Origin of the sequence: Streptomyces sp. MNU76 (genome assembly GCF_020982545.1) — a bacterium.
In the GTDB taxonomy this organism is placed as follows: Bacteria; Actinomycetota; Actinomycetes; order Streptomycetales; family Streptomycetaceae; genus Streptomyces.
Genome location: NZ_JAJKLK010000026.1, coordinates 113,252 through 170,320 on the forward strand (window position 1 = coordinate 113,252; position 57,069 = coordinate 170,320).

Sequence of the window (57,069 nt, forward strand, 5' to 3'; positions counted from 1 at the left end):
CGAAGGCGCCGTAGCGGACGTACAGCGGTCCGTCGTTCCAGCGCAGGTCGGTGAGGATGTACGGCCCTTCGAAGCCCTCCAGGAGCGCCCCGAGCTCGCGCAGGACGAGGTGCAGCTGCTCCTCGTCGGCCGGGTAGACGGTCACGAACTTGCCGCTGGTGTCGCGGGCCGCGTACTTCGCGTTGCGCAGGTGCAGCAGATGAGGGCCCGGCACGAACTTGAACGGGATCCGGCGGGGCACGCAGTAGTCCCACACGATCGCCGCGACGCGGTCCGCGTTCCCCCGGGTGGCGGAGGCATGCACTTTCCATCCCTGGGTGGGCCCGGGACGGGGCCGCCCGCCGTCGTCGACCGGGGCCAGCGTCAGCCAGTCCCCGATCCGGGCGGCCCGCCAGCCCTCGGGGACCGCGCGCCCGGCCGTCTCGTAGCCCGGCGCCGTGGTGCCGGCGCGGTCACCGGCCGACAGCCGGTCGGGTGTCTCGTAGAAGTGTCGGTCGGCCAGCGCGTACGCCTCGTACCGCTTGTCCATGCGCGTCCCCCGGGTCGTGTGCCGTCACTGCCGTCGCCCCCTGGGCCGGGTGATGACGAGCCTTCCAGCCCGGCCTGGTCCCCGACAGTCACGGCTGTCACGAGTGACCCGTCACGGCTGTCACGCGACCACTGTGCGGAACGCACGCGTAAAGATCTGTTCGGGTTCTTTCGAACCCCGGGGGCTTTCTCGCGGCAGGCCCCCGGACTGGCGGAACGGTCCCAGGGGCTGCGCGAGCGTGCCGGAAGCGCTGTAATTACGGACGTGGTCAGTGAGGGCGCTGCGGAACAGGGAACGAGGACGCTGCGTGCCGAACTCGCGCTCAAGACGCTCGGCGGCGATCTCGATCCGCACGAGCGGCTGCACGCCATCCTCGAACAGGTGCTCGTGTTCACCAGTGCGACCGTCGCCGCCGTGTATCTCCCGGACGGTGAGGGCGAGGCGCTCTCCCTCACCGCCTCCGCCGGCGTGCCGAGGAACCTGTACGGGCTCTCCGACACCTATCCGGCCTCGGGCACCGCGCCCGTCGCCGAGACGTGCCGCTCGGGCCGCCCGCGCTGGCTCGTCTCCACCGCCCCGCGCCAGAACGGCGACCTGCTCCAGAACGCCGACCTGCTCCGGGACACCGACGTCCCCGAGGGCGCTGGTGTCCCGGAGGGCGCCGGTGTGTCCGAGGGCGCCGAGGCCTCCCAAGGTACCGAGGGCCTTGGCCTTCCCGAGGGCGCCGATGTCTCCGAAAGCGCCGACGCCCCCGAAGGCGCCGGTGTACCCGAGGGCGTCGACGCCCCCCAAGGCGCCGAGGCCGCCCAAGGCGCCGAGGCCCCTGGCCTTCCCAAGGGCGCCGACGCCCCCGAGGACGCCGACCTCCGCCGTGTCCACCCCGAGGGGTTCTCGCTGGGCGTGCTGCCGCTGCGCGAGCGCGGCTGTCTGGTGGCCGTCGGCGACGGCACGGACGCCTTCGACGCCGAGGACCGGCGCTGCCTCGGCCTGCTCGCCGAGGCGGCCGCCGAAGCCACCCCCGCCCCGCCCGCCGGACACGGGGCCTCGTTCGACCTCGCCATGGACACCGGGCGGGTCGAGGTCGACGACGGGCTGCTGGACCTGTTCGGCATCGGCCGGGACGACTTCGACGGCCGGGTCGAGACCCTGATCGCGCTGACCGTGCCCGAGGACCTGCCGGCGCTGATGTCCGTCGTGGAGGCGGACCACATGTCCATCGGCGACCGGGAGCTGGAGTTCCGCATCCTCCAGCCCTCCGGCGAGCAGAAGTGGCTCCGGCTGCGCGGCCGGATCCTGCCCGCCGGCGAGAACCGACCCGCCCGTCTCGTCGGCACCGTCGCCGACGCCTCCACCCTGCGCACCGGGCGCGGCGACGTGGCCCGCATCCAGCGCCTCGCCGCCGCCCTCGCCACCGCCGGTACGGTCCGGGACGTCAGCCAGGCCGTGGTGACGGCCCTGCGCAAACCGCTCCTGGCCGACCGGATCGCCCTCGCCGAGCTGGAGGGCGACCGCCTGGTCGTCACCGTCCTCGACCCGCCGCAGTCGGAGTTCTGGCCCGAGGTCTGGCGCTCCGAGTGGCGCTCCGAGTGGCCGGACGCGCCCGTGCGCACCATGCCGACCCTCGCCACCGCGCTGCGCGAGGGACGCGCCGGGATCTGGCCCGCCGGAGCCGATCTGGAGCCCGCCCTCGCCGACGTCGGCCCCGGCGGTCTCGCCGTCCTCCCGCTGCCCGCCGGCGGCCGGATGGCGGGGGCCTGCCTGATCGGCTGGGACAACCCCCACGACTTCGGCCCCGAGGAACGCGCCCTGCTCACCGCCGCCTCGGGCCTGGCGGGGCAGGCCCTGATGCGGGCCCACGCCTTCGACGCCGAGCACGAACTCGTCGGCATGCTCCAGCGCACCCTGCTCCCGCGCCGGCTGCCCCAGCTGCCCGGTGCGGTCGCCGTCGCCCGCTATCTGCCCACCACCGCCGGTCTGGAGGTCGGCGGCGACTGGTACGACGTGATCCCGCTGCCCGACAACCACGTGGCCCTCGTCATCGGCGACGTCCAGGGCCACAACGCGGGCGCCGCCACCCTGATGGGCCAGATGCGCACCGCGCTGCGCGCGTACGCCGTCGAGGGACACCCCCCGGACGTCGTCGTCTCGCACGCCAACCGGCTCCTCATGGACATGGAGACCGACCTCTTCGCCACCTGCTGCTACGTCGACATCGACATGGAGGAGGGCTCCGCCTGGTACGTCCGCGCCGGACACATCCCGCCTGTGCTGCGTCACCCGAACGGCAGCACCGAGATCAGTGAGGCCGAGGGCGGCCCGCCGCTCGGCGTCGTGATGCAGGCCGACTTCCCGATGAGCCCCCTGCGGCTGACCCCCGGCACCCTGCTGGCCCTCACCACGGACGGCCTCGTGGAGTCCGCCGACGTCGACGTCGAGGACGGGCTCGACCAGCTCGCCGCCGAACTGTCCGCCGCCGACCCCGCGCACCTCGGCGTGGTCGCCGACACCCTGCTCGGTGGCGCCAACCGTGACGACGACGTGGCCCTGCTCCTCGTCCGCTACGACGGCATGGCCCTGCGCCCCCAGCGTGAGAACTGGAGCGTGTGGCGCGTCCCCCAGGCGGTCGGCCAGGCCCGCCGCTACACCCGGCGCGTCCTGCGCCGCTGGGGCGTCGACTCCATGGCCGACACCGTGCTCCTCGTGGTCTCCGAACTGGTCACCAACGCCCTCGTGCACACCGACGGCCGCGTCCGCCTCGACCTCACCCTGCTCGCCGACCGCCTCCGGGTCTCCGTCGCCGACTCCTCCCCCCGTACCCCGAGGAAACCCACCGTCATCGGCTGGGAGGCCACCGGCGGCCGCGGCATCCTCCTCGTCGAGGCCATGTCCACCGCGTGGGGTTCGGTCCCCGTCAGTGGCGGGAAGCAGGTGTGGGCGGAGATCCCCATCGAGTGACACGCTGGCCGGGTGCGCCTGCTGCTCCTCTCCGACACCCATCTGCCCAAGCGCGCGAAAGCGCTGCCCGCACCGCTCCTCGCCGAACTCCCGCGCGCCGACGTGGTCGTGCACGCCGGTGACTGGGTCGACGAGGACACCCTCGACCTCCTCCGGACCCGCTCACAGCGGCTGATCGCCGTGTACGGCAACAACGACGGCCCCGGCCTGCGCGCCCGTCTCCCCGAGGTGGCCCGCGCCGACCTCGCCGGGCTCCGCCTCGCCGTCGTCCACGAGACCGGCCCCGCCCAGGGCCGCGAATCCCGCTGCGCAGCCCGGTTCCCCGACACCGACGTACTCGTCTTCGGCCACAGCCACATCCCCTGGGACACGACCGCCTCCACCGGCCTGCGCCTGCTCAACCCCGGCTCCCCGACCGACCGCCGCCGACAGCCCCACTGCACCTACATGACGGCGACGGTGGCGGACGGCGCGCTCACGGAGGTGCGCCTGCACCGACTGCCGCCCAGAACCTGACCCGGGGTCACGCCGTGCCTCTCACCCGGGCGGGGCCGGCGGATGGATCAGCCCGGTCGTCGCCGTCAGCGGCATCCCGCTGCCGCCCCACCTCAGCGCGACGATCTCCGCCGCGACCGACACGGCCACCTCCTCCGGCGTACGGGCGCCGAGGTCCAGGCCGACGGGGGAGCGCAGCCGGGACAGCTCCGCGGTGCCGAGCCCGGCCTCCCGCAGCCGACGGGTGCGGTCCTCGTGCGTCCGGCGGCTCCCCATCGCCCCGATGTACGCGGCGGGCCGCCGCAACGCCTCCTCCAGCAGCGGCACGTCGAACTTGGGGTCGTGGGTGAGCACACAGACGACCGTCCGGTCGTCGGTGGCGGTGCCGCGCAGATAGCGGTGCGGCCAGTCGACGACCACCTCCACGCCGGCGGGGAAGCGTTGCGGGGTGGCGAACACCGGGCGGGCGTCACACACCGTGACCCGGTACCCAAGGAAGTCACCGATCCGGGCCACCGCCGCCGCGTAGTCGATCGCGCCGAAGACCAACATGCGGGGCGGGGGCGCGAACGAGTGCAGGAAGACGGCGACCGCGTCCTCACGCCGCTCGCCGTGCGGACCGTAGTGCCGGGTCGCGGTGACCCCCTGAGCCAGCTCCCCGCGAGCGTCGGCGGCCACCGCGGCGTCCAGGCCCGCCGTGCCGAGGGTGCCGAAGGTTCCGCCGGCCTCGTCCGGCCACACGGCCAGCGTGGCGCCGCGCCGTCCCGGTCCGTCGGTCACGGTCGCCACCGTCACCGGCTGCCCGGCGCCCACCGTCTCGACGACCCGCCCGAACGAGGGGTCCTCGGCCGCCGTCACCCGGCGCACCAGGAGCGTGATCTCCCCGCCGCAGGTCAGCCCGACCGCGAACGCGTCGTCGTCGCCGTATCCGAAGGTCGCCGACCGTGCCTCGCCGGACGCCAGTACCTCCTGGGCCAGCTCGAAGACCGCGCCCTCCACACAGCCGCCGGACACGCTGCCGACGACCTCGTCACCGGGGCCGACCGCCATGGCCGCCCCTGGATCGCGCGGCGCGCTCCGGCTGACCGCGACGACGGTGGCGAGCGCGAAGGGGGAGCCCGCCGCGTACCACTCGCCGAGCGCCGGCAGGATCTCACGCATCGCCCGCTCCTCTCGCCTTCCCGGCGGTTTCCCCCTCCATCCAAGTACGCGACCCGGCGTACGGCACACCGACAGGTATCCCCCGCCGAGGCCCGTCGGCCCGAGGGCGGCAGCCCCGACGCTCGGACGCCCAAAGGGATGAGGGTCCGCGCCCCTGTTCGGGTGGCCTGTGCCGCCCGCAGCGCCAGGGGCATTGCCATGCGAGGCCCAGGTACATGAAATGACCATGCTCCTGAGTCCGAGCACCCACCGTCACACACACCTGGGAGGATGCATGCCCTCTGCCACTGCCCGTGGCGCCGTGACCCTCGGCGTCCTGGCCGCAGCTTTCACCACGTCGCTCTCCGCACCGGCCGCCGCGGACGTCGGGGACGAGGACGTCGTACGGGTCAAGCTCGTCGGCCACGCCGCGTACGACACGACCGCCGCGCACATCGAGCCCGGCGACAGCTGGACCACCTACCTCCAACTGCACGATCCCAAGGGCAAGTACGTCGGTGACGCCGGCTCGCGCTGCACCCTCGTCGAGGCGGACCAGCAGCGGTCCACCGCCCAGTGCACCCGGGTGCTGCGCCTCAAGGGCGGGGAGATCACCCTCAACGACATGATCAGCCGCAAGGGCCAGGAGCCCGTCACGGCCAAGACCTCCATCGCGGGCGGCACGGGCATCTACAACGACGCCGAGGGCGAGGGCTACATCACGTTGGAGCCCGAGCGGATCGTCTTCGACCTCTACGTCGATGACTGACCGGCCCTCACGCGCCGACCGCACGTCGGCCGTTCCGCCGTCCCAGTGCACCTTGTCCGACCTGGAGGTTCTGTGATCACATCGGCTGTCCGCGGGGTGGTCGTCACCGCCCTCACCACCACGCTCGTCCTGCTCGCGACGTCGGCGCAGGCCGAGCAGAGGGACGAGGACAACGACATCGAGAAGGTCGAGCTCGTCGGCATCAACCGGGTCGCCACCTGGCCGTCCCTGGACGGGGTGGTGGGCAGTACCTGGACCACCCCGCTGGACCTGTACACCAAGCAGGTCAAGAAGTCCGGCAAGCCGAAGCTGCGGTACGCCGGCGACGGCGAGTCGGAGTGCGACGTGGTGCGGACCCGGGCCGAGGCGGTGACCGCCCAGTGCACCCGCGTGCTACGCCTGAAGAAGGGCACGCTGACCCTCAGCGACATGGTCGACTACCAGCCCCTGCGGCCCGTCACGGCCAAGACCGCCATCGTCGGCGGCACCGGCCACTACCGCTCCGCCTACGGGGACGGCTACATCACGCTGGACGGGCACCGGACCCACATCGTGCTCAACGTCGACGAGTGACACGACGCTGGAGCGACCGGTGCGGGAGACGCGGCGCGAGTCCCCGCACCGGTGCCGTTCCGTGCGGGGCGTCCTCAGTCGTTCACGCCGGAGGTCTTCTCGATGAGGCGGGTGAACACGATGAGCGCGCCCAGGGCAGGCAGCAGACCGGCCAGTGTCCACAGGACGCAGAAGCCCGCCGACGCGCTGACCGTCATGAGCAGCAGCGTGGGCGCGTCCTCGGAGATCCCGGCCATCAGCAGCAGGAACACGATGGACAGGATCCCCATGCCGATGATGGTGAAGAACGGCCACAGATAGTGGACGACGGGGAGGAGGCGGGCCTTTCTCGCCTTGCGCAGAAAGGTGTTGTCGCAGGCGCGGGTGATCATCGCCAGGACGGCGAACACGGAGCCGATGATGACGCCCACCATGGAGACGGCGACGCCCAGCACCTCGTCCATCGGCAGGTCGTCGTCGTGCCCGATCCAGGCGCCCCCGAGACCGCCGAGCGTCGCCGCCAGCGGTTCCCCCCACCACCAGCTCCGCAGGCTCACATGGACGACCCCCATGAACTCCTTGAAGTACTTGTTCCCCGTGGTGCGTCCCGAGGGCTCCTCCGGGGAGGAGTCGGTGTCGGTCCGCGGTTCTGTGCCCATGCAAGCCCAGCCCGATGGTGGTCTGTCCCGCCGAGCCCCTCACGCACGGCTCGTCTCTGTCGCGTCACTTCGTCACGGGCCGGGCAGGAGGTCCCCACCACCCCGCTGGTGTCTCTCCGCCTCCACCGCGGCCTCGTACCTGCCCATGTCCCGTATCGCGTCGTACAGCGACGCGCAGCGCTCGGCGCGCGTTTCCGGGGGCTTCAAGGCGCTCCTCGGGTCGAAGTCACGTGTGCCTGGCTTGTGTTCACGGAGCTCGCGAAAAGAGCTGTTCACCGCTGGTACCGCCTTTCGTGTGTGTCGGACGGACTACGGAACAAAAAGGCGCAAACTGCGCTCAACCATAGGCCGGTTCCGTCGACAAGGCCCCTCGTGGTGACGTTCGGGTGAACATCGGCTGAATTCTGCGGGGTGCGGCGGGTGGTGTCACCCGTTCGACTCAGAGGGCTCCGCGGCCGACGTGCGGCCCCCGCGCGGTGGCGCGAGGGCAAAGAATCGGTCGTGAAGGGTGAACTCTTTTGCGAAAACGGGTACTTACTCGTGCGTCAGTTGCTATTGACGGCTCGCCTGCCGATTGGGACGGTAGTGCACATGTCAAATGTGGCGGACATGTCAAGATTGCGCACTCGTCTGCTCGGTGTCCTGATCCTCGTCACCGGCTTCCTGACCACGGCGGGCCCTGCCCGGCCCGCCTCCGCTCTCACTGACGAACTCTGGTTCGACGCCCAGGCCGCGGCCACCCTCACGGTCGACGGCGGCACCTTCAAGGACGGTCTCGGCCGCGAGGTCGTCCTGCGTGGCTACAACGTCTCGGGGGAGACGAAACTCAAGGAGAACAACGGTCTGCCCTTCGCCTCGGTCGCCGACGCGAGGAAGTCGGCGACCGCGCTCAGGGCGCTCGGCGGCGGCAACTCCGTGCGCTTCCTGCTCTCCTGGGCGTACGCGGAACCGGTGCGCGGGCAGGTGAGCTCCGCCTACCTGTCGGCGGCCACCGCGCAGATGGGCGCGTTCCTGGACGCCGGGATCAAGGTCTACCCCGACTTCCACCAGGATCTCTACTCCCGCTGGCTGTTCGACTCCGACAGCTGGTACACCGGCGACGGCGCCCCCAAGTGGGCTGTCGACCTCGGTGACTACCCCGACGAGTACTGCGGGATCTGTCCGTTCTGGGGCCAGAACATCACCTCCAACGCGGCCGTCACGAAGGCGACGTACGACTTCTGGCACAACACCTACGGGCTCCAGGACTCCTTCCTGGACACCGCGCAGAAGACCATGACCTACATGAAGGCGAACCTCACGGCCGCCCAGTTCCAGGGCGTCGTCGGCTTCGACCCGTGGAACGAGCCGCATCCCGGGAAGCTCGACTCCGGGCAGACCAGCCGGACGTGGGAGAAGAACGTCCTGTGGCCGTTCTACGTCAAGTTCCGCGCCCGGATGGACTCGGCGGGCTGGCAGTCCAAGCCGGCGTTCGTCGAGCCCAACCTCTTCTGGAACGCCAACATCGACTTCCAGAGGCAGGAGGGCGGTCTCCTCGACGCGGGCACGATCGGACCGCGCTACGTCTTCAACACCCACTTCTACGACCAGAAGGCGATCTCCGGCATCTTCATGTGGGGCAAGGCGGGGAACGGCCAGTACGTGAACGACTTCGGGACCGTCCGTGACCGCGCCGCCGCCGGCGGCACCACGGCGGTCGTCAGCGAGTTCGGGCACCCGCTCAGCGGCTCGGTCTCCGACAAGGCGCCCACGGTCTACAAGGCCATGTACCAGGCCCTCGACTCCCGGGTGAAGGGCGTCGACTGGTGGTCGAACCCGGCCGCCTCCGGCCCGGTCCTCTCCGGTTCCCAGTGGCAGTGGGACATCTACTGGGGCCGCCACCACGAGCTGATGAACGACAACCCCGACAAGGTGCAGGTCGAGGGCGACGCCTGGAACGGCGAGGACCTCTCCGCCGTACGGCTCGACGACTCCGGCACGGCCGTGCTCCGCCAGGACGCCCGGATGCTGGACCGGATCTACCCGAGCGCCACCGCGGGCAAGGCCGTCGCCTTCACCTACGAGGACCGCTCGCGCGACGGCTCCACGACGCTGACGTGGAACCCGGTGCCCGGCTCCCTGCCGAACGTCTCCTCGCTCGTCGGCTCCGGCCAGTACTCCCTGCTGGTCTGGCGCTCGGACGGCAGCACCGAACCGACCGAGCTGCACCTGCCGGCGTCCTTCCCCACCGCGTCCACCACGGTGGTGTCCGACCTCGGGGTGACGGCCGCGCCGCCGGCGTACACCACCTCCACGCCGATCGCCGCCGCCAGGGAACCCGGTGGCACCGGCAGCCGCCGCCTGCTCCTCACCGCCGCCGACTCGGGCAAGCTGCACTACGCCCTGGTCACCAACGGCGCGACAGCCCCGACCGCGACGCAGCTGAGCGCGGCGCGGACGGAGCTGTCGAACTGGCTGACCGCCAGGTTCAGTTAGCCGAAGGACCGGTCCAGTCGGCGGGCACCTTCGCCACACGCACCCGCTGGGGGTGGTCGCCGACTGCGACGGACACGGTCTTCTTCCCGGTGGCGAAGTCGATCGCCGTGACCTGGTCGGCGCCGCTCTCGGAGACCACGCAGGACTTGCCGTCACCGCTGACGGTCGACCAGTACGGCTTGGAGACGGGGACCAGCGGGCCCTCCTGGAGGGTCGCGCGGTCCACGACGGTCGCGTAGTCGTCCATCGTGCCCGCGATGCACAGCTTGGTGCCGTCCGGCTTCATCGTCAGACCGTGGTGGCGGGAGTCGTTGACGAAGGTGGTGCGGTCGTCGCTGACCCCGGGGGACTTCGGCAGGGTCTTGGTGCGGGTGATCTTGTCCGTGGTGATGTCGTACTCGAAGAAGCCGTTGAAGAACGACACCTGGAAGTACAGCTTGGTCTCGTCGGGCGAGAACGCGGCGGGCCGGACGGCGTCCGAGTAGTCGTTCAGTCCGATGGCGTTGAGCCGCTCGCGCATGTCGATCACCTTCACCTGCTGGAAGGTGTTCGCGTCGGCGACCGTGATCTTCCGGTCGCCCTTCGTCCAGTCCAGCCAGGGCGCGTCGGTCTGGGTGTTCACATCGCCGATCGCCATGTTCCAGATGTACTTGCCGTCCTTGGTGAAGATGTTCTCGTGCGGCTTGTCGCCGGTCTTGAACGAACCGACCTGCTTGCCGGTGACGATGTCCAGGACGTGCACGGTGTTCCCCGTCGACGCGGACACCGCGACGCGCTTGCCGTCGGGGGAGACCGCCATGTGGTCGGCGCGGTAACCGGACACCGCGAAGCGCCAGTTGACGGCGCCGGTCCTGATGTCGATGGAGACCACGTCGGCGAAGCTCGGCCGGGAGACCACCATGGAGGAGCCGTCCGGTGTGGAGTACATGTCGTCCACGAACTGGTCGTGGCCCTCGCCCACGCTGTTGCGGATCGTCATGAACGCGATCCACCGGATCGGGTTGGCGTTGATCTCCGCCATCCGCGCGTCCTTGTCGGGGATGACGTTGACCCGGCCGATCTTCGCGAAGTCGCCGGAGGACTTGATGACGTCCGCGGTGCCCTCCCAGTTGTTGCCCACGAACATCACCTCCCGCAGGTCGGCGGCGGCACTCGCCGGGGTCGCGGTCGCCGCGGCGGAGGCGGTCAGCGCGAGCGCGACGGCGACGGCACCGAGATGCCGGCTTCTGCGACTACGGGGGGCGGGGGAGAGGGGCATGTCGGATCCTCCTGCGCGGGCGGAGTCTGAACAGGGCAGTTTTCAGAGCAGACTTACTGGAAAGTAAGGAACGGGCCCGCTTCGCCACAAGACCAGGGACACGACAAAATCGAGCGACGGCGGCATCGGCCGTCGTACGGTGAGTCCGTCGGAAGGGAGAAACGTGTCGGGCAGGCTCAAACAGCCCACCGGCCGTTACGGGGGCAGATCCGCGGCGGAGCGCCGGGCCGAGCGCCGGGACCGCTTCCTCGACGCCGGGTTGCAGCTCTTCGGCGACAGCCCCGGCTTCCGGGGGACCACGATCGCGGCGCTGAGCGAGGCCGCCGGGTTGTCGACCCGCCAGTTCTACGAGGAGTTCCACTCCCTGGAGGACGTGCTCGCCGCCCTCCACCTGCGGGTCAACGACTGGGCCGAGGAGGCCGCGTTCACCGGGCTCGCCACGGCCCAGGGGCGGCCGATCGCCGAGCGGGCCACCGCGGCGTTCCACGCCTACGCCGCCAATGTCACCGGCGACCCGCGCCGGCTGCGCATCACCTTCACCGAGATCGTCGGCGTCAGCCCCCGGATGGAGCGCCAGCGCCTCGAACGCCGCGCCCGCTGGATCGACTTCATCTGCGCCGAGGCCGACGCCGCGGCGGAACGCGGCGAAGCCGTCCACCGCGACTACCGCATCGCCGCCACCGCCTTCATCGGCAGCGTCAACGGCCTCCTCCACGACTGGCAGGCCGGCTGGGTCGACGCCCCCTCGACGAGGTCGTCGACGAACTGGTCGGCCTGCTGCTGGGAATACTCCGCCCGCCGGGTTGGCGACCGGAGCAGGGCGCAGGGGTGGAGCGGTAGGGGGCGGCAGGGTGGTTCTGCGGGTGTGGGTGTGGGTGCGTGGGGCTTCCCGCGCAGTTCCCCGCGCCCCTGAAGCAGGGGCTGCGCCCCGTGCTTTCAGGCCCGCAGAGCCGTCGTCTTTCAGGCCCGCAGGCGTCCTCGCACCTCAACCGGCCAGACGGTTCACCGCGGTCAGGACCGGGGCCACTCCGTCCTCCGTGCGCAGTTCGGCGGCCAGGGTCCGGGCGCGGTGGGCGTACGACGGGTCGCCGGTCGCCCGGCGCAGGGCGACCGTCAGGGCGGTGGCGGTGAAGCCCCGCAGGGGGACGGCCCCCGGCGACACCCCGAGGGCGACCAATCGGGCCGCCCAGAAACCCTCGTCGAACTGCACCGGCACCGGTACGGCCGGGACCCCGGCGCGCAGGCCGGCCCCCGTCGTGCCCGCGCCCGCGTGGTGCACGACGGCCGCCGTCCTCGGGAAGAGCAGCGAGTGCGGCACCTCGCCCACGGTGAACATGTCGTCGCCCTCGCCCCGCAGTTCGCCCCAGCCCCGCTGGATCACCCCGCGCAGCCCGGCCGCCCGCAGGGCCCGTACGACCTCGCCGCTCATCCGCTCGGGATCGGGCACGGTGGCGCTGCCCAGGCCCACGAAGACCGGCGGCGGACCGGCGTCGAGGAAGTCAAGCAGCGGGGCGGGCAGCCGGTCCTCGCGGTCGTGGGGCCACCAGTAGCCGGTGACGTCCAGCCCGGCCCGCCAGTCCCCGGGGCGTGGCACCACCCGGGGACTGAAGCCGTGGAACACCGGCCGGTCCGGCCGTTCCCGGGCGCGCCGCGCCGCAGTCGGGCCGGTGGGCGCGAGTCCGTACTCGGCGCGCAGCCTGCGCACCTCCTCCTTGAAGATCCACTCGACGGCCGCGTTCACCGCGTGCCCCGCCGCCCGGTTGCCGAGCGGACCCCAGGAACGCACCCCGGTCATCGGGGGCGCGAAGTCCCTTGTCGGCGCCAGGGGTTGGAGGTTGACGCCCAGGCTCGGGATCGACAGGCCCTGGGCGATGGTGTGGCCAAGGGGCGCGAGGGTGCCCGCCAGCAGCAGGGCGTCACTGGTGCGGGCGGCGGCCACCAGATCGCCAGCCATCCGCCCGACCAGACTCCGGGCCATCTCCACCGCCCGGTACAGCTTCCCGGCGCCCGTGGAACTGCGGTGCAGGCCCTGCCCGCGCTCCGACTCCAGTTCTGCCCGCGGATCCACGGGCAGAGCGTGGAAGGCGACGCCCGAGCCCGCCACCAGCGGTTCGAACCGGGTGTGGGTCACCAGTGTGACCTCGTGCCCCGCCCGCACCAGCCCGTGTCCGAGCCCGGTGTACGGCGCCACGTCACCCCGGGAACCCGCCGTCATGATCGCTACACGCACGCCCGCCAGTATGGCGGCGCGACCACACCGAGTCAGGGGGAGCGCACCGGGATGACCCGAAAGAGCCCCCGCGTCCGGCCAGTTCGCCGGCGGACGACCCGCTCGTCCCCGGTGTCCCGGCTATTGCGGCTACTCGTCCCAGGCCTGGATCATCGTGTGGTCGACGATCTTCCCGTCCTTCAGCGAGATCATCGAACTCGCCAGGACCCGCACCCCGTCGGGGTACTCGCAGGACTCGGTGAACGCGACCTGGTCGCCCTGGACCAGGCACTGCTCGACCTTGTGCGTCATCTCCCGGCTGCACACGTCGTCGAGCATCGCGCCGATCTCGGACCGGCCGTGCAGGACCTTGGGGTGGCTGGGCTGGGTGTTGCGGTCCACGACGCGCAGCTCGGCGTCTTCCGCGTAGAGCGACGTCAGAGTCGCCGCGTTCGCTTCCTCCGTGCCCCTGCGCAGCGCTTCGACGTCGAAGGCGGGGCTGGTCGAGGTGCCCATGGATGACCTCCTTCGAAGGCCGTGGCCCGGCATAGGTCAGCGGGCCGCGAACGGCCTCTCCCCACGAGGCTCCTCCGCCCGGCGCGACACGGCAAGCGCAGGCGCGAGCGCGGGCGCGCGCCGCACGGTGGGGCCCACGCCGCACGTCCCGGGATGCGCCTCACGGGTGAGCGGCCGTGACCGTCGAGGGCCGGGGGCCGTTGCTGAGGGCATGATCTCAACTCGACGTATCGTCGCCGCCGTGGGTCTCGCCGTCGGTGTCACCGGCCTGGCCGCCCCGATGGCGAACGCGGACGCCGTCGCGGAAGCGACCCAGCTCAACCCGATGACCACGCTGGACTCGCTCGCCGTCAGCGACCTGCCCGAGGAGCACCGGGCGGCCCTGCCCCGCCCCTCGCAGCAGCTGAAAAGCCTCAACCAGGTGCACGAGCTGAACCGGCTGAACGAACTGCACCAGGTCACCGACCTGGCCGCGCCCGCCCTCGGCCTGCTGGGCGCCATCGAGTAGCGGAGCCGGTCGTGCACGGACCGTGAGCCCCACCGCGGACCTTGTGGTGGGGCTCTTGACATGCCCGGGGACCGGGCAGAGGATCACGGAACAGTAACGTAATTGAATTTCGCACTACGAACGCTCCCGACCGATCATGCTCGATCACGTACCGTCGTCGATACGTACCCCCGAGGAAGCCGCAATGGCCATCACCCGTGACCTTCTGATCGGCGGCAAGGACGTGCCCGCCACGTCCGGCCGCACCGCCGATGACCTCGACCCGTACACGGGGGAGGTGTACGCGACGGTCGCGGCGGCCGGGCCGGAGGACGTCCGGCGGGCCGTGGACGCCGCAGACGCCGCCTTCGAGGAGTGGGCCGCGCTCACCCCCTTCGCGCGACGGGCGATCTTCTTCAAGGCGGCGGATCTGCTGGAGGGCCGGGGCGAGCAGGTCGCCGAGATCATGGCCCGGGAGGCGGGCGGCACCCGGCCGTGGGCGTTCTTCAACGTGGCGCTGGCGGCGAACATCCTGCGGGAGGCGGCGGCCGCGATCACCGCGCCGCGCGGCGAGGTCCTCAGCAGCCAGAAGGAGGGCGCGCTCGGTCTCGCGGTGCGTGAACCGCTGGGCGTGGTGGCGGCGTTCGCGCCGTGGAACGCGCCCGTCATCCTCGGTGTACGGGCCGTCGCGGCGCCGCTGGCCGCCGGGAACACGGTCGTCGTCAAGCCCAGCGAGGACGCGCCGATCGCCTGCGGCCTGCTGGTCGCGGACGTGTTCCGCGAGGCGGGCCTCCCCGACGGCGTGCTCAACGTCGTCACCAACGCCCCCGAGGACGCCGCGGAGATCGCCGAGGCGCTGATCTCCGACGAGCGGGTACGCGCGGTGAACTTCACCGGCTCCACCGGCGTCGGCCGTATCATCGGCGAGCACGCGGCCCGTCATCTCAAGCCCGCCGTGCTGGAGTTGGGCGGCAAGAACTCCGTGATCGTGCTCGACGACGCCGATGTGGACTACGCGGTCGACGCCGTCACCTTCAGCGTCTTCATGAACGCCGGGCAGATCTGCATGTCCGGCGACCGCATCCTCGTCCATGAGTCGCTGGCCGAGGAGTTCGCGCAGAAGTTCACCGCCAAGGTCGCCGGTCTCCGGGCCGGGGACCCGAACCACCCTCACACGGTGGTCGGCCCGCTGGTCAGCGCCTCCGCCGCACAGCGGATCGCCGCCCTGGTCAAGGACGCCGTCGCCAAGGGCGCCACGGTGCTCACCGGGGGCGGGCAGCCCGAGGGTGCGGTGCACCCGGCGACCGTGCTCACCGACGTCCCCGAGGACGCCGACCTCTACTACCAGGAGTCCTTCGGCCCGCTCTGCGTCGTGCGGTCGTTCGCCGACGACGCGGACGCCGTGGCGGTCGCCAACGACACCGACAACGGTCTGAGCTGCGGCATCATCACCGAGAACGCCACCCACGGACTGGCCGTCGCGCGCCGGATCCGTACCGGCATCGTGCACGTGAACGACCAGTCGGTGGCGGACGAGCCGATGGCCCCCTTCGGCGGGATCAAGGCCTCCGGCTACGGCCGCTTCGGCGGCCGCTGGGGCATCGAGGCGTTCTCCAACACCCGCTGGGTGACCATCGCCGGCCAGCAGTCGCACTTCCCCTTCTGACGCCCCGGGGCCGGCGAGGCCGCGGCTAACCGGCCGTCGCGAGGAACTGCGTGGCCGCCAGCTCCGCGTACAGCGGGTCGGCGGCCACGAGTTCACGGTGGGTGCCGACCGCGCGGACCCGGCCCGCGTCCATGACCACGATGCGGTCGGCCATCGTCACCGTGGACAGCCGGTGGGCCACCACCAGCACCGTCGTCGTGCGGGCCACGTCGGCGACCGTGTCCCGCAGCGCCGCCTCGTTCACCGCGTCCAACTGGCTCGTCGCCTCGTCGAGCAGCAGCAGCCGGGGGCGGCGCAGCAGGGCCCGCGCGATGGCGACCCGCTGACGCTCACCGCCGGAGAGCTTGGTGCCCCGGTGCCCGACCAGGGTCTCCAGGCCCTGCGGGAGCCGGGCGACCAGCCCGTCCAGCCGGGTCGTCTTCAGCACCCGGCCGACATCGCCCTCGTCGGCCAGCGGGTTGCCCAGGAGCAGGTTGTCCCGCAACGTCCCCGACAGCACCGGCGCGTCCTGTTCGACGTACCCGATCGCGGACCGCAGCCGGGACAGGTCCCACTCGGCGACGTCGCGGCCGTCGACCGTGATGACGCCCGCCTCGGGGTCGTAGAACCGCTCGATCAGCGAGAAGACCGTCGTCTTGCCCGCGCCCGACGGGCCGACGAACGCCGTCATGCCCCGCGCGGGGACCTCGAAGGTCACCCCGTGGTGGACGTACGGCAGGTCGTCGGCGTACCGGAAACGGACCTCGTCGAAGGCGAGCGCGGCCGGCTCAGCGTCCGGGGACGGCAGCGGAGCCGCCTCGCCGGCCGGTTCGGCGGGCAGCCGCAGCGCCTCCTGGATGCGGGCGAGCGCGGCGGCACCGGTCTGGTACTGCGTGATCGCGCCCACGACCTGCTGGATCGGCGACATCAGATAGAAGACGTACAGCAGGAACGCCACCAGCGTGCCCACGTCGATCGCGCCGGTCGCGACCCGCGCGCCGCCCACCGCCAGCACGGTGATGAAGGCGATCTGCATGGCGAGCCCGGCCGTGTTCCCGGCGGCCGCCGACCACTTGGCGGCCCGGACGCTCTGCCGCCACGACTCCTCGGCCGCCGCGTGGATCGTCTCCTCCTCGCGGTGCTCGGCACCGGACGCCTTCACCGTGCGCAGCGCGCCGAGGATCCGCTCCAGCGAGGCGCCCATCGCGCCGACCGCGTCCTGCGCGGCCCTGCTCGCCCGGTTGATGCGCGGCACGATCACCCCGAACACCACGCCCGCGCCCACGATCACGCTCAGCGTCACGACCAGGAGCACCGGGTCCACCAGACCCATCAGCACCACCGTCGCCACCAGGGTGAGTCCGCCGGTGCCGAGGCCCACCAGGGTGTCGGTGGTCACCTCGCGCAGCAGAGTGGTGTCGGAGGTGATCCGCGCCATCAGATCGCCCGGCTCGCTGCGGTCCACCGCGGTGATCCGCAGTCGCAGCAGATACGACGACAGGGCGCGCCGCGCGCCGAGCACCACCGACTCGGCGGTGCGCCGCAGCACGTACGAACCCACCGCGCCCACGGCCGCGTTGGTGACGACCAGCACGGACATGAGGACCAGCGCCCAGGTGATCGTCCGGTCGTGCGACAGGTCGTCGATCAGCTCCCGGGCCACCAGCGGCAGGGCGAGGCCGGTGGCTCCGGTGACGAGCGACAGCACCGCGCCCAGCAGCAGGGTCCAGCGATGGGGCCGTACATAGCCGAGCAGCAGCCGCCAGGTGGGTGGCTGCCGCTCGGCGGTGGTCTCAGGGGTGCTCACGAGGCTCCTCGGCAGGTCGGTCGGGGAGTGGGGACCGGGGCGCGGAGCTTCAGCCTACGTCGGGCGTGAGGAGCACCGGGAACGACTTTCAACCGCCCAGCAGCAGCTCCCGGTCCCGGGTGACGGTGAGCACGGCCGACGGGGTGGTGGTGCCGACGTCGTCGGTCGGGCATTCCTCGGTCGTGCGGGCCGGCACCTCGCCCGGATCCAGTTCGAGGTACGTCCGCACACCGTCCCGGCGCAGCACGTCGAGCGCGTCCGAGAACCGCACGGGATCACGCAACTCCCGTACCCGGAAGTCCGGTTCGGTGGCATCGGCCTCGACCGGCCCCGCGGTGACGCGGAGAGCAGCGGGTGTGCGGGGGACTGAGGTCCAGGCTCCGCAGGGTGGCCCGGTACTCGTCGAGGAGCAGATCGAGGTGGGCCGAGTGCACGGCCGGTCCCACGCGCAGCAGCCGGGTCCGACGGCCCCGGTCCGCCCAGTCGCCGTGCAGCGCCTCACCGCGTCCCGGTCACCGGTGCCGCTCGCACTCACCGAGACCGTCCCCGAGCGGCGCGAGCGGGGCGGCGTGCTCGTGGGCTGCGGAGCCGTGGACGAGTCGAACCGGTACGCGACCACGCCCGGCTGGACCGTGCACGCCCCCGGACACCCCGACGAGGTGCGGCGCACCGTCACGGCCGCCCTCGCCCGCGGGGAGCGCGCGTACGTCCATGTCTCCGCGCGCTCCAACACCTCCACGTACGAGGCCACCGGCGGTTTCCGTCTGGTACGACCGGGTCTCGACGGCGTCGTGCTCGCCGTGGGCGCCGCCCTCGATCCCGTGCTGCGCGCCACCGCGGGACTGGACCTCGCCGTCCTCTACGCCACCACCATCCGCCCCTTCGACGAGATCGGCCTGCGCACGGCCGTCCTCGCCGCCGACCACGCCGATGTCGTCCTCGTCGAGCCCTGCCTGCCCGGCACGACGGCGAGCCGGGTCGCCCGGACCCTCGTCCACGTGCCCCACCGTCTGCCGGCCCTCCGCGACGCGGACGGCCTGGACGAGAACGGGATCGCCAGGGCCGTGCGGGACATCATGCGCTGACGCGGCGGGCGCGTGCCACGCACGTGGGTGACCGCCGCGAGGCGAGGGAGGGCAGGGCGCCCCCCAGGTGTCGCGGGCAGCCTGTTTCGGCCACGGCTCCGGCCGCTCGGGAGGCCCTACCGGCTGGTCAGTCCGTAGGGTGACCGTGGGCGGGCGACCGCCCTCTCACGGATCGACGGAAAGGTTCACCATGGCGCAGGAAGTACGCGGCGTGATCGCACCCGGCAGGAACGAGCCGGTGCGGATCGAGACGATCGTGGTGCCCGACCCGGGACCGGGGGAGGCCGTGGTGAAGGTTCAGGCGTGCGGGGTGTGCCACACGGACCTGCACTACAAGCAGGGGGGCATCAACGACGACTTCCCCTTCCTGCTCGGCCATGAGGCGGCCGGTGTGGTGGAGTCGGTGGGGGAGGGGGTCACGGATGTCGCGCCCGGTGATTTCGTCATCCTCAACTGGCGTGCGGTGTGCGGCAGTTGCCGGGCCTGTCGGCGTGGTCGCCCCTGGTACTGCTTCGCCACCCACAACGCGACGCAGAAGATGACCCTCGCCTCCACCGGTCAGGAGCTGGCGCCCGCCCTCGGGATCGGCGCCTTCGCGGAGAAGACGCTCGTCGCCGCGGGCCAGTGCACCAAGGTCGACCCGGCCGCCGCCCCCGCGGTGGCCGGACTGCTGGGCTGCGGGGTGATGGCGGGCATCGGGGCCGCGATCAACACCGGGAACGTGGGGCGCGGGGACAGTGTCGCCGTCATCGGCTGCGGCGGCGTCGGCGACGCGGCCATCGCCGGGTCCCGGCTGGCGGGCGCCGAGAAGATCATCGCCGTCGACATCGACGACCGGAAGCTGAGCACCGCCAAGAGCATCGGCGCCACCCACACGGTCAACTCCAAGAACACCGACCCCGTCGAGGCGATCCGTGAACTGACCGGAGGTTTCGGCGCCGACGTCGTCATCGAGGCGGTCGGCCGCCCCGAGACCTACAAGCAGGCCTTCTACGCCCGTGACCTGGCGGGCACGGTCGTCCTCGTCGGCGTGCCGACTCCGGAGATGAAGCTCGAACTGCCCCTCCTGGACGTCTTCGGCCGCGGCGGCGCCCTGAAGTCCTCCTGGTACGGCGACTGCCTGCCCGACCGCGACTTCCCCATGCTGATCAACCTCTACCTCCAGGGCCGCCTGGATCTGGAGGCGTTCGTCACGGAGACCATCGGGCTCGACGACGTGGAGAAGGCCTTCGAGCGGATGCACGGCGGCGACGTCCTGCGCTCGGTGGTGACGCTCTGATGGCCGCCCGTATCGAACACCTCGTCACCTCGGGTCAGTTCAGCCTCGACGGCGGCACCTGGGACGTCGACAACAACGTCTGGCTCGTCGGCGACGACCACGAGGTGATCGTCATCGACGCCGCCCACGACGCCGACGCCATCGCGGAGGCCGTGGGCGACCGCCGGCTGAAGGCCATCGTGTGCACCCACGCGCACAACGACCACATCGACGCCGCCCCCGCGCTCGCCGAGCGCACCGGCGCGTCGATCTGGCTCCACCCCGACGACCTGCCGCTGTGGAAGCAGACCCACCCGGACCGACTGCCCGACCACTGGCTGGCCGACGGACAGGTCATCGAGGCCGCCGGCGCCGACCTGACCGTCCTGCACACCCCCGGCCACGCCCCGGGCGCCGTCTGCCTCTACGACCCCGGCCTCGGCACGGTCTTCACCGGCGACACCCTCTTCTCCGGCGGCCCCGGCGCCACCGGCCGTTCCTACTCCCATTTCCCGACGATCATCGACTCGATCCGCGACCGCCTCCTCGCCCTCCCACCCGACACGGTCGTGCGCACGGGCCACGGCGACAGCACGACGATCGGGGCCGAGGCCCCGCATCTGCAGGAGTGGATCGACAGGGGCCACTGATCCGAAGAGTCCCGCACCCGCGCCCCGAAAGGGGCGCGGGGCTGTATCGAACATGCGGCTCCGCCGCGTGGGTGCGACAAGCACCGACGAACCCGCAGCCGCCCGATCACCCCGTCGAAACCGAGCCATGGGGCGGGCCCACGGAAAACCCGACAGAAGATGTCCGGCTTCCACGACACCCTCGTGTCGACGACGCCGGACCACCCCCGGCGTCGGCCAAGGTGTCACCCGTACGCAATGGAGGTCGCAGATGTCGAAGCCACTGGACGGCAAGGTCGCACTGGTCGCGGGAGCCACCCGCGGAGCGGGCCGGGGGATCGCCGTGGAGCTGGGGGCGGCCGGAGCGACGGTCTACGCGACGGGGCGTTCCACGCGGGAGCGGCGCTCCGAGTACGACCGCCCGGAGACCCTGGAGGACACCGCCGACCTCGTCACCGAGGCCGGCGGCCACGGCATCGCCGTACCCACCGACCATCTCGAACCGGAACAGGTCCGCTCCCTCGTCGACCGGATCGCCGAGGAGCGGGGCCGGCTGGACGTCCTCGTCAACGATGTCTGGGGCGGCGAGAAGCTCTTCGAGTGGGAGAGTCCGGTCTGGGAGCACGATCTCGACAACGGGCTGCGGCTGCTGCGCCTCGCCGTCGAGACCCATGCCATCACCAGCCACTTCGCCCTGCCGCTGCTGCTGCGCAACCCCGGCGGCCTGGTCGTGGAGATGACCGACGGCACGGCCGAGTACAACGGGGCCAACTACCGCGCCACCTTCTTCTACGACCTCGCCAAGTCCGCCGTCCTGCGCATGGCGTTCGCCCTCGGCCATGAGCTGGGGCCGCGCGGCGCCACCGCCGTGGCCCTCACCCCCGGCTGGCTCCGCTCGGAGATGATGCTCGACGGGTTCGGGGTCACCGAGGAGAACTGGCGGGACGCCCTCGAACGCGTCCCCCACTTCGCCATCTCCGAGACCCCCCGCTTCGTCGGCCGGGCCGTCGCCGCGCTCGCCGCCGACCCGGAGGTCGCCCGCTTCAACGGGCAGTCCCTCTCCAGCGGTTCCCTCGCCCGGACCTACGGCTTCACCGACCTCGACGGCAGCCGGCCGGACGCCTGGCGCTACATCGTCGAGGTCCAGGACGCGGGCAAGCCGGCGGACACCACCGGCTACCGCTGACCGCCGTCACCGGCGCCCGCCCGGGCCCCGTCACCGGCATCGGGTCGGCCCTCGTCGCCCTGGTTCAGCCGGACACCGTCGCCGTAATGGGGTGGCGGGGACGGCAGCTGCCAGCGCGCCGCGTGGCCGGGCGGGAGCGCCAGGTCCTCGCGCACGGCGACGTAGTAGGCCTCCCGCCCGGCCCGCTGCCGCTCCAGCAGCACCTGCCAGGCCGCCGGGTCACTGGTCCCGGCGCGCAGGAACTCCTCCATCCTCATCACCGTGACGACCCAGGCGCGGGCCTTCTCCACCACCTCGGGACTGCCGAGGAGCAGCAGTGCCTCGCCGGAGGGATCCCGGGCGACCGTCGCCTCCGCCATGAGGGGCGCGGCCTCCTCCGGTGACAGGGGTGGGGATGGGGGTCGTTGCCGAGGTGGGAGGCGACCCGGTACGTCAGGGTGATGGACTGCTTCAGGGCCCGTGCCCAGTCGGCGTACACCGAGAGCCGCCGCTCCTCCCAACGGGTCTCCCGCTCGCGCCGGAACCGCACCTGCTCGCCCCGCATCACCACGAGGTACGAGCCGAGCGCGCCGATCACCACGCCGAGCAGGGCCGGGAGTTGCTGGATCAAAGTCGACATGATCAGACCGTATCCGGGGCCAGGACCGCGGGCGAAGGGCGGCGTGACGGGCGGCTGTCGGCGGTCGGCGCGGAGTACGTTCTGCCGTATGCATGCGACGGGACGTTTCGAGGGGTACGGGGTTCTCATCACGGGCGCGGCGCGCGGGATCGGCGCGGCGACGGCCCGGCGGCTGGCCGAGGAGGGGGCACATGTACTCGTCACGGACGTCGACCTGGCGGCGGCCGAGCGTACCGTGACGGAGCTGCGACAGCGGGGGCTGGCAGCGGAGGCGTACCGGTGCGACGTCGGGGACCGGGGGTCAGTCGAGGCAGCGGTCACGCACGCGGTGGCCGTCCTCGGTTCGCTCGACGTCCTGGTGAACAACGCCTTCGGCTGCACCCCGGACGTGCCGCTCTTCGAGGACACCCCGGACGAGTCCTGGGCCCGCGACCTCGACCTCACCCTGACCGGGGCGTTCCGGTGCTCCCGCGCCGCCCTGCCGCACCTGGTGGCCTCGGGGCGCGGTGCCATCGTCAACATCGGCTCCGTGAACGGCCTTCAGGACTTCGGCAACCACGCCTACAGCGCCGCGAAGGCCGGCCTCGGCTCCCTGACCCGTACCCTCGCGGGCGACGCCGCGCCCCGTGGCGTCCGGGTCAACCTGGTTGCCCCCGGCACGGTCCGCACCCCCGGCTGGGCGGGCCGCGAGGCCCACTTGGACGACCTCGCCGAGATCTATCCCCTGGGCCGTGTCGGCGAGCCGGCCGACATCGCGGCGGCCGTGGCCTTCCTCGCCTCCCGGGACGCGGCCTGGATCACCGGCACCACCCTGCGCGTCGACGGCGGTCTGCTGGCCGTCAACACCGCGTTCGCCCGGGCGGCGCGAGCCTGGCGGGACGAGGAGCGGGCATAGGACCCTGGTGGGGTCACGGCCCGGTGGCCGCGTCGACCGTCTCCGTCGCGGCGACCACGGCTGCGAGAACGCGTTCCGTGTCCGCCGCCGTCGTACGCCAGTTGCTGAACGCGGCCCGCAGTGCGTGCGTCCCACCGAGGACGGTCGGGGTCACGAAGACCTCGCCGGAGACGGCGATCGCGTGGGCCAGGGCCTGGACCCGTTCCCGGGTGGGCCGTTCGGCGAGGGTGAAGCAGACGACGTTCAGCCGGACGGGGGCCACCAGGGTCAACCCCGGCACCTGGGCCAGCCGTTCACCGAGGGCACGCGCGAGCTCCACGTTGCGCTCGACGATCTCGCGGTGCCCTGCCCGGCCGTACGCCACGAGGGAGAACCAGGCCGGGAGGGCGCGCAGCCGACGGGAGTTCTCCGGTGTGAGGTGCAGGAAGTCGGGGTCGCCGGTGGGCAGGCCGAGGTACGGGGAGTCGTTGCGGAAGACACGCACCTGGAGGTCCTGGCGGCGGGTGAACTGGACGGCGGCGTCGTAGGGCACGTTCAGCCACTTGTGGAGGTCCACGCAGATCGAGTCGGCGCAGTCGAGGCCGTCGACGAGATGCGCGTACGACGGCGACAGCGCGGCGAAGGCGCCGAACGCGGCATCCACGTGGAGCCAGAAGTCATGGCGTTCCTTGAGCGCGGCGACCGCCCGCAGGTCGTCGAAGTCGACCGAGTTGACGGTCCCGGCGTTGGCCACGACGATCGCCGGCCGCCCGTCCAGTGCCGAGGGCGGCGGCGAGGGCCTCCACGTCCACGGCCTCACGGCCCCCGGGCAGCAGGGGGACGGTACGCAGCCGGTCACGGCCGACGCCGAGCACCGAGAGCGCCTTGGCGACGCTGGAGTGCGGGCTGCCGGAGAGCACGTCGACAGGGCCGAGGGCGGCGACGCCCTCCTGGGACACGTCCACGCCCAGCCGTTCGCCGAGCCACTCGCGGGCGACGGCGAGCCCCACGATGTTGGAGACGGTCGCGCCGGTCACGAAGGCGCCGCCGTACTCCGCGCCCAGCCCGAACAACTCCCGCAGCCACCCCAGCGTCTGCCGTTCCAGGGCGCTCGCGGAGGAGTCCTGGCCGCCCGAGACGTTCTGGTCGTACGCACCGGTCAGCCAGTCCCCGGCGACGGCGGCAGGCGTGGCCCCGCCGGTGACGAAGCCGAGGTACCGGGGGCCGGCCGATCCGGAGAATCCGCCGGCCCAGCGCTCGGCGAACTCCGTCAGGGCCCCTGACGCCCCGACGCCCTCGACGGGCAGCGGTACGGTCCCGGGCGGTCCGTCGAGCCGGGCGACGGGCCGGTCCGCGAGGCCCATCACCTCCCCGGCGGCGAAGTCACGGGCGGCCTGCAGCAGTTCGGGAAGCCGGGAGAGATCGTCGGCGAGTACGGGGTCCATGATCGGCAGCGTAGGGCGGGGAGCGGAACGTGGTCCCGGTCCACTCGCGAGGAACTGGCCCTGTCGGCGAGCGGAGGCGTCCGGAGGGTCCGGGGGGCCGGGCACTCCTTCCCTTTCCGGTAATTGGCCGGGGGCTGTCGGCGAATGATGCGCCTATTCCCACTCAGCGGGCAAGCGTTTCCGTGAAATTACTGAAGTTGCCCCGGCGTACCCCGCGACAGAAGCCGTCAAGATATCTGAAAGACCGTCATAGGAGTACGATCCGGACGCCGTCGAAAAACTTCGTCGAGGCTTGAACGGCGCCCACGGTCTTCACGTATTCCACACCGTGAGCAGGATTCCCGTTACCGTCACCGTCGCGTACCAGGTGGTGCCGGGGCGTGAGGCCGACTTTCACTCCTGGGGGTGGGCCGCGCTGCGTACGAGTGCGCAGCAGCCGGGTTTTCTGGGAGGTGGCGTACTTGTCGACGGAGAGGCTGATTGGCATGTGGTCTACCGCTTCGACAGCGAGGACTCGGCCCGGACCTGGGAGAATTCCGTGGTCTGGGCGCAGTTATCGGCCCGCGCCGACCCATTGGCGCAGGAGACGGGTCGGCGGAGCATCGTGGGTTCCAGGGCCTGGTTCGACTCCCAGGCCGCGCGGGCCCCGACACCGGCCGGCCCGCCGGGGCCACCCCCGAAATGGAAACTCTGGTTGGTGAATTCCGGTGCGGTCTTCCCGCCCGTGTTCTTGTTCAACCAGGCAATACTTCCCTATCTCAACGACCTGAATCCGCTTTTCCGTACACTTCTGCTGTGTCTGACCGTGGCAGCCATCGTCACCTGGATTCTCATGCCGAGACTCCAGAGATTCCTGAAGAAATGGCTGTATCCGCCGTTGCAGGCGTTGCGCGGTCGGCACAAACGACGGACCGCCTAGGTCCGAGAACGAAGAGGGGGGTGGGCGGGTGAAGACCCTGCTCATCGACAATTACGACTCGTACACGTACAACCTGTTCCAGCTGATCGCCGAGGTCAACGGCGAGGAGCCGGTGGTCGTGCTCAACGACGCCTCGGCCGACGACATTCCGATGTTGGGGGAATTCGACAACGTGGTGGTGTCGCCCGGGCCCGGCCACCCCGCACGAGCGCGTGACTTCGGTATCGCCGCCCGGTTGATCGCCGAGGCCGAGATTCCCGTCCTCGGCGTCTGCCTGGGACATCAGGGCATCGCGGTGGGGGAGAGAGCCGATGTCGAGCCCGCGCCGTGGCCCCGCCACGGTCACCTGTCCACGGTCCGGCACGACGGCCGCGATCTGTTCCGGGGCCTGCCGCAGAACTTCACGGTCGTCCGCTACCACTCGTTGTCCGTGCGCGAGCCGCTGCCGTCGGCCCTGGAGGCGACCGCCTGGTCCGAGGACGGCGTTCTCATGGGGCTGCGGCACCGCGAACGGCCGCTGTGGGGCGTCCAGTTCCACCCCGAGTCGATCCTCACCGACCACGGCCACCGGTTGCTGGTGAACTTCCGCGACCTCACGGCGGAACGGGCGGGCAGCCCCCGTACCGAGAACACGGCGGTCGCTCCCGTCACCGGTGCCCACCCGCCGTGCCCGGCCCTCTCGCGGCCGCCATCCCCGCCCCCGGCGGTCCCGTTCCGCCTACCGGCTGCACACCCGCCGTATCGCCGGCGCCGTCGACGCCGAGGCCGCCTTCACCCGGATGTACGCCGACGCGCCGCACGCCTTCTGGCTGGACAGCTCCCGCGTCGAGGAGGGCCTGTCGCGGTTCTCGTTCTTCGGCGACGGAAGCGGCCCCCTCGCCGAGGTCGTCCGCTACGACGTCGACAGCGGCCTGTGCGAGATCGAACGCGAGGGCCGGCCCACCCGCCGGGTCCGGGCGAGCGTCTTCGACTACCTCAAGCGGCAGTTGGCCGGCCGCAAGGTCGACGCGACAGGCCTGCCCTTCGACTTCACCGGCGGCTACGTCGGCTACTTCGGCTACGAACTCAAGGCCGACACCGGCTCCGCGAACCGGCACAAGGCCCAGACGCCCGACGCGGCCTGGCTGTTCGCGGACCGGCTGATCGCCGTGGACCACCAGGAGGGCCACACCTACGCGATCTGCCTCTCCGAGGACACCCCGGCGGCCTGCCGCGAGGCCGGCGACTGGCTCGACACCGCGCTGGCCCAGCTGACCTTCGTCGGCTCGGACGCCACGGTCCCCCTCAAGGCGGCCACCGCGCCCTACCCGCGCGCCGCCGAACCCTGGCTGGTCCGCGACCGCGCCACCTACCTCGCCGACATCGACGCCTGCAAGGCGGAGCTGAACGCGGGCACCAGCTACGAGGTCTGTCTGACCAACGCGGCCCGGTTACCCGCTCCCTACGATCCGTACGACTTCTACCGGGTGCTGCGCCGGATCAACCCCGCCCCGTACGCCTCCTACCTGAGGTTCGGCGACCTCGACATCGCGGGCTCGTCGCCCGAGCGCTTCCTGCGGATCACCCGCGACGGCATCGCCGAGGCCAAGCCCATCAAGGGCACCGCGCCCCGGGGCACCAGCCCGCAGGAGGACGACCGGCTTCGCGACGAACTGGCCGCCGACGCCAAGACCCGCGCCGAGAACCTGATGATCGTCGACCTGCTCCGCAACGACCTCGGCCGCGTCTCGCGGACCGGCTCCGTGAAGGTCACCCGCCTCATGGCCACCGAGACCTACGCCACCGTGCATCAACTCGTCTCCACGGTCGAGGGCAGACTGCGCGAGGGCACCGACGCCGTGGACTGCGTCCGGGCCTGCTTCCCCGGCGGTTCGATGACCGGGGCGCCCAAACTGCGCACCCTGGAGATCATCGACGCGCTGGAGACCGAGGCGCGCGGCGTGTACTCGGGAGCCCTCGGCTACCTCGGGTGCAGCGGCGGCGCGGACCTCAGCATCGTCATCCGTACCGCCGTGTTCCAGGGCGGCCGTATGCACCTGGGCGCGGGCGGAGCGATCGTCCTCGACTCCGATCCCGCCGCCGAGTACGACGAGATGCTGCTGAAGACGGCGGCACTGATGCGGGCCCACCGGGAGCATGCCTCCGCCCCGGCCGTCACCGAGGAGCCGACGCGATGACGATCACCACGACGTCCCGGCCCGCACGGCGGGCCGCCGACGCAGGCGCCCCCGGCAACCTGGCGGCCCGTCTCGCCGCCCTCGCCGAGCGACGGGGCTGGGCCGACCGTCCGGCCTTCCACCAGGGCCACCGGGCCTGGTCCCACGGCGAGATCCACGACCTCGCGGCCCGCACGGCCACCGTCCTCGCCGACCGCGGCGTCCGCCCCGGCGACCGCGTCCTCCTCGCCCTCCCGGACTCCGTCACCTGGGTCGCCACCTTCCTCGCCCTGGCCCGCCTGGGCGCGGTCGCGGTCCTGGTCAACCCCGAACTCACCCCGCCCGAACTCCAGTTCATGGCAGAGGACACGAACGCGGTCCTGTGGGTGACGGGACCCGGGCTGGACACATACCGTTCGGCCGGCATCCCCACGCCCCGTAAGGAGCGCGGGGCAGTGACACCTGCGGCTCCGCCGCGTGGGCGCGACCAGCCACGCACGATCCGCACGGAGAAGACGGCGGCAGCGGCCCCACGCCTCAGTTCCGACCAACTGACGGCCCTGAGCACCACAGCCACGCCCAGGAAGACGGCCCACCCCGTCGACGCCCACACCCCCCTGTACATCCAGTACACCTCCGGAACCACCGGCCACCCCAAGGGTGTCGTCCACGTCCACGGTGACCCCAAGACGTACCACGACCTCATCGGCCGGCGGCTCCTGCGCATCACCCCCGACGACGTCACCCTCTCCGTCTCCCGGCTGTACTTCGCCTACGGCTTCGGCAACGCCCTGGTCTTCCCGCTCTTCTCCGGCTCCTCCGCAGTTCTCGTCGACCGCCGTCCCACCCCCGCGGCGGTCGACGAACTCGTCGCCCGGCACCGTGTGACGCTCCTGTACTCGGTGCCCTCCGCGTACGCCGCCCTCGTCACCGACCTGGCGGACGGCCACCAGGACTGCTTCGCCTCGGTGCGCGCCGCGGTGTCGGCCGGCGAGGGCATGCCCGCCGGACTCGGCACGCGGGTCACCGAACTGCTCGGCGCCCCCGTCCTCGAACAGATCGGCTCCACCGAGGCCGGCCACGCCTTCTGCGCCAACAGCTTCGACCACAACCACCCCGGTACGGTCGGCCGGCCCGTCCCCGGCTTCGAGGTCGAACTCCGCGACCGCGCCGGCAAGCCGGTGCCGGACGGCGAGACGGGCGAACTCTGGGTGCGCGGACCGACGGTGACACCCGGCTACCTGAACCGGCCCGAGGAGACCGCCCGCACCCTCGTCGGCGGCTGGCTCGCCACCCGGGACCGGGCCGTCCGCGAATCCGACGGCACCTACCGCCATCTCGGCCGCGCCGACGACATGGAGATGGTCGGCGGCATCACCGTCTCCCCGCTGGAGGTGGAGGCGCTGCTGCGCACCCATCCCGGCGTCCGTGACGTCGCCGTCGCCGCCGTCACCGACGAGCGCGGCGCCAGCAGACTGCGGGCCTTCGTCGTCCCCGTCCCGCCCATCGGGGTGGGCCTGGAGGCCGAACTGATCTGCATGGCCCGCGACAGACTCGCCGCCTTCAAGGTCCCCCGCAGCGTCAGCTTCGTGCCCACGCTGCCCCGCACGGCGACCGGCAAGCTCCGCCGCCACCTCGTCCGCCAAGGAGCGTGGTGAGCCATGGCCGACACCCTCGTCCCCGCAGAAAGGTCCGCCGCCATGCGAGACCGGCTCCCCACCGACCGGCAACCCGCCCTCGCCGGCCGCGGCTTCTACCTGGGCTCGATGTTCAGAGAGGCCGCCGACCGCCACGGACCCGTCTTCGTCACGCTGGACCGGCCCCTCGACGTCAACCCCGACATCGGCACCGACCTCACCTACACCGTCCTCGCCGACCTCGTCGACGAACTCTCCGGGCGCCTGTGGGAAGCGGGCGTACGCCCCTCCGAGGAGGTGGTGGTCCACAAGACCGACAACGTCGACATCGTGCTGCTGACCTGCGCGGTCTCCCGGATCGGCGCCGTTCCCGTCCTGCTCTCGCCCGGCCTCGCCGGCCCGGTGGTCGGACAGCTCCTCGAACGGCTGCACAAGCCCTGGCTGATCACCGACCGGGCCAAGCTCGATGGGCCCCTGCAGGACGTCGACCTCACCGGCCTGGTCCGCCGCACACTCGGTGTCGACGACGCCCCGGGCGCGGAACCGCTGCAGAAGTACCAGGGCGCCCCGACCCCGGCAGCGGTCCGCCTGCACCCCCGGGACGCCTCCCTCATCACCCACAGCTCCGGCACCACCGGACTGCCCAAGCTGGCCGTGCACTGCCCGAACACCATGTGGAACCGGCTCGTCCCGCAGAAGGCGATGGGCTGGCCCACCCGGGGCGAGACCGCCGCCCTGCACATGTCGTTCGTGCACTCGCGCTTCTACCACCTGCTCGGCGTCCTGCTGCACTTCGGCAGCCCGCTGCTGCTGATCATCGACCCGGAACCGTCGAACGTCGGCCCGCTGCTGGCCCGCCACCGCCCCGGCATCGTCGAGACCCACCCCAACACCTTCGTGCTGTGGGAGGAGTTGGCCGACGCGCCCGGTGCCCCGCTGTCCCGCGTCCGCTCCTACGGCTCCACCTTCGACGCCATCCACCCACGGACCGTGCAGCGGCTCCTGGACGCCTCGCGGCGCCGCTCGCCCTGGCTCATCCAGCTGTACGGGCAGAGCGAGACGGGCCCGGTCGCCTTCCAGTGGTTCACCCGCCGCAGCGCCGCCCGCGCCGATGGCCGCCGGGTCGGCATCGGCATCCCCGGCTTCACCCGCGTCCGGGTGGCCGACGACGCCGGGCGGCGGGTCGCCCCCGGCACCGCCGGCCGGATCGAGGCCCGCACCCGGGGCCGCATCCTCACCTACCTGGGCGCCCGGGACCGCTATCTGCGCCAACTCGACAGCGGCTGGTGGCAGATGGGCGACATGGGCTACCAGAGCCGCTGGGGCGCCCTCTACCTCATCGACCGTGAGATCGACCAGATCGACTCCGTGCACAGCAACCTGGAGGTCGAGGACACCCTGATGTCCCGACTGGAGGAACTGCGCGAGGTCGTCATCGTCCCCGGCGCCGACCGCGAACCCGTCCCCGTGGTCTGCGTGCGCGGCGAACGGCCCCTGGACCTACGGCGCTGGCACGAGGCCACGGCCGATCTGCCCGCCATGGCGAAGCCGAGGCAGTGGCGCTTCGACGAACTGCCGATGACCTCCACCTGGAAGGTCAAGCGCGTCGAGATCACCCGCATGCTCGCCGAGAGCGCCCGCGCATGACGACCCCCGCCCTCGTCGTGGGCGCCGGGCCCGTGGGGCTGGCCGCCGCCCTCGCCCTGCGCGCCCACGACCTGCCCGTCACCCTGCTGGAAGCCGACCCCGAGGGCCGTGAACGCCCCGGCAGCCGCGCCCTGTTCGTGCACCGCGAGACCCTGCACCTGCTGGAGGAGATCCGTCCGGGGCTCGCCGCCGAGATCGCCGGGTACGGGCGGACCTGGCACACCAGGCGCACCCTCTACCGGGGCCGCGAGGTCTACGCCCGCACCTTCCCGCCGCCCACCGGCATTCCGCCCTTCACCAGCCTCCGCCAGGTGGACACCGAGCGCTTCCTGCTCGCCGCCTGCCGGGAGGCCGGCGTGAAGTTCGTGTGGGGCGCACGGATCACCGCCGTACGCACCGACCCGGACGGGGTGACCCTCACCGGCGAGGACGGCCGGACCTGGACGGGCACCCACGCGGTCGCCGCCGACGGCGCCCGCTCGGCGGTACGCCGCGAACTGGGCATCCCCCTGGAGGGCACCCACGGCGAGGGCTTCCACGTCGTGGTGGACCTCGCCGACATCCCCGGCGCCGCACTGCCCCTGGAGCGGGTCTTCCACTACGAGCACCCGGCCCTCGGCGGCCGCAGTGTCATGCGGGTGCCGTTCACCGGCGGCTTCCAGCTCGACCTCCAGTGCCGCGACGACGACGCGACAGAGGACCACGGCACCCGGGAGGCCGTACGCCGCTGGCTGCCCGACGTCGTCGGCGACGGCTACGGCGAGCGGATCCTGTGGGTGTCCACCTACCGCTTCCTGCGCAAGGTCGCCGCCGACTTCACCGACCCGCACCGCCGGGTGCTGCTGGCCGGCGAGGCCGCGCACCTCTTCCCGCCGTTCGGGGCGCGTGGCATGAACAGCGGCATCGCGGACGCGGTCGCCGCGGCCCGAGCGATGGCGGAGGGCACCCCCCATGCCGTCGACTCCTTCGCCGGGATCCGGCGTGCGGCGGGCCTGTTCAACAGCGCCGCCGCCGGCACCGCCCTGGACCATCTGCGGCCCCGGCGCCGTATCGTCCGTGTCAAGCAGCGGGCGGCGGCCGCCCTCGCCCCGATGGTGCCCCGCTGCGGAGCCTGGCTGGAGCACGCGCCCTACGGCCCCCGGCACGGCGCCCCGGCCGTCGCGGGCCGCAAGTACTGAACCGGAAGACCCACAGGAGCACTGAGTGACACAACCCGCCATCGCGGAAGGTCTGCTGACCTGGTCACCCGAACACGGTCTCGTCCCCGGCCAGGCACAGGGCGGACGCCTCCTCGTAGCGGACTCATGGCTGCTGCGCGACGGACGGGTGCGCGGCTTCGACCGGCACCGCGAACGGTTCGTACGGTCCTGCGGCGAGTGCGGCGCGCCGCCCCTGACACAGGTCGTCGACTTCTGGCAGGACATGACCGGAGCCCTGCCACGCACGGGGGAGTGGTTCCCCCGTGTGGAACTCGCGGCGGGATCGCTGGAGTTGAGGGTGCTGCTGCGGCACGCCCCGCAGCTCACGGCCGAGATCCGGGTGTGGGCGGCCGGCCAGCCCGACCCGCGCACCGTGCCCCGCCGCAAGGGACCCGACCTCGACGCCCTGGCCCGGGTGCGCAGACGGGCGGCCGGGGCCGAAGCCGACGAGGCGGTACTGATCGCGCCCTCCGGTCTGGTGCTGGAGGCCGCCAACTCCAGCCTGCTGTGGTGGGAGGAGGACACCCTCTGCCTCCCGCCGCCCCGGCTGCCGCTCCTCGCCGGTGTCACCACGGCCCTCGTCCTGGAGCACGCGGCCCGCACCGGAGTACGGGTCGACCACCGCGAGCGCTCCCTCGGAGAGCTGGACGGACGCGAGGTGTGGCTGGTCAACGCCCTCCACGGCATCCGCCCGGTCGTCGCCTGGACCGGACGACCGATGACCCCCGGCCGGGCCGTCCGCGCCCCCGAATGGCGCCGCTGGCTGGACGGGCTCATGCGGCCGCTGCCCGACCACTGAATTCAACAACGATGTACGGGCGCGCAGCAGCGCCGGGCCGAAGAGGAATTCGGCCCGGCGCTGAAAGTCGTTCGCGGTACTTCTTCGCGGCATTTCGATGAATCTTCTGGAATTTCCCGGAATTCCGGAATCCCGGGCCTGTGGGGCTACTTCTGGGCGGGCTGGTAGGCCCCCGGGAGCATCCGCGTCGCGATGGCGATCCGGTTGTACGCGTTGATCACGGTCGCCGCCCAGATCAGCGCCGCGATCTGCTCCTCGTCGAACACCTCGGCGGCCTCGGCGTAGACGTCGTCGGGCACGTGCCCGTCGTGGACCAGCGTCACCGCCTCCGCCAACGCCAGGGCTGCGCGCTCGCGGGCGGAGAAGAAGGGGGTCTCGCGCCAGGCGCTGAGCGCGTAGATCCGCTGCTCGGTCTCGCCCTGCGCACGGGCGTCCTTGGTGTGCATGTCCAGGCAGAAGGCGCAGCCGTTGATCTGCGAGGCGCGAATTCGGATCAGTTCGAGGATCTCGGGCTCGACCTTCGCGTCCCGGGCCGCGGAAACGGCGGCACCGTGCAGGGAGCCCATCGCCCCGGAGACATCGGGGGTAATTTTCTTCAACGCCACGCGAGTTATGGATTCGCTGTTGCTCATGGGGGTAACTGTATATCCGAATTCCCGGCTGTGTAACTGTTTCGTCTCAGCGTGGGCTCTGCCACAACCGTCACAGCCGGTGGCCTGTCTAGGCAGGCAGGACCTACAAACCACGTGAAAGGGAAAGGCCCGCCATGGGGGACATAGGCAGAAGAGGCGCCGTCGCACTCACGATCACCGGACTGCTGACACCGCTCACGCTCGCGCTCGGCACCGCGCCCGCGCAGGCGGCGAGTTGTACGACGTCGACGGGGCCGTACCAGAAGCAGGTCGAGAAGTTCCTCGGCCGGACGGTCGACGGCAAGCAGTCCGCCGGCGACTGCAAGGCGATCAAGGCCTTCCAGGCCAAGCACGGCATCACCCCGACCATCGGCTACGCGGGATCCGTCACCTGGGGCGTGATGGACCTCATGAACAAGCAGAAGGCCGTGGGCAAGAACCCCGACAAGGCCGGCAAGTGCCCCACGAACAAGGGCCGCATCGCCTGTGTGAACCTCACCCTCCAGCTCAGCTGGATCCAGGACGGCAACAAGCTCGTCTACGGCCCCGTCCCGGTCCGCACCGGCCGGAACGGTGACGAGACCCGCACCGGTCTGAAGAAGATCTACTGGCGGAACATCGACCACGTCTCGTCGATCTACCACGTGCCCATGCCCTACGCCCAGTTCTTCGACGGCGGCCAGGCCTTCCACTCCGCCGGCGTCAGCATGTGGAACCCGCCGGGCTCCCGCGGCTGCGTCAACATGACCAAAACCGACGCCAAGAAGTACTGGTCGCTGCTGAAGAAGGGCGACGACGTCTTCGTGTACGGCCGCAAGCCGGGCACCTGACGGAGAGCCAGGAGCCCGGCCGGCGACGGAGGCGGAACGTCACGCCTCGGGGGCGTCCCCGAAGTCCGGGATCTCCAGCCGTACCCCACCCTGCCGCGCGGACTCGTGCGCGACGATCCCCGGCAGGGTGTAGCGGGCCGCGACCCAGGCGTTGACCGAGGGCAGCGTCCGGGTGTTGACGGCGGTCACGAAGTCGTCCACCAGGAAGTGGTGGCTGCCCTCGTGCCCGTTGTGCAGATGGTCGAACTCCCTCGGCAGCCGTGACCGGTCGTGCACCGGCGCCGACCCGGAGGTGAAGGCGGCTCGCAGATCCGGCGCGATGTGCTGGAGCGAGGGATCGTCCGGGGGCAGGGTGGGCTTGGGCTCCAGGAGTTCACTGATGTCCTCGACGCCCTTCTTGTCCTGCCAGAACGCCACCGTCGCGAGCTGCTCCATACTGGCGTCCGTGCCGAAGAACCGGAACCGCGACTCCCGTATCTGCGAGGGGTAACCGACCCGCCGGAACTCGTTCGTACGGAACGAACCGCCGCCCGCCACCTCGAACAGCGCGGTCGCGTTGGAGAAGTCGTTGCCGAACTGGCTGACCTCCTTGTCGAACACCCCGTCACCGCGCCCGTCCACGACGCCGATCGCGGAGACGCTCACCGCGTGCGTCTGCCAGGCGCCCAGCACCCCGCCCACCGAGTGCGTCGGGTACAGCAGCGGCGGATAGCTGGCGGTCCGCTTCCACTCCTCGCCGCCGCTGTACCGGTAGGCCTCGTAGAACCCCAGGTCCATGTCGTGGACGTAGTCGCCCTCGGCGTAGAAGACCCGCCCGAACGCGCCCTCCGTCATCCGGTTGCGGGCGTGCACGGTCGCCGGGTTGTACTGGCTCGTCTCACCCATCATGTACGTCAGCCCGGTCGCCCTGACCGCGTCGATGATCGCCGCGATCTCGTCGGCGGTGATCGCCATGGGGACCGCGGAGTAGACGTGCTTGCCGGCGTTCAGGCCCTGGAGCACCAGCGGCCCGTGCGTCCAGCGCTGGGTGAAGATCGCGACGGCGTCGACCGCCTTCGACTCCAGCATCGCCTCGTACGACGGGAAGGTGCCGGCCAGTTGCTGGGCGGCCACGAGGGTTTCGGCCCGCTCGGGCAGCAGATCGGTGACGTAGACGTCGCCGACGCCGGGGTGCGCCTGGAACAGCGTGGCGAACTGGCCGGAGAACTGGCCGGCGCCCACGATGCCGAGGGAGAACGTCATCTGAGGAATGTCCTTCACTGGTCGGGAATCAGGCTGATCTGGTCGTTGGTCTCGTCGGGGTCGCTGACCGGCGCCCCGTTGCCGGCCGGGGTGGCGGGGAGGACGCCCCCGCACCGGTCGACCGTGGTCCGGCAGGGGCCGTTCATCATGCTGGCGCGCTTGCCGGTGGGCGCGGCAGGGGTCGCCGAGGTGGCCATGCGAGTTTCTCCGTTCCGTCAGCCGAGGTCGCTCCGGCCGGCCCTGGTGAGCCGGTACTGCGCAGACCCGCCACCACGTTGGACATCAGGTACGGCGTGAGCACGATGCCGCGCAGGGTCGGCCAGAGCAGGAAGACCAGGAAGCCGAGCATCGCCGGGGCGACGAAGTCGGCGGCCAGGAGGCCGGTGCCGCGCCTGCTGCGGGGCGGGGGACTGCTGGAGGCGATGGTCATCGGTGCTCCCTCATCGGCGGCGGTGCCTCTGACTCCGGCTCTTTACTTTCGTGTCGAAAGAATTATGGCGTCAAGGGGTGGGGAACTCTTCCGCGAGCGGTCTTCGGTCGAGATGGAGCGGCTATGTTGTTTCCGTGACGAAAGGAACAAGGTGTGGGAGTCTGGCCCCCATGACCGCACGCGATGCCGGCTGGCCGCCGCTCAGTCCCGGAGAACGCGCCGTGGCGATCCAGGTGCTCGTGCACGGCCCGCTCTCGCGTACGGACCTTGCCCGGCGCCTCGGCCTGTCCGCGGGAAGCCTCACCCGGCTGACCAAGCCGCTGATCGAGTCGGGGCTGCTGGTCGAGACCGCCGAGGGTGCCCCCTTCCCCGAGGTCCGGCAGGGACGCCCCTCGCAGCCGCTGGACGTCGTCGCCGAATCCCGCTCCTTCGTCGGCTTCAAGATCACCGACGACATGGTGTACGCCGTGGTCACCACGCTGCGCAGCGAGATCGTCACCCGCCACGACCGTCCGCTCCCCACGCACGAGCCGGAGCGGGTCGTCGACCTGCTCGCCGAGATGACCGCCGAACTCGCCCGTACGCACCCCTCGTTGGCCGGCATCGGCATCGGGGTCGGCGGCCTCGTCCGGCGGCGCGCGGTGGTCGGCGAGTCGCCCTTCCTGTCGTGGCGCGACGTGCCGCTGGCCGAACTCGTCGAGGAGCGCACCGGTCTGCCGGTGGTCGTCGAGAACGACGTCGCCGCGCTCGTAGAGGCCGAGACCTGGTTCGGCGCGGGGCGCGGCCTCGACCGGTTCGTCGTCCTCACCATCGGCGCGGGGATCGGCTACGGGCTGGTCCTGGGAGGCAGACGGGTCACCTGCGCCGAGGAGGACCGGGGGTTCGGCCGCCACTGGATCGTGGACCCCACCGGACCGCTCACCCCCGACGGGGAGCGCGGCAGCGCCGTCTCGCTACTGAGCATCCCCAGCATCCGCTACCAGGTGGAAGCGGCGACCGGACGTGCGGTGACGTACGAGGAGATCCTGGCCGGCGCGGCCGAGGGGGAGCCGATGTGCGCGCGGGTCGTCGGCGAGGCGGGGCGGGCGCTGGGGATCCTGGTGGCCCAGATCGCCAACTTCGTGATGCCGCAGAAGATCCTGCTGGCGGGGAAGGGTGGGGCTGATGGCGGTGGCGGGGGAGAGCGTGCGCGAGGCGGTCCGGGCCCATCGGCATCCGCTGGCCGCGCCCGTGCCCCTGGAGACGAAGGTGTCCGACTTCCACGACTGGGCCCGTGGGGCGGCCGTGCTGGCCATTCAGGTGCTCGTGCTCGGAACGGTGGAGCCGTAAACGCAGAGTGATCAGCTTCACGGTCCGTAATGTCGGAAGTGGCACCTTTACTCACATCGGCTTCACGTTCGAAGACATATGGTTTACACCATGTCCACCACCCCTGATGTCGTCCTGGAAAGAGCGGAAGTACCGGCGCGAACGGCCGCCGAGGTCAACGAGGAGATCCGGGCGCTCTGGTTCCGGAGCGGTGGGACGTTGAACAGGGAGCAGCGGAGCGAGTACGAACGTCTGGTTCTCGAGTGGGCGGCCGCTTCGTAGGTCGTCGGCCGCGGGGCCGGTGGGGGCTGCTCGCGCGGTCCCCGCGCCCCTTCGGAGCGCGCCCCTCGAAGGGGCGCGCTCGACTCGTTTCCGGCCCCGGCTCTGTGCGCTTCTAGCCCCAGCTCCGTGAGTACTGGCGGCGGTACGCCTGGCGGTCCTGTTCCGTGCGGATGAAGCGGGTGGCCGCCAGGGCGACCATGCTGCCGGCGATGACCAGCAGCCCGGGGCCGACGTTGCGGGGGTCGACGAGTCGGTCGAGGAGGTCTGAGGCGGCCTCGATGGACTCGACGGACTCCACGGCACCCGGTTCGGCGGAGCCCGGCGCGGCGGCACCCTGGGCATCCTCCTCGGAACCGTCGCCCGCCGCGGTCGGCCGGACGGCGGACTGCGGCAGACCGTTCAGCTGGACACCGAGATCGTCGAGGGCGTCGGACAGCGGCTGGAAGAACGTCGTGCCGCCCTCCTCGCAGTCGCCGTTGCCGCCCGAGGTCACCCCGAGCGCCACGCCCTCCGAGAAGAGCGGGCCTCCGCTGTCGCCCGGCTCGGCGCAGACCGTGGTCTCGATGAGACCGGAGACCGTGCCCTCGGGGTAGTTGACCGTGGCGTCGAGGCCGGTCACCTCGCCGTTGCGGAAGCCGCTGGTGCTGCCGCTGCGGAAGACCCGCTGGCCGACCGCAGCGTCACCGACGGACGTGATGCGCACACCGCGGCCGTCGCCGACGGAGACGACGTTGGTCTTGTTGCTCGGCGCGTCCTGGAGGTACTGGACGAGCGAGTAGTCGGCGCCGGGGAAGTCGGTCTCGGTCGTCCGGCCGATCTCCTGCCGGCCCTGGTCGTCCGAGAACCACACGGAACCCGCGGGGCCGCAGTGCCCGGCGGTCAGCATGAAGTCGTTCTCGCCGTCGGTCACGTTGAAGCCGATCGAGCAGCGGCCGCCGGTGCCGAAGATCGGCTGAGCGCCGTTGAGCCGCATCGTGTACGCGCCCTCGGTGCGCTCCATCCGTACGGAACCGCCGATCTCCTCGGCGAGGTCGGTCAGGCTCGACCAGTCCTTCTTGGAGACGGTGCTGTCGGCGCGCACCACCACCTCGTTGGAGGCGGGGTCGATCGCCCAGGAGGTGCCCGGCACCCGGGGCGCCGAACGCAGTGCCTCCGTGGCGGACTTCAGGTCCTCGCCGCTGTACTCGACCATCTTCGGGCGGGCGCCCGCCCGCTCGACCTCGGCGGCGGCCTTCTCGTCGGTGACGGCGACGACCGGGCTGCCGTCCTCGGCGATCCAGGTGCCCGCCGTCCGCTCGGTGCCGAGTTCGCTCAGCAGGCTGTTCCCGGTGCCGGACGCGGCCAGCACCGCGCTGGGGGTCGCGGGCGGGGTGACGGCGGGTTCGGTCGCCATCGCCGCCTGCGTGACCATCAGGGCTCCGCAGATCACTCCACCCGCGGCTGTCAGCCGCGCCACCCGCTTCACGACTCGTCGTCGTGCGTGCCTCATCGCCTGGCTCCCGAACCCCGTCCGACACGGTGTCAACACCGCCAGGGCGTCCGGTCCTTGAGCGCCCTCCTTTCATACGTGCGATGACCGGCACATGTTCACCAGTTCGCGTCGACGAATCCCAACGTCCGGTTCATGGCGATCGCCCGGCTGTTGGCCGGGTGGTGGACCGTACGGACGGTGCTCACCCCGCACATCCCGGCGAACCCGATGCCGAAGGTCTTCATGGCCACCGAGATGCCCCGGCCGCGATGCCCGGTCCGCACGCCGGTCATCTCGTTGAACACGAATCCGGAATCGCGGCGGTCCGAGGTGGCCGCCATGCCGATCCACCGGTCGCCGTCGAGGGCCAGCACGACACCGCGCGGGTCGTAGGAGGGCACCTCGAAGCGGAGCCGGTGGTACTCGGCGTAGGCGAAGAAGGCGCCGCGCTCGGGGATGTCGGCCGAGCACTCCTTGTTGAGGTCGTACAACGCCCGGCGGTTCTCCGGGGTGTCGCCGAGTTCGGAGAGGGTCGTCAGCCGGATGCCGGAGGTCCGGCACTTGTCGACGTACGGCTGGAAACGTGCCAGGTCGAAGTGGGTGACGTCCAGTTGGAGCCGGACCAGGTGTGTCGCCATCAGCGCTTGCCTCCCACGCCGCAGTACATGGCCACTTCCTCCGGTTCGCCGGCGTCCTCGTCGGTGGGCTCCGGGCGCCAGCGCGAGCAGGAGACGACGCCCGGTTCGAGGAGGTCGAGGCCGTCGAAGAAACGGGCCACCGTCTCGGGGGTGCGCTGGTTCAGCCGCGGGGTGCCGTGCGCGTTCCACCAGGCCGCCGCGATGTCCACGTCGGGCCACCGCGGATCGGTGACGGTGTGCGAGAGCATCAGATGGCTGCCGGAGGGCAGCGCGGCCATGAGGCGGCGGACGATGCCCTGCGGGTCCTCCTCGTCGGCCACGAAGGCCATCACGTCGAGCAGCATCAGCGCGACCGGCCGGCTCAGGTCCAGGGTCCGCGCGGCGTGTTCGAGGATCGAGTCGACGTTGCGCACGTCCTCGTCGACGTGGTCCGTACGGCCCTCGGGCGCGCTCGTCAGCAGGGCCCGCGCGTGCACCAGGACCAGCGGGTCGTTGTCGACGTAGACGATCCGTGCGTCCGGCAGGACGCGCTGGGCGACCTCGTGGGTGTTCTCCGCGGTCGGCAGCCCGGCGCCGATGTCCAGGAACTGCCGGATCCCCAGGTCGGCGGCGAGATGGCGCACCGCCCGGCGCAGGAACCGCCGGTCCGCCCGGGCGTAGTCGTGGATGCTCGGATGCAGTCGGCGGATCTCGTCCCCGGCCTTGCGGTCGACCTCGTAGTAGTCCCTGCCGCCGAGCCAGTAGTTCCAGATCCGCGCAGCGCTCGGCCGCGTGGTGACGATGCGACGGTTCAGCGACGAGGAGGGGAAGTCCGAGGTGGCCGGGTTGTCCGTCACGGCATCAACTCCTGGATCTTCTGTGAAAGTGCGCTCGTCCAACGGGCAATGTAGACCCGCCGGTTGGTGTTTGCCGAGCGTTCTGCGATCTTCACGGCCCGCGGCCGGGCCCACGGGCCTCGCCCCGTCGAAGAACGTTCGTCGCGACCTCTCTACTAATCAGTAACTCTTGGGTAGTCTCCCGGCCACCGATGGACATGACCATGACGACTGCGGCGAGGGGTCCGACCACCTCGCCGCTTTGACATGACTGGAAGGGGACGAACATGACAGCAAGCGGTGTGGGACGCCGCATCACCACGGTCGCCACGGTGGCCGTCCTGGGCCTGGGCGCCTCGATGACCGCCGCCGTGCCGGCCGCCGCGGCGGCCGGCACGGCCGCGATCACCGCGGCCGCGGCCGCCGAAGTGGGCTACGCGACCTGGCAGAAGGACGTGAAGACCGTCATCGACACGGCCACGCCCTACATTCAGCAGCGCACCGCGAACTCCTCGGGGCAGCGGCTCGCCGTCGTCTTCGACATCGACAACACGACGCTGGAGACGCACTACACGCCCTGGTACCAGCTGCCGACCCCGGCCCTGAAGCCCTCCCTGGCGCTGGCCAAGTACGCCAAGTCCCGTGGGGTGGACGTCTTCTTCGTCACCGCCCGCCCTGGCATCATCGAGTCCCTCACCGAGTGGAACCTGAAGAACGTCGGCTACCCCGTCGACGGACTCTATGTGCGCGACCTGCCCGATCTCTTCTCCGAGGTCTCCGCCTACAAGACCGCCTCGCGTGCGGACATCGAGTCCGACGGATACACGATCATCGCCAACGTCGGCAACAACACCACCGACCTCGTCGGCGGCCACGCCGAGCGCACGTACAAGCTGCCCGACTACGACGGCCTGCTGGACTGACGCCGCCGCACCGTCCGTTCCTGGGAGCACGGCCGCCACGGTTCCGTCGGCGGCCGTGCGCCCGGGCCCGTCACCGGGGCCCTAGACTCCCGTCATGGCCGACGACACCACGCTCGACGCGCTCGGCGCGGGCAAGTACCTGCTGGTCACCACCTACCGCAAGAACGGCACCACCGTGCCGACTCCGGTGTGGGTGGTACGGGACGGCGACGCCCTCGGAGTCTGGACCGTCGCCGACTCCTGGAAGGTCAAGCGCATCCGCAACCGCGCCGACGTCCTCGTCGGCCCCTGCGACGTGCGCGGCAACCCCACCGGCGACTCCGTTCCCGCCCGCGCCGAGATCCTGGACGCGGCCGGCTCCGCCGCCTACCGGCGGCTGATCGCCCGCAAGTACGGGATCCTCGGCCGGCTCACCCTCCGCGGCAGCCGACTGCGCCGCGGCGCCGACGGCACGATCGGCATCCGGATCACCCTCACGACGTGAGCCTCACGCGCCGTCGCCCGCGTGCCCGTCCGCCACGCCCACGCCGCGATCTCGACCCGGTTCCGGGCCGCGAGCTTGAGCTGGATGGTGCCGAGGTGACGCCTCCTGCGGGCGTGGGAGTTCGAGGTCGGAAGCGGTCTCCTTCTTCGCCGTCACGTGCTTGAGGAGCCGGGCCGTCACCGACGGAGACACCAGCGAGTCGCCCCACCGCCGCCGTCCGTACGGCCTCGGGGATCACGGTGATGTCGGGCTGCGCGTCGAGGAAGAAACGGAAGCCGGCACGGTCTCGGCCGGGAGGTCGTCGCCGTGTTCCCGACCGCCTCCCCGCAGCCGCCCCCTGCGCTGAACCTCCTGGCCCGGCTGCCCGTATCTCCTCTCGGGGATGGCGGGAGACCGCGTGCACGGAAGGAGAACAGCGTGTCGAAACCGCCCGAACCGGGCCGGACGGCGAAGCGTCCCACGATCGAGCCGACCTACGTCATGCGCCGGCGCAGGACCGAGGCCCTGGCCGAGCTGCTGCGTGAGTTCGAGCAGTACAAGGGGACACCCGCGCCCGACGACGAGTACGAGACCGTCGTCGTACCCCCCACCCCGGCATCGGTGCCGACACCGCCGCCGCCGTCGGCACCGCCCTCGGCACCGACCCCCGCGGCCGCGACGGAGCCCGCCCCGAGCGCATTCTGCCCCGGACGGAGTACGAGACCGAGGAACTCCCCGGTCATGGTCGGCGAGGACTTCGGCTCGGACACGGTTCCGCGCCACGAGGGACACCGGCGACGGCAGCGGCGTCGGCCGCCCCGGCGACGGGCGGGCCTCAAGCGCGCCGCCGTGGTCGTCGGCGTCGGCGCGGCCGCCCTGCTGGGCTTCGGCGCCGCACTGCTCCTGCCCGGCGGCGGCACGGAGAAGGAGGCACGCGTCGTCACCCCGACCCCGACCCCGTCGGCCCCGCGACCTCGGCGCCCGCCCCGGACGACGGCGCCGACCCGGACGGCCCCGGCACCCTCCGCGAGGGCGACAGCGGCCCCGAGGTCTCCGAACTCCAGCAACGGCTGCTGCGTATCCCGAACGTGTACGACAACGGCTCCACCTCGGGCCGGTACGACGTCGTCCTGAAGGAAGCGGTGGCGCGTTTCCAGCTCTGGTACGGCATCCGGGGCGACGAGACCGGCGTCTACGGCAACGACACCCGCAAGGACCTCGAATCCCGCACCGTGCTCTAGGGGGTGTTTCGAAAGTCCTGTGCGGTGCCCGCGGTGTCCGGTGCGTGCTCTCGGCGTGCCGGACGAAAGCCCTCGTACTGGACGTACTTGGGGTCTCGGCCGGTGCGGCGAGAGTGCGTGCCGGGCGCCGTGGGTGCTGTGCGGGACTTTCGAAACACCCCCTAGCCGCCCGGGCGGGGCCGCGACACCGGTGCGTCACGGGCGCAGCCGGGTTGTTGCCCCGCCCTGGACGGACCATCCTGGCCATATGGTGACGAAGGCGTCCGGCGCGTCGCGGGCTGCCACGGCCGGTGAGGCGATGGCGGTCGTCGACGCGCGCGGCCTCGTCGCGGGGTGGAGCGAAGGCGCCCGACGGCTCACCGGGTACAGCGCCGAGGAGGTGACCGGCAGGCCGGCGGCCGACCTGGTGGACGGGGACCCGGCCGCGGTCTGGCGGACGCTGCTGACGCACGGCGACGCGGTGGTGGACCTGCGCTACCGGGACGGACGTCGGCAGAAGGTCGCGGTGCGGATCTGCCCGGTGCGGGGCGCGAAGGGGGAGCGGCGGCGGTTCGTCCTCCAGGCCGCGCCCGACCCGACCGAGCGGGGCCTCGGCGAGCTGGCCTTCACCCAGGCCTCGATGTCCATGTCCGTCTTCGACACCGGGCAGCGCTATCTGCGGATGAACGACTGGGCGTGCAAGGTCATGGGCCGGCCCGAGGAGGAGTTCCGGCACCAATACTTCCCCGACACCGTCGAGGACGTCGAGCCCCACCAGGGCTTTCTGCGCCATCTGGAGATCGTCGTGGAGACCGGGCAGCCGGTCCGTTACGAGAGCTGGACCCGTTCGCCCTCCGGTCGCCGGATGCACGCGTGGACCTCCGAGATGTGGCCGGTGCGCGCCGCCTCCGGGGAGCTGATCGGCACCGCGCTCGCCGCCTTCGACAGCAGCGAGCAGTTCGCTGCCCGCCGGCGCCTGGCCCTGCTCAACGAGGCCGGCGGCTCCATCGGCACCAAGCTGGACGTCGTCCAGACCGCGCGTGAACTCGCCGAGCTGATCGTCCCCCGGCTCGCCGACTTCGCCAGCGTCGACCTCCTGGAGTCCGTCCTCCAGGGCGAGGAACCCGAGATGGGCCCCGTGGAGGACGGTGTGCGGCTGCTCAGGGCCGCCCATGACTCCGGTACGCCCGGTGCCCCGGAGGCGGCCATCGCGCTCGGCGCCGCCGACGTCTACCCGCCCTTCTCCCCGCCCGCCCGGGCCCTGCTCAGCGGCGAGCCCGTGCTCACCCGCACCGGGGAGCACCAGCTCGACTCCTGGTTCGCCCAGCACGGCGCCCGCACCGCCAAACTCCAGGAGGCCGAGGCCCCCGACCTCTCCCTGATGGCCGTACCGCTGGTCGCGCGCGGCACGACGCTCGGTGTCGCCGTCCTCGTACGGACCCTCACCCCCGAGCGCCCCGACGCCTTCGACCAGGACGACGTGTCCCTGGCCGAGGAGCTCTCCAGCCGTGCGGCCGTCTGCGTCGACAACGCCCGCCGCTACACCCGGGAACGCAGTACGGCACTGGCGCTCCAGCGCAGCCTGCTGCCGAAGACGGTCGCCGGGCAGGCGGCCGTCGAGTTCGCCTCCCGCTATCTGCCGGCGCTGTCGCAGGCCGGGGTGGGCGGCGACTGGTTCGACGTGATCCCGCTGTCCGGGACCCGGGTGGCACTGGTCGTCGGCGACGTGGTCGGCCACGGCATCCACGCCTCCGTCACCATGGGACGGCTGCGCACCGCCGTGTGGGCGCTCGCCGACGTCGACCTGCCGCCCGACGAACTCCTCACCCACCTGGACGACCTGGTCGAACACCTCGCGGCCGGCGACGGCACGGGGGAGGGGGAGATCGGCGCGACCTGTCTGTACGCGGTCTACGACCCGGTGGACCGCAGCTGCTCGATCGCCTCGGCCGGGCACGTCCCGCCCGTGGTGGTGCGGCCCGACGGCGGCGTCCAGGTCGTCGAGGTGGCGGCCGGGCCGATGCTCGGCGTCGGCGGCCTCCCGTTCGAGACCACGGAGCTCCAGCTGCCCGAGGGCTCGGTCCTCGCCCTGTACACCGACGGTCTGGTCGAGGCCCGGGACCGTGACGTCGACACGGGCACCGCCGCCCTGTGCGCCGCGCTCGAAGGGTCGGTCGACGGCCTGGAGCGCGCCTGCGACACCGTGCTGAAGGCACTGCTGCCCGAGGTTCCGGCCGACGACGTGGCACTGCTGCTCGCCCGCACCCGCGCCCTCGACGCGGAACAGGTCGCCGCCTGGAACCTCACCGACGACCCGGCGCTGGTCGCAGGCGCGCGCAAGCTCGCCACCGACCAGCTCAACCGCTGGGGCCTGGAGGAGGCCGTCTTCGTCACCGAACTCGTGGTCAGCGAACTCGTCACCAACGCCATCCGCTACGGCGGCGCCCCCATCCAGCTGCGCCTGATCCGCGACCGCACCCTCATATGTGAGGTCTCCGACGTCAGCAGCACCTCGCCCCATCTGCGCCGGGCCCGCAGCTTCGACGAGGGCGGCCGCGGTCTGCTCCTGGTCGCCCAGCTCACCGACCGCTGGGGCAGCCGCCCGAGCGGGGCGGGCAAGACCATCTGGGCCGAGCAGGCGCTGCCGCCGAGCCTGTAGAGGGCCGGAGAGTCGGAAACGGCTGTCGGGGGCGGCTCACGCCACCCCCGACAGCCTCACTCCCGAAGGAGTCAGTGCTTGCGCAGGCGCACCGACACCCCGTGCGCCGTGAAGACCTGCTCCGCCGTCCAGCCCTCGACGGCCACGGAGACCTCCGAGAACCGGCCCTGCAGCGACCGCGCCCCGACGACCGCGACCGTGCTGCCGGAACGCGGCGCCTGCTTCGGGTCGAAGCGGACCACCAGCTTGCTGCCCCGCTCCAGGACTGCGCGCCCGTCGACCACGAGGGCGGCGTCGGTGCCCCGGTCCAGCGTCACGTCGAGGACACCGGCCTGCGCGTAGCCGCCGCGCACCCGCACGGTGCGGTCGCCGGTGGCCAGCGTGCCGCCCTCGACCCGGACGTCACCGCGCCCGAACGCCTCCTTCGAGCCCGCCGCGAGGACACCGGCCTCCACGACCGTGCCGCCCGTGTACCGGTTGGCCCCGGACAGGGTGAGCGTGCCGCTGCCCTTCTTGACGAGCCCGCCCGCACCGTCGATGTCGTTGCGCCAGGTGTCGGCCGCGGCGAAACCGCCGAGCGCGGCGTCCAGCGTGACGGCGACCTCCGAGTCGAAGGCGCCGTAGCCGTCCGCCGCCGCGAACAGGTTGAGCCGGCCCCACTGCTCCCAGCCGTCCAGCAGCACATAGCCCGACGGCAGCGCGGTCGTGCGCAGCACCTCGCGCCGCTGCGCCGCGTCGAGGTACGGCAGCCGCGTCTCCAGCAGGACCTCGGCGCCCTTGGGCACGGTCAGGTCCTCGGAACGCCCGCGCCGGGTCAGCACGTACGTCAGCTTCGGCTCGACCAGCCGCGCGTTGGCGCAGCGGTCGGCGTACGGGTCCGTGTCGCTGCCCGCGGAGTGCGCGTACGCGTACAGCGTGTCGGCCGTCGTACCGGTCTCGGCCTGGAAGTACTCGGCGGCCTGCCGTCGCGCGGCGGCCTTGAGCTCGGCGTTCTTCGGGTCGGCGAGCGCAGCGGCGGCCAGGGCCGTGGCCATGACGCGACCGCCGATGACGTCGACCGCGGAGTGCATGCCGGAGATGATCCGGTCGTGGCTCGCCTCGAAGGCGCGGGTCACCATCTCCTGGAAGCGCTCGGGGACGGCGTACGCGTAGGCCAGGGCCGCCAGGTGCAGCGCGTTGGTGTGGCCGCTGGGGAAGCCGCCGTCCTCGGCCGGATTCTCGCCGCGCTGACGCAGCAGCTGCGGGGCGACGATCACGGCGGAGTCGTACACCGGGTACCCGAACTCGTCGATCGCGCCGGTGTCGACGACCACGCTGTTCTCGTTCATCCGCCAGGGGCGCGGGTACTGGTAGGAGAACTTCGCGGGGTTGCTGGACGCGAACGGCCCGCGCACGGTGTTGACGAGTTCGGCCACCTTGCCGAGCCGCGAGGTGGTCGAGCCCGCGCCGTTCGCGGATCCGGCGGGCGCGTCGGCGGGGACGGAGTCGCTGATCTTGCCGGACGGGGTGCCGTCGGGGGCGGAGGTGATCGAGGTGACCGCCATGGCCCCGGCCTTGTACAGGTCGGCCAGCGGGCCGAGACCGCTGATCACCGAGTAGCTCTGGTGCTGCCGGTCGGTGATGAACGCCTCGCGGGCCTGCGCCTGGGTGCGGCGGGCGGTCAGGCGCGCGCAGTAGCGCATGTTGGCGCGCAGGATCTCCGGCAGCAGCGGGGTGCCGGTGTTCCAGGCGTCGCCGGTCTTCCAGATCTCGGCGAAGCCGCCGAGCGCCCGGACCACGGCGTTGGTCTCGGGGGTCCGGTTCGCCGTGATGTTGGTGGTGTAGTCGTCGACGAACGGCGCGAAGGCGGTGGCCGCCTTGGCCTCGGGCGCCTGCCAGAGGTTCGCGACGGTCGGAGCGGCGATCAGGCCGGCCGAGACGCCGAGGGAGTTCCGGAGGAAGACACGGCGGTTGAGCGTGTGGTGCCCGGCAGATGACGGCATGGAGCGCCGCTCCTTTCGCGGTGGGTTGATCGGGTGCGGGCTGAGCGTGGAACTGACGGATGACCGGTCCATGTCCGGTCGACGACCGGACGGTGATCAGCCGGTGGCCGGTCGGAGGAGAGTACGTGCAAGCGCCAACGCCCCTTCGACCGGGGGCACTTGGAGCACATGCGGTCGCGCGGACGGTACAGCCTCGGCGAGGGCTTCGGCGAATGCCGCGTACAGGGCGGGCCGGGACAGGATCGTCCCGCCGGCCACCACCACGTCGTCGACGGGGACCCGGCGGGCGTCGAGCCGCGCCACGAGCGAGGCGAGCGCGCGGCCCCCGTCCAAGATCACCTGGCGGGCGAGTTCCGAGCCCTCCTCGTCGGCCTCGAACACCTCGGGAGCGTGCCGGCCCCAGTCGGCGGACATCGCCGTGGCGGCCTCCAGGGCCCCGCCGAGCGCCGGCACCTCGCTCACCCCGAAGGAGGCGACGAGCCGGTCGGCGAGCGCGTCGGGTGCCTCGCCCCGGTCGTGTGCGGCCCAGACGGCACGGCATGCCTCCCGGACCAGACCGGCGGCGCCGCCCTCGTCACCGAGAACCGCGCCCCAGCCGCCGACCTGCACCGCCGTACCGTCGGCGGACCGGCCGACGGCCACCGAACCGGTGCCCGCGACCAGTCCCACCCCTTTGTCGAAACCGGCGGCGGGAGCCAGCAGCTCGGCGTCGCCCACCACCAGGCACGGCACCTGAAGCCGTTCCTGGAGGGCGAGACGTATCTCCTCGCACTGCCGGGGCGTCTCGCAGGCATGGGCGCCGACGGCCACGGCGGACGGAGGGGTGTGCGCGGGCAGCACCTCCCCGACCAGCGTGGCCAGCCATGCGGCCGCGGCCGTCCGGTCGTGCGGCCGCCAGCCACGGCTGGTGCGGACGTGGTCGGCGACCGGGTCCGTCCCCGTGACAGCACGGAGATGGGTCTTGGTGCCGCCCACGTCGATACCGACCGCGACGGGCCTTGAGTCCGGCACGTGAGGCCTCTTTCGTCGTTGCGTTGCGATGGGCGCAGCGACGGCTGGGCGAAACCGTGCCTGGACACACAGGGTCTGTGGGGGGTGCTAGGGAAGCCCCGGGACGGGCCTCTGATGGTGCGGTAGGCGAGTACCGCTTGACTTCGTTAGGAAATTAACTAACGAATAAGGGTGCGTCAAGGGTGAGGACGACGGATACCGCACGACCGTGCGGCCGGACGATCGCGGCACGACTGGGGAGACCATGCAACTGAGCGAGAGCGCGCGCGCCGTCTTCGCTGTACTGGCCGCGTCGAGCACCGCCACCCGACCCCAACTGGCCACCGGGGCGCGCCTTTCCAAGCCGACCGTCTCCACCGCCGTGGCCGAGCTGGAGGCCGCCGGGCTCGCCGCGCGCTCCGGCACCCTCACGGGCGGAACGGGCAGGTCAGCGGCCGTTTACGACCTGGGTCTCGCCGCCGGCGCGGTCCTCGCCGTCGACCTCGGCCCGAGCGTCACCAGGGTGCGGGTCTGCGCCCTGGACGGTGCCCTTCTCGCCGAGGGCACCGGACCGCGGGCGGACACCGTCGACGTCGTCGCCAAGGCCCTGGGGCGGCTGTCGGCCGGGGCGCCGCTGCGGGCCATCGTGGTCGCCGTCGGCGACGTCACCACCCAGGGCCGGGAGGGCACGGCCGTGCGGCCCGCGACCGCCAAGGCGGGCCCCATCTTCGACGCCCTGACGGTGGCCCTCCCGCCCGGCGTGCCCGTGCTCGTCGAGAACAACGTGAACTGCGCCGCCCTCGCCGAGCTGCACGAAGGCGCGGCCCGGGGTCGGGACACCTTCGGCTATCTGCGGATCGGCGTCGGCATCGGTCTCGGTGTCGTCATCGGGGGCCAGGTGCTGCGCGGCGCGAACGGCGCCGCGGGCGAGGTGGCCCGGCTGCCCTACCCGTGGGACGCGGACCGGGAGCCCCGCCACGAGGGCCTGGAGGCGCACATAGGAGCGGGTTCCCTGCTGCGGCGGGCGGCGGACGCCTGGCGGGGCGTGGACGGCGTGTGCCCCGACACCGTCGACGGGCTGTTCGCGCTGGCCGACGCGGGACACACCACGGCCCGCGCCGTCGTCGGCCGGCACGCCGCCGACGTGGGCCGACTGGCCGCCGCGGCGACCGCCGTGCTGGACCCCGGCCTGATCGTGCTGGGCGGCGCCGTCGGCTCCAAGGCCCGCCTGCTGCCCGGCGTACGAGCGGAGCTCGCCCGCCTGAGCTGGCCCACCGAGGTCGTGAGCAGTGCGCTCGGTGACAGCGGCACCGTGGTGGGGGCCAGCCGCCTGGCCGTGGCCCGGGGAATCCAAACCGTGACCGGAGGCTCGGGGGTGAAGCATTGACGGACTCCACCGGCATCTGCCAATGTCCGGACAAGCGCTTTCTAAGTCGGCCGGGACGCCGACTTGGGGCGAGCCATCCCGCCCGTACGCGACGTACGGCAACCGCACGAGGGCGTGCCCGTGCGGTGACAGCCAGAGTGGCTGGGGAGCCCGCCCCGCGTGGACGACGCGGCCGGGCGAGGCCGCGCCCGGAGAGCGACGTTTCCTGCAAACTGCACCCGTGCCGCCTAGGTCGGCGCCGTGCTCTGTCCCCATACGACGAAACAAGGGATCAAAGATGACCACTGTGGGTGTGCGGCGCTCAAGCCGACTCGGCCGCGGCGGTACGCGCCGCCTGGTTCCTCTCGCTGCCGGCGTCTCGGCGGCCGCCCTGTTGCTCTCCGCCTGTGGAGGAGGGGAGTCCGACTCGGGCGGTACCTCCAAGTCGCTGACCTTCTGGATCTCCACGGTTCCGGGGCAGGACGCGGGCTGGAAGAAGATGGTGGCGCAGTACGAGAAGGAGACCGGCGTCAAGGTCAAGCTCGTCAACATCCCCTACGAGGGCTACACGACGAAGCTGCGCAACTCCGCGCAGGCCAACTCGCTCCCCGACGTGGCGGCCGTGCCGGCGCTCGACCCGATCTGGTCGAACAAGCTGATCGACCTCAGCGACATAGCCAACAACAAGGCGAACAAGATCAACGCCAACTTCCTGGCCAAGGACTCGTCCGGGAAGGTGCTGTCCATCCCCTCGGACGTCACCGCGTCCGGCATGTTCATCAACAAGTCGCTCTTCGAGAAGGCCGGCGTCGACTACCCGACCTCGCCCGACAAGACCTGGACCTGGGACGAGTTCATCAAGGCGGCGAACGAGGTCCGGGAGAAGACCAAGGCCAAGTACTCCCTGACCTTCGACCAGTCGCCGTCCCGGCTGCGCGCCATGGTCTACGAGATGGGCGGCAAGTACGTCCACGCCGACGACTCCGGCAAGTTCTCGGTGGACGACGCGACCAAGAAGGCCGTGAAGACCTTCGTCGGCTGGAACGACGACAAGACCATGCCCAAGTCGGTGTGGACCAGCGGCGCCGACCCGTCGGCCATGTTCCAGAGCGGTGACGTCGTCGCCTACTGGTCCGGCGTGTGGCAGGTCGCCGCCTACTCGGAGAGCATCACGAAGTTCGAGTGGGCGAGCGTCCCGACCCCGGCCCAGCCGGTGCAGGCCAGTGACGTCAACAGCGGCGGCATGACGGTCGGCTTCAACAACAACGCCGACGCGGCCGCCGCCGCGAAGAAGTTCCTGTCCTGGCTGTACGAGCCCGACCACTACAGGACGCTGTGCGAGACCTCCGGCTTCCTGCCGGTCGAGAGCGGTCTGAACCCGAAGTACCCCTTCAAGTCCGAGGCGGCGCAGGCGGCGTTCAAGCTCTACAACGAGTCCATCCCGCTCTACGACCCGATCTCCGGCTACTTCAACAGCGCGCAGACGAACTGGGTGTTGAAGGGCAAGAGCCTCGCCGAGGACCCGACCAAGACGGAGCTCGGCAAGGCGATCAACGGCCAGCAGTCGTCGGACAAGGCCCTGGAGAACATCGTGGCGGGCTACAACCAGCAGGTCGGCGGCTGAGCGCAGGCCGACAGTCCCGGGCGGCGGGTTCGAGACGCCGCCGCCCGGGCCCCGGGCCCGCGTGATGCCGGGCTCAGGTCCTGAGCCCACCGGAACTCAATCCACCAGCACGGAGTCAGGAAGATGACCAAACGCGCCTCGGCCGTGTCCGCGAGCCCGCCCAGGAGACGCAGCAAGTACACCCTTGCGCCGCTCGTGCTCATCGCGGCCAATGTCGTGCTCTTCTCGCTGTTCTTCGTCTGGCCGGCGGTGATCGGGCTCGTCTACTCCTTCACCAACTACACAGGCGTGGGGGCGTTCCAGTTCATCGGACTGGACAACTACGACAACCTGCTCGGGGACTCCACCTTCTACGACGCGCTGACCCGGACGCTGCTGTACACCGTCCTCTTCGTCCCGTTGAACTTCGTGGTCTCGCTGCTCGCCGCCAACCTGGTGGTGAGCAAGCACGCCAAGGGCGGGTCGGTCGCCCGTGTCCTCTTCTTCATCCCGTGGCTGCTGTCGCCCATCGTCGTGGGTGTCCTGTGGCGGTGGATGTTCGGTGAGAACTTCGGACTGGTCAACTACGTCATCGAGAAGTTCGGCGGAGACGCCGTTCCGTGGCAGTCGAACGCGGACCTCTCGCTGCTCGTGGTGGTGATGGCGTCGGCCTGGGCCTGGACGGGCTTCACCATGCTGCTGTTCATCGCGGCGATCAAGAACGTGCCGGTGTCGTACTACGAGGCCGCCTCGCTCGACGGCGCCGGCCCCTGGCGCCAGTTCTTCAGCATCACCCTGCCGAGCATCGCGCCCACCTCGTTCATCGTCATCCTGCTCAACACGATCAACGCGATGAAGGAGTACCCGGTGTTCGTCGCCCTCAACAACGGCGGACCCGGCACGTCGAACAACCTGCTGGTGCAGTACATCTACGAGACCGGCTTCAAGCGGGGCCAGATCGGCTACGCGAGCGCCGCGTCGTTCGTGCTCATGCTCATCCTGATGGCCGTCGCGATCATCCAGCTGATCGTCAACCGGCGGGTGGAGAACCGATGACAACCACAGACATCCCACGCCCGGTCGACGCCGGATCCGGTCGGACCGTCTCCAAGAAGCCGCCCCGCCGCGGGGGCCGCGGCGGTCTCCGGCAGGCGGTGTCCGCGACGACCCTGCTGTGGATCCTGGCGTGCCTGTACGGGCTGCCGGTGCTGTGGTTCGTCCTCAGCTCCCTCAAGCCGGCCGGCGACCTGTTCTCCGTTCCGCTGACGCTGATCCCGCAGGACCCCACGCTGTCGGGATTCAGGGCGGCGTGGGACAGCGCCAACTTCTCCCAGTACTTCATCAACACCACCATCGTGTGTGTGATCACGACGATCCTCACGGTGGGGGTGAGCTGCTGCACCGGGTACGCGTTGGCCAAGTACGACAACAGATGGCTCAAGGCCTTCTTCCTCTGCATCCTGGCCACCACGATGCTGCCGGGCGAGGTCATGCTCGCCCCGTCGTTCCTGGTGGTCCGCGACCTCGGCCTCTACAACTCGTTCGCCGGCATCATCCTCCCGGCCGTGCTCACCGCGACCGGATGCTTCATGTTCCGCCAGTTCTTCCTGACGGTTCCCGACGAACTCGTGGAGGCCGCGCGCATCGACGGCGCACGTGAGCTGTCGATCTTCCTGCGGATCATGGTGCCGATCTCCCGGCCCATCATGCTCACCCTCGCCATCCTGTCCTTCCAGTGGCGGTGGAACGACTACATCTGGCCGCTGCTGATGCTGAACGACCCCAACAAGTTCACCGTGCAGATCGGCATCCAGAGCATCGTCGGCGCGCAGAACATCAACTGGTCGGTCCTGCTGGGCGCCTCGGTGATCTCGATGATCCCGCTGATCGCCGTCTTCCTGGTCTTCCAGCGCTACGTCATGAACGCCGACATCAACGCCGGACTGAAGGACTGACCTTGACCGTGCCGCTCGACCACGAATTCGTGCGCGCGGCGGCCCGCGCCGCCGACGGGTCGGCCGACCCGTCGGCGGAGTTCATCGAGCCGCACCGCGCCCTGGCCCGGCGGGTGAAGACCCTGGTCGCGGGGTACCGCTCGCCGGAGTCGGCCCTGCACGGCAGCGAGCGGGCCGTCGCTGCCGCGCTGACCCACCTCCGTGCCCTGCGGTCCGTGCAGACGGCCTCCGGCCTCTTCGCGGGCGGCGACAACGTCCAGTCACCGCCGGACTCCGCGTTCACCGTCAACGACGTGTGCGACGCGCACGTCCTCGCCGCGGGCGCGGGGCCCGCACTGGCCGACGTCACGGCGGCGCTCGCCGAGATCGCGGACGCCGCCACCGGCGGTCTCCTGACGGGTGGGGTGCACACCCCGAACCACCGCTGGGAACTGAGCGCGGCGCTCGCCCGTCTGCACCGGTCGTTCCCCGACGACCGGCTGCTCGCCCGCGCCGAGGAGTGGCTCGCCGAGGGCGTCGACATCGACGCGGAGGGCCTGTACTCGGAGCGCAGCGCCGTCTACGCGTCCATCGTGACCAACCCGGCGCTGCTGTTGCTGGCCGAGGTGCTCGGGCGTACCGACCTGGTGGACGCCGTCGAACGCAACCTCACCGCGACCCTGGACCTGATCAGGCCGGACGGCACGGTGGAGACGGTCCACTCGCGCCGCCAGGACCAGAGGCTGTCGTTCGCGCTGTGGCCCTACCTGCCGCACTACCGGCTGCTCGCGATCCGCTCCGGCCGGGGCGACTTCGCCCGCGCGGCCCGCCTGGCGGCCGCCGACGGTATCCACGACCCCGACCTGCTCGCCCAGACCCTCCTCACCCCGGACCTGTGCCGCGCCCTGCCGGCTCCGGACCCGGAGACACTCCCGCGCCACCGGTACCTCGCCACCGCACGCCTCGCCGCACACGCCTCGCCCACCGCGCACACGGTGGTGTACGGCGGCTCGGACGTGCCCGAGCACCGCCGCGTCCGCTCGGGCCTCGCCTGCAACCCCACCTTCCTGCGCCTGTTCGCCGGCGACGCCGTCCTCGACGCGGTCCGTCTCTCACGCGGGTTCTTCGACCTGGGCCCCTTCCGCGCCGCCGACATGCGACAGCTCACCGACGGCCGGTACGAGCTCACCCAAACCCTCACGGCCGCCTACTACCAGCCGCTCCCGGCGGACCGGCGACGGGACGACGGCGCGTACCGGCTGGTCGACGACGGACGTTTCTCGGCCTCCATGGCCTTCCCCAACCGGCCCCGCGACGAGGTCTCCCACACGACCCGCGTCGAGGTGGACCTGCGGGACGACGGCGTCGACCTGCGGATCGACATCAGCGGACCCCGGGTGCCCTGGGCCCTCGAACTGACCTTCCGGCCGGGCGGCGTGGCAGAGGGCGCCGAACCGATCGGCGACGGACGCTGGTGCCTGACGACCGGACCGATGACCTACCGCGTCGGAGACGACGAGATCAGGGTCGAGGCCGCCGTCGAGACGGGCGAACCGCTCGCCGGACCGGACCGGAGCGACGTATTGCGCTACGACCCCGGGCAGGACTACACCGTGGTCGGCGGCACCGACGCGACGACCGGCAACCGCGTCTGCCTCGGCGGACTCGGCCCGCACACCCTGACCCTCGCTCTGCGTGCCCGCCGGGCCGCCCCCGCCGGGTGACCCGATGAACCACACCATGGCCACCACAGGCATGAAGGACTGATCCCCGTGCACCCCACGTCCCCTCCCGTGCATCTCCCGCGCCAGCTCCACCCGCTGCACGATCTGCCGGACAGCCCCGAGGCGTACGACGCGGTCCTCGCCGACGTCGTCGAGCAGGCCCTGGAGCGGATCACGCCCGGGGGCAACCTCGAACACCCCGACTGCGTCGACGACATCGGCGACACCTCCCTCGGCATCACCTCCCTGCTGGCCCTCGCCTGGCAGCGCACCAAGGACCCACGCCTGCCCGAGGCGGTCGGCCGCAGCACGGACTTCCACCTCCGGGAGCGCGTCTTCACCGACGACAACCCCGGCTACCCGAACCTCCGGGTCCGCGACTCCGGCTTCCCGTACGCCCGTTACACCCTGGCGCCCGGCGACCACCCCATCGGCGACTGGCCGAGCACCGTCTGGGCGCTGCTCCAGGCAGTCAACCTGCTCGACCTCGCCGACGGCCTCCTCACCGACGAACAGATCCACGCCCTGCGGGAGACGAGCCTCGGCTACTGGCGCTGGCTCACCGAGGCGACCTTCTTCAACCCGCAGGAGGCCGGCAACCAGGCCATCGGCTGCGTCGTCGGCGGCCTGATGCTGGCCCGCCACCTTCCCCCCGAGGACGGCAGGCGGATCCGCGAGCAGGCCATCGCCCTGTACGTCGAGGAGATCCGTGCCCACCGGGTACGTGACCGGGGCGCCCTCCTCCCGCCCGAGCACGGCGGCGCCTACGACAACAACTACGGCCCGATCTCCCTGTCCTTCCTCGCCCAGGCCCACCTGGTGAGCGGCGAGCAGATCTTCGCCGAGGACGGGGAGGCGGTCGCCCGCTACATCGACGCGCGCCTCACGGTCGGCGGTTTCGACAACGGCGGCCCTCGCTACAGCGAGCAGCACTCCGGCTTCGAGTCCGTGCTCGGCCTGCGCTACTTCGGCCACCGCGTCGGCGCCGACCTGGGCCGCTATCGGGGCGACACCCGATGGGGCCGGCACGCGGTCAAGCCGGACGGCGGGGTCGACGGCCACTTCGCGTGGATGCTCATCTGGCAGATCCAGGACACCACGCCCTGGCACCGCACCCCGTCCACCGATCCGGTCAGGCACCAACTGCGCGCCGGACGGGTCTCGGTCGCCTTCGACTCGAGGATGACACCCGCCCTGGTCGAGGCCGACGGAACGTACTTCCTCCCCGCCGCCGTCAACCGCCAGCACGGCTTCGGACCGGTCGTCGACGGCTTCCTGCTCTGCCGCCCCATGGGCGAGACCCGGGTCCGGGACGTCAGCGCCCACGGCCTGACGGCCAAGCTCGTCACCAAGCCCGTCGTCACCCGCGACCACGTCCTGCGGCACGTCCGGTCCCTGTACGTCACCGACGGCACCCGGCTGTGGACCACGGTCGCCGTCGAGCGCCTGCCCGGGGAGCCGTACCTCCTCGCCGGACTGCCGTACGTGGCGGACAGCGCCGAGGGCCTGCGCCGGATCGCGGACGCCGACGTCGCCTCCGCCGGGGACCTGTGGCTGACCCATCCGGCCGCCGAGGGCCCGGAGTTCTTCGACGCCCGCGCCGACACC

General features: G+C 71.6%; 47 protein-coding genes and 7 pseudogenes (2 of these 54 only partly in view). 33 read left to right on the forward strand and 21 right to left on the reverse strand.

Annotated features, from left to right (window positions below):
* Window positions 1–529, reverse strand: partial view of a class III lanthionine synthetase LanKC gene (gene lanKC / locus E4N62_RS41285; RefSeq protein ID WP_230223068.1) — the 5' end (the start) only. 2,267 nt of this gene lie to the left of the window's left edge; only the first 529 of its 2,796 coding nucleotides appear in the window; it begins with the start codon at window positions 527–529; its stop codon lies off the left edge, out of view.
* Window positions 530–910: 381 nt separating this feature from the next.
* On the opposite strand from lanKC, the gene E4N62_RS41290 reads away from it, so the two are divergent.
* Both E4N62_RS41290 and E4N62_RS41295 read left to right on the forward strand, forming a co-directional pair.
* Entirely contained in the window at window positions 911–3,484 is a 2,574-nt protein-coding gene (locus E4N62_RS41290; protein WP_374117210.1) for a SpoIIE family protein phosphatase, read from the forward strand.
* A 12-nt stretch (window positions 3,485–3,496) separates the two neighbouring features.
* Window positions 3,497–4,000 (forward strand): metallophosphoesterase, encoded by a 504-nt coding sequence (locus E4N62_RS41295; protein ID WP_230223072.1) that lies wholly within the window; start codon window positions 3,497–3,499, stop codon window positions 3,998–4,000.
* A 21-nt stretch (window positions 4,001–4,021) separates the two neighbouring features.
* Here E4N62_RS41295 and E4N62_RS41300 read toward each other — a convergent pair whose 3' ends face one another.
* Complete coding sequence (locus E4N62_RS41300) at window positions 4,022–5,140, reverse strand: XdhC/CoxI family protein (RefSeq protein ID WP_230223074.1); 1,119 nt, start codon at window positions 5,138–5,140, stop codon at window positions 4,022–4,024.
* A gap of 274 nt (window positions 5,141–5,414) precedes the next feature.
* On the opposite strand from E4N62_RS41300, the gene E4N62_RS41305 reads away from it, so the two are divergent.
* Window positions 5,415–5,888: a hypothetical protein gene (locus tag E4N62_RS41305; protein WP_230223076.1), complete on the forward strand. Its 474-nt coding sequence runs from the start codon at window positions 5,415–5,417 to the stop codon at window positions 5,886–5,888.
* Between the two features lie 72 nt (window positions 5,889–5,960).
* Window positions 5,961–6,461, forward strand: coding sequence for a hypothetical protein (locus E4N62_RS41310; protein ID WP_230223079.1), 501 nt, complete (start codon window positions 5,961–5,963; stop codon window positions 6,459–6,461).
* 74 nt (window positions 6,462–6,535) lie between these two features.
* Here the strand turns inward: E4N62_RS41310 and E4N62_RS41315 are convergent, their stop codons facing one another.
* Window positions 6,536–7,099, reverse strand: a complete 564-nt coding sequence (locus E4N62_RS41315; RefSeq protein WP_230223081.1) for a hypothetical protein — start codon at window positions 7,097–7,099, stop codon at window positions 6,536–6,538.
* A gap of 72 nt (window positions 7,100–7,171) precedes the next feature.
* On the reverse strand, window positions 7,172–7,306 hold the full coding sequence (locus E4N62_RS48375) for a hypothetical protein (protein ID WP_268270407.1): 135 nt from the start codon (window positions 7,304–7,306) through the stop codon (window positions 7,172–7,174).
* A gap of 402 nt (window positions 7,307–7,708) precedes the next feature.
* Between E4N62_RS48375 and E4N62_RS41320 the strand changes: the two genes are divergently transcribed.
* Window positions 7,709–9,574 (forward strand): cellulase family glycosylhydrolase, encoded by a 1,866-nt coding sequence (locus tag E4N62_RS41320; RefSeq protein ID WP_230223083.1) that lies wholly within the window; start codon window positions 7,709–7,711, stop codon window positions 9,572–9,574.
* Here the strand turns inward: E4N62_RS41320 and E4N62_RS41325 are convergent.
* A complete protein-coding gene (locus E4N62_RS41325) occupies window positions 9,567–10,832 on the reverse strand; it encodes a YncE family protein (RefSeq protein WP_230223085.1) in 1,266 nt (421 codons plus the stop codon). The genes E4N62_RS41320 and E4N62_RS41325 overlap by 8 nt on opposite strands.
* A 163-nt stretch (window positions 10,833–10,995) precedes the next feature.
* Between E4N62_RS41325 and E4N62_RS41330 the strand changes: the two are divergent.
* Window positions 10,996–11,672: pseudogene (locus E4N62_RS41330) on the forward strand (TetR/AcrR family transcriptional regulator).
* A gap of 145 nt (window positions 11,673–11,817) precedes the next feature.
* Here E4N62_RS41330 and E4N62_RS41335 read toward each other — a convergent pair.
* Both E4N62_RS41335 and E4N62_RS41340 read right to left on the reverse strand, forming a co-directional pair.
* Window positions 11,818–13,047, reverse strand: coding sequence for a glycosyltransferase (locus E4N62_RS41335; RefSeq protein ID WP_230223224.1), 1,230 nt, complete (start codon window positions 13,045–13,047; stop codon window positions 11,818–11,820).
* 144 nt (window positions 13,048–13,191) lie between these two features.
* Window positions 13,192–13,557: a nuclear transport factor 2 family protein gene (locus E4N62_RS41340; RefSeq protein WP_230223087.1), complete on the reverse strand. Its 366-nt coding sequence runs from the start codon at window positions 13,555–13,557 to the stop codon at window positions 13,192–13,194.
* Window positions 13,558–13,768: 211 nt separating this feature from the next.
* Between E4N62_RS41340 and E4N62_RS41345 the strand changes: the two genes are divergently transcribed.
* Window positions 13,769–14,065: a hypothetical protein gene (locus tag E4N62_RS41345; RefSeq protein WP_230223089.1), complete on the forward strand. Its 297-nt coding sequence runs from the start codon at window positions 13,769–13,771 to the stop codon at window positions 14,063–14,065.
* 184 nt (window positions 14,066–14,249) lie between these two features.
* Window positions 14,250–15,710 (forward strand): aldehyde dehydrogenase family protein, encoded by a 1,461-nt coding sequence (locus E4N62_RS41350; RefSeq protein ID WP_230223091.1) that lies wholly within the window; start codon window positions 14,250–14,252, stop codon window positions 15,708–15,710.
* A 25-nt stretch (window positions 15,711–15,735) separates the two neighbouring features.
* On the opposite strand, the gene E4N62_RS41355 is transcribed toward E4N62_RS41350, so the two are convergent.
* A complete protein-coding gene (locus E4N62_RS41355) occupies window positions 15,736–17,496 on the reverse strand; it encodes an ABC transporter ATP-binding protein (protein WP_230223093.1) in 1,761 nt (586 codons plus the stop codon).
* Between the two features lie 88 nt (window positions 17,497–17,584).
* Window positions 17,585–17,767: a hypothetical protein gene (locus E4N62_RS41360; RefSeq protein WP_230223095.1), complete on the reverse strand. Its 183-nt coding sequence runs from the start codon at window positions 17,765–17,767 to the stop codon at window positions 17,585–17,587.
* Between the two features lie 85 nt (window positions 17,768–17,852).
* Between E4N62_RS41360 and E4N62_RS41365 the strand changes: the two genes are divergently transcribed.
* The 4 genes from E4N62_RS41365 (at window position 17,853) to E4N62_RS41380 (ending at window position 21,654) form a co-directional block, all read left to right on the forward strand.
* Entirely contained in the window at window positions 17,853–18,581 is a 729-nt protein-coding gene (locus E4N62_RS41365) for a transketolase (RefSeq protein ID WP_230223097.1), read from the forward strand.
* Between the two features lie 190 nt (window positions 18,582–18,771).
* The gene (locus E4N62_RS41370) at window positions 18,772–19,860 is read left to right on the forward strand and encodes an S-(hydroxymethyl)mycothiol dehydrogenase (RefSeq protein ID WP_184902755.1); all 1,089 of its coding nucleotides are present in this window, start codon (window positions 18,772–18,774) and stop codon (window positions 19,858–19,860) included.
* On the forward strand, window positions 19,860–20,489 hold the full coding sequence (locus E4N62_RS41375; RefSeq protein ID WP_230223099.1) for an MBL fold metallo-hydrolase: 630 nt from the start codon (window positions 19,860–19,862) through the stop codon (window positions 20,487–20,489). The genes E4N62_RS41370 and E4N62_RS41375 overlap by 1 nt, the downstream gene beginning before the upstream one ends.
* Before the next feature lie 250 nt (window positions 20,490–20,739).
* Window positions 20,740–21,654, forward strand: a complete 915-nt coding sequence (locus tag E4N62_RS41380; RefSeq protein ID WP_230223102.1) for an SDR family oxidoreductase — start codon at window positions 20,740–20,742, stop codon at window positions 21,652–21,654.
* On the opposite strand, the pseudogene E4N62_RS41385 reads toward E4N62_RS41380, so the two are convergent.
* A pseudogene (locus E4N62_RS41385) lies at window positions 21,645–22,273 on the reverse strand (hypothetical protein). The gene E4N62_RS41380 and the pseudogene E4N62_RS41385 sit on opposite strands and share 10 nt — an antisense overlap.
* A gap of 88 nt (window positions 22,274–22,361) precedes the next feature.
* Here E4N62_RS41385 and E4N62_RS41390 point away from each other — a divergent pair.
* Window positions 22,362–23,168: an SDR family NAD(P)-dependent oxidoreductase gene (locus E4N62_RS41390; RefSeq protein WP_230223104.1), complete on the forward strand. Its 807-nt coding sequence runs from the start codon at window positions 22,362–22,364 to the stop codon at window positions 23,166–23,168.
* A gap of 13 nt (window positions 23,169–23,181) precedes the next feature.
* Here the strand turns inward: E4N62_RS41390 and E4N62_RS41395 are convergent.
* Window positions 23,182–24,592 (reverse strand): annotated as a pseudogene (locus tag E4N62_RS41395) (aspartate aminotransferase family protein).
* Between the two features lie 328 nt (window positions 24,593–24,920).
* On the opposite strand from E4N62_RS41395, the gene E4N62_RS41400 reads away from it, so the two are divergent.
* The 6 genes and pseudogenes from E4N62_RS41400 (at window position 24,921) to E4N62_RS41430 (ending at window position 32,949) form a co-directional block, all read left to right on the forward strand.
* Window positions 24,921–25,511 carry an antibiotic biosynthesis monooxygenase gene (locus E4N62_RS41400; RefSeq protein ID WP_230223106.1) on the forward strand — a complete coding sequence of 197 codons (591 nt, stop codon included), beginning with the start codon at window positions 24,921–24,923 and terminating at the stop codon, window positions 25,509–25,511.
* A gap of 28 nt (window positions 25,512–25,539) precedes the next feature.
* Window positions 25,540–27,688 (forward strand): annotated as a pseudogene (gene pabB, locus E4N62_RS41410) (aminodeoxychorismate synthase component I).
* On the forward strand, window positions 27,685–29,325 hold the full coding sequence (locus E4N62_RS41415; RefSeq protein WP_230223226.1) for a benzoate-CoA ligase family protein: 1,641 nt from the start codon (window positions 27,685–27,687) through the stop codon (window positions 29,323–29,325). The pseudogene pabB and the gene E4N62_RS41415 overlap by 4 nt, the downstream one beginning before the upstream one ends.
* Before the next feature lie 3 nt (window positions 29,326–29,328).
* Entirely contained in the window at window positions 29,329–30,951 is a 1,623-nt protein-coding gene (locus E4N62_RS41420) for a class I adenylate-forming enzyme family protein (protein ID WP_230223110.1), read from the forward strand.
* Entirely contained in the window at window positions 30,948–32,129 is a 1,182-nt protein-coding gene (locus E4N62_RS41425; RefSeq protein ID WP_230223113.1) for an FAD-dependent monooxygenase, read from the forward strand. The genes E4N62_RS41420 and E4N62_RS41425 overlap by 4 nt, the downstream gene beginning before the upstream one ends.
* A 25-nt stretch (window positions 32,130–32,154) precedes the next feature.
* Window positions 32,155–32,949: an aminotransferase class IV gene (locus E4N62_RS41430; RefSeq protein ID WP_230223115.1), complete on the forward strand. Its 795-nt coding sequence runs from the start codon at window positions 32,155–32,157 to the stop codon at window positions 32,947–32,949.
* A gap of 146 nt (window positions 32,950–33,095) precedes the next feature.
* Here E4N62_RS41430 and E4N62_RS41435 read toward each other — a convergent pair whose 3' ends face one another.
* A complete protein-coding gene (locus E4N62_RS41435; RefSeq protein ID WP_230223117.1) occupies window positions 33,096–33,581 on the reverse strand; it encodes a carboxymuconolactone decarboxylase family protein in 486 nt (161 codons plus the stop codon).
* A 134-nt stretch (window positions 33,582–33,715) separates the two neighbouring features.
* Here E4N62_RS41435 and E4N62_RS41440 point away from each other — a divergent pair, with 134 nt between their 5' ends.
* A complete protein-coding gene (locus E4N62_RS41440; protein WP_230223119.1) occupies window positions 33,716–34,411 on the forward strand; it encodes a L,D-transpeptidase family protein in 696 nt (231 codons plus the stop codon).
* Between the two features lie 39 nt (window positions 34,412–34,450).
* On the opposite strand, the gene E4N62_RS41445 is transcribed toward E4N62_RS41440, so the two are convergent.
* From E4N62_RS41445 to E4N62_RS49910, 3 genes and pseudogenes are all read right to left on the reverse strand, one after another.
* Entirely contained in the window at window positions 34,451–35,653 is a 1,203-nt protein-coding gene (locus E4N62_RS41445; RefSeq protein ID WP_230223121.1) for a Gfo/Idh/MocA family protein, read from the reverse strand.
* Between the two features lie 14 nt (window positions 35,654–35,667).
* Window positions 35,668–35,802, reverse strand: coding sequence for a hypothetical protein (locus E4N62_RS48380; protein WP_268270409.1), 135 nt, complete (start codon window positions 35,800–35,802; stop codon window positions 35,668–35,670).
* Between the two features lie 143 nt (window positions 35,803–35,945).
* Window positions 35,946–36,083 (reverse strand): annotated as a pseudogene (locus E4N62_RS49910) (sugar ABC transporter permease); the annotation flags it as partial.
* A gap of 170 nt (window positions 36,084–36,253) precedes the next feature.
* On the opposite strand from E4N62_RS49910, the pseudogene E4N62_RS41455 reads away from it, so the two are divergent.
* A pseudogene (locus E4N62_RS41455) lies at window positions 36,254–37,412 on the forward strand (ROK family protein).
* 78 nt (window positions 37,413–37,490) lie between these two features.
* The gene (locus E4N62_RS41460) at window positions 37,491–37,673 is read left to right on the forward strand and encodes a hypothetical protein (RefSeq protein ID WP_020115084.1); all 183 of its coding nucleotides are present in this window, start codon (window positions 37,491–37,493) and stop codon (window positions 37,671–37,673) included.
* A 112-nt stretch (window positions 37,674–37,785) separates the two neighbouring features.
* On the opposite strand, the gene E4N62_RS41465 is transcribed toward E4N62_RS41460, so the two are convergent.
* From E4N62_RS41465 to E4N62_RS41475, 3 genes are all read right to left on the reverse strand, one after another.
* On the reverse strand, window positions 37,786–39,162 hold the full coding sequence (locus E4N62_RS41465) for a S1 family peptidase (protein ID WP_230223123.1): 1,377 nt from the start codon (window positions 39,160–39,162) through the stop codon (window positions 37,786–37,788).
* Window positions 39,163–39,260: 98 nt separating this feature from the next.
* Window positions 39,261–39,782: a GNAT family N-acetyltransferase gene (locus E4N62_RS41470; RefSeq protein ID WP_230223125.1), complete on the reverse strand. Its 522-nt coding sequence runs from the start codon at window positions 39,780–39,782 to the stop codon at window positions 39,261–39,263.
* Window positions 39,782–40,618, reverse strand: coding sequence for an SAM-dependent methyltransferase (locus E4N62_RS41475; protein ID WP_230223127.1), 837 nt, complete (start codon window positions 40,616–40,618; stop codon window positions 39,782–39,784). Before E4N62_RS41475 ends, E4N62_RS41470 begins: the two co-directional genes overlap by 1 nt.
* 266 nt (window positions 40,619–40,884) lie before the next feature.
* On the opposite strand from E4N62_RS41475, the gene E4N62_RS41480 reads away from it, so the two are divergent.
* Entirely contained in the window at window positions 40,885–41,520 is a 636-nt protein-coding gene (locus tag E4N62_RS41480; RefSeq protein ID WP_230223129.1) for an HAD family acid phosphatase, read from the forward strand.
* Between the two features lie 94 nt (window positions 41,521–41,614).
* On the forward strand, window positions 41,615–42,004 hold the full coding sequence (locus E4N62_RS41485; protein WP_230223131.1) for a PPOX class F420-dependent oxidoreductase: 390 nt from the start codon (window positions 41,615–41,617) through the stop codon (window positions 42,002–42,004).
* Here the strand turns inward: E4N62_RS41485 and E4N62_RS49915 are convergent.
* Window positions 41,887–42,236 (reverse strand): annotated as a pseudogene (locus E4N62_RS49915) (hypothetical protein); the annotation flags it as partial. The gene E4N62_RS41485 and the pseudogene E4N62_RS49915 overlap by 118 nt on opposite strands.
* 185 nt (window positions 42,237–42,421) lie before the next feature.
* On the opposite strand from E4N62_RS49915, the gene E4N62_RS41495 reads away from it, so the two are divergent.
* The 3 genes from E4N62_RS41495 (at window position 42,422) to E4N62_RS41500 (ending at window position 45,862) form a co-directional block, all read left to right on the forward strand.
* On the forward strand, window positions 42,422–43,117 hold the full coding sequence (locus E4N62_RS41495) for a hypothetical protein (RefSeq protein WP_308186157.1): 696 nt from the start codon (window positions 42,422–42,424) through the stop codon (window positions 43,115–43,117).
* A complete protein-coding gene (locus tag E4N62_RS49020) occupies window positions 43,072–43,224 on the forward strand; it encodes a peptidoglycan-binding domain-containing protein (RefSeq protein ID WP_308186160.1) in 153 nt (50 codons plus the stop codon). The genes E4N62_RS41495 and E4N62_RS49020 overlap by 46 nt, the downstream gene beginning before the upstream one ends.
* 247 nt (window positions 43,225–43,471) lie before the next feature.
* Window positions 43,472–45,862 (forward strand): SpoIIE family protein phosphatase, encoded by a 2,391-nt coding sequence (locus E4N62_RS41500; RefSeq protein WP_230223133.1) that lies wholly within the window; start codon window positions 43,472–43,474, stop codon window positions 45,860–45,862.
* Between the two features lie 71 nt (window positions 45,863–45,933).
* Here the strand turns inward: E4N62_RS41500 and E4N62_RS41505 are convergent, their stop codons facing one another.
* Together E4N62_RS41505 and E4N62_RS41510 are read right to left on the reverse strand one after the other, a co-directional pair.
* Window positions 45,934–47,844 (reverse strand): phosphatase PAP2 family protein, encoded by a 1,911-nt coding sequence (locus E4N62_RS41505; protein ID WP_230223135.1) that lies wholly within the window; start codon window positions 47,842–47,844, stop codon window positions 45,934–45,936.
* Window positions 47,845–47,940: 96 nt separating this feature from the next.
* Window positions 47,941–48,855: a BadF/BadG/BcrA/BcrD ATPase family protein gene (locus E4N62_RS41510; protein ID WP_230223137.1), complete on the reverse strand. Its 915-nt coding sequence runs from the start codon at window positions 48,853–48,855 to the stop codon at window positions 47,941–47,943.
* 244 nt (window positions 48,856–49,099) lie between these two features.
* Between E4N62_RS41510 and E4N62_RS41515 the strand changes: the two genes are divergently transcribed.
* From E4N62_RS41515 to E4N62_RS41540, 6 genes are all read left to right on the forward strand, one after another.
* Window positions 49,100–50,221 carry an ROK family protein gene (locus E4N62_RS41515; RefSeq protein WP_230223139.1) on the forward strand — a complete coding sequence of 374 codons (1,122 nt, stop codon included), beginning with the start codon at window positions 49,100–49,102 and terminating at the stop codon, window positions 50,219–50,221.
* A 277-nt stretch (window positions 50,222–50,498) separates the two neighbouring features.
* The gene (locus E4N62_RS41520) at window positions 50,499–51,824 is read left to right on the forward strand and encodes an ABC transporter substrate-binding protein (protein ID WP_184902796.1); all 1,326 of its coding nucleotides are present in this window, start codon (window positions 50,499–50,501) and stop codon (window positions 51,822–51,824) included.
* Between the two features lie 123 nt (window positions 51,825–51,947).
* Window positions 51,948–52,859 (forward strand): carbohydrate ABC transporter permease, encoded by a 912-nt coding sequence (locus tag E4N62_RS41525; RefSeq protein WP_230223141.1) that lies wholly within the window; start codon window positions 51,948–51,950, stop codon window positions 52,857–52,859.
* Complete coding sequence (locus tag E4N62_RS41530) at window positions 52,856–53,758, forward strand: carbohydrate ABC transporter permease (RefSeq protein ID WP_230223144.1); 903 nt, start codon at window positions 52,856–52,858, stop codon at window positions 53,756–53,758. Before E4N62_RS41525 ends, E4N62_RS41530 begins: the two co-directional genes overlap by 4 nt.
* Before the next feature lie 2 nt (window positions 53,759–53,760).
* On the forward strand, window positions 53,761–55,461 hold the full coding sequence (locus tag E4N62_RS41535) for a hypothetical protein (RefSeq protein WP_230223146.1): 1,701 nt from the start codon (window positions 53,761–53,763) through the stop codon (window positions 55,459–55,461).
* A 69-nt stretch (window positions 55,462–55,530) separates the two neighbouring features.
* On the forward strand, window positions 55,531–57,069 hold the 5' portion of the coding sequence (locus tag E4N62_RS41540; protein ID WP_230223228.1) for a hypothetical protein. The gene runs 294 nt beyond the window's last position; only the first 1,539 of its 1,833 coding nucleotides appear in the window; it begins with the start codon at window positions 55,531–55,533; the stop codon falls past the right edge of the window.

What these genes read in the sequence shown, in the direction of transcription:
- E4N62_RS41300 (WP_230223074.1), bottom strand. Translation starts at nt 5,140, where the DNA reads ATGCGTGAGATCCTGCCGGCGCTCGGCGAGTGGTACGCGGCGGGCTCC.
- E4N62_RS41305 (WP_230223076.1), top strand. Translation starts at nt 5,415, where the DNA reads ATGCCCTCTGCCACTGCCCGTGGCGCCGTGACCCTCGGCGTCCTGGCC.
- E4N62_RS41315 (WP_230223081.1), bottom strand. Translation starts at nt 7,099, where the DNA reads ATGGGCACAGAACCGCGGACCGACACCGACTCCTCCCCGGAGGAGCCC.
- E4N62_RS41320 (WP_230223083.1), top strand. Translation starts at nt 7,709, where the DNA reads ATGTCAAGATTGCGCACTCGTCTGCTCGGTGTCCTGATCCTCGTCACC.
- E4N62_RS41325 (WP_230223085.1), bottom strand. Translation starts at nt 10,832, where the DNA reads ATGCCCCTCTCCCCCGCCCCCCGTAGTCGCAGAAGCCGGCATCTCGGT.
- E4N62_RS41335 (WP_230223224.1), bottom strand. Translation starts at nt 13,047, where the DNA reads ATGACGGCGGGTTCCCGGGGTGACGTGGCGCCGTACACCGGGCTCGGA.
- E4N62_RS41340 (WP_230223087.1), bottom strand. Translation starts at nt 13,557, where the DNA reads ATGGGCACCTCGACCAGCCCCGCCTTCGACGTCGAAGCGCTGCGCAGG.
- E4N62_RS41345 (WP_230223089.1), top strand. Translation starts at nt 13,769, where the DNA reads ATGATCTCAACTCGACGTATCGTCGCCGCCGTGGGTCTCGCCGTCGGT.
- E4N62_RS41350 (WP_230223091.1), top strand. Translation starts at nt 14,250, where the DNA reads ATGGCCATCACCCGTGACCTTCTGATCGGCGGCAAGGACGTGCCCGCC.
- E4N62_RS41370 (WP_184902755.1), top strand. Translation starts at nt 18,772, where the DNA reads ATGGCGCAGGAAGTACGCGGCGTGATCGCACCCGGCAGGAACGAGCCG.
- E4N62_RS41375 (WP_230223099.1), top strand. Translation starts at nt 19,860, where the DNA reads ATGGCCGCCCGTATCGAACACCTCGTCACCTCGGGTCAGTTCAGCCTC.
- E4N62_RS41380 (WP_230223102.1), top strand. Translation starts at nt 20,740, where the DNA reads ATGTCGAAGCCACTGGACGGCAAGGTCGCACTGGTCGCGGGAGCCACC.
- E4N62_RS41390 (WP_230223104.1), top strand. Translation starts at nt 22,362, where the DNA reads ATGCATGCGACGGGACGTTTCGAGGGGTACGGGGTTCTCATCACGGGC.
- E4N62_RS41415 (WP_230223226.1), top strand. Translation starts at nt 27,685, where the DNA reads ATGACGATCACCACGACGTCCCGGCCCGCACGGCGGGCCGCCGACGCA.
- E4N62_RS41420 (WP_230223110.1), top strand. Translation starts at nt 29,329, where the DNA reads ATGGCCGACACCCTCGTCCCCGCAGAAAGGTCCGCCGCCATGCGAGAC.
- E4N62_RS41425 (WP_230223113.1), top strand. Translation starts at nt 30,948, where the DNA reads ATGACGACCCCCGCCCTCGTCGTGGGCGCCGGGCCCGTGGGGCTGGCC.
- E4N62_RS41435 (WP_230223117.1), bottom strand. Translation starts at nt 33,581, where the DNA reads ATGAGCAACAGCGAATCCATAACTCGCGTGGCGTTGAAGAAAATTACC.
- E4N62_RS41440 (WP_230223119.1), top strand. Translation starts at nt 33,716, where the DNA reads ATGGGGGACATAGGCAGAAGAGGCGCCGTCGCACTCACGATCACCGGA.
- E4N62_RS41445 (WP_230223121.1), bottom strand. Translation starts at nt 35,653, where the DNA reads ATGACGTTCTCCCTCGGCATCGTGGGCGCCGGCCAGTTCTCCGGCCAG.
- E4N62_RS48380 (WP_268270409.1), bottom strand. Translation starts at nt 35,802, where the DNA reads ATGATGAACGGCCCCTGCCGGACCACGGTCGACCGGTGCGGGGGCGTC.
- E4N62_RS41460 (WP_020115084.1), top strand. Translation starts at nt 37,491, where the DNA reads ATGGTTTACACCATGTCCACCACCCCTGATGTCGTCCTGGAAAGAGCG.
- E4N62_RS41465 (WP_230223123.1), bottom strand. Translation starts at nt 39,162, where the DNA reads ATGAGGCACGCACGACGACGAGTCGTGAAGCGGGTGGCGCGGCTGACA.
- E4N62_RS41470 (WP_230223125.1), bottom strand. Translation starts at nt 39,782, where the DNA reads ATGGCGACACACCTGGTCCGGCTCCAACTGGACGTCACCCACTTCGAC.
- E4N62_RS41480 (WP_230223129.1), top strand. Translation starts at nt 40,885, where the DNA reads ATGACAGCAAGCGGTGTGGGACGCCGCATCACCACGGTCGCCACGGTG.
- E4N62_RS41485 (WP_230223131.1), top strand. Translation starts at nt 41,615, where the DNA reads ATGGCCGACGACACCACGCTCGACGCGCTCGGCGCGGGCAAGTACCTG.
- E4N62_RS41500 (WP_230223133.1), top strand. Translation starts at nt 43,472, where the DNA reads ATGGTGACGAAGGCGTCCGGCGCGTCGCGGGCTGCCACGGCCGGTGAG.
- E4N62_RS41505 (WP_230223135.1), bottom strand. Translation starts at nt 47,844, where the DNA reads ATGCCGTCATCTGCCGGGCACCACACGCTCAACCGCCGTGTCTTCCTC.
- E4N62_RS41515 (WP_230223139.1), top strand. Translation starts at nt 49,100, where the DNA reads ATGCAACTGAGCGAGAGCGCGCGCGCCGTCTTCGCTGTACTGGCCGCG.
- E4N62_RS41520 (WP_184902796.1), top strand. Translation starts at nt 50,499, where the DNA reads ATGACCACTGTGGGTGTGCGGCGCTCAAGCCGACTCGGCCGCGGCGGT.
- E4N62_RS41525 (WP_230223141.1), top strand. Translation starts at nt 51,948, where the DNA reads ATGACCAAACGCGCCTCGGCCGTGTCCGCGAGCCCGCCCAGGAGACGC.
- E4N62_RS41530 (WP_230223144.1), top strand. Translation starts at nt 52,856, where the DNA reads ATGACAACCACAGACATCCCACGCCCGGTCGACGCCGGATCCGGTCGG.